Annotated in this window: 49 protein-coding genes, 1 tRNA gene, 1 pseudogene and 1 other annotated feature (2 of these 52 only partly in view); of the genes and pseudogenes, 45 read left to right on the top strand and 6 right to left on the bottom strand. The window is 37.0% G+C overall.

Annotated elements, in window-relative coordinates; translation table 11 throughout:
- Together CRG87_RS03310 and carB are read left to right on the top strand one after the other, a co-directional pair.
- On the top strand, positions 1-1,011 hold the 3' portion of the coding sequence (locus CRG87_RS03310; protein ID WP_074425108.1) for a carbamoyl phosphate synthase small subunit. Its footprint begins 75 nt before the window's first position; 1,011 of the gene's 1,086 nt are visible here — the last part of the coding sequence; the start codon falls outside the window, past its left edge; the stop codon is at positions 1,009-1,011.
- Complete coding sequence (gene carB, locus CRG87_RS03305; RefSeq protein ID WP_074425109.1) at positions 1,004-4,186, top strand: carbamoyl-phosphate synthase large subunit; 3,183 nt, start codon at positions 1,004-1,006, stop codon at positions 4,184-4,186. Before CRG87_RS03310 ends, carB begins: the two co-directional genes overlap by 8 nt.
- Before the next feature lie 57 nt (positions 4,187-4,243).
- Here carB and CRG87_RS03300 read toward each other — a convergent pair whose 3' ends face one another.
- The 3 genes from CRG87_RS03300 to CRG87_RS03290 all read right to left on the bottom strand — a co-directional run bounded on the left by CRG87_RS03300 (position 4,244) and on the right by CRG87_RS03290 (position 8,212).
- Positions 4,244-6,640, bottom strand: coding sequence for a Xaa-Pro dipeptidyl-peptidase (locus tag CRG87_RS03300; protein ID WP_074425111.1), 2,397 nt, complete (start codon positions 6,638-6,640; stop codon positions 4,244-4,246).
- 96 nt (positions 6,641-6,736) lie between these two features.
- Positions 6,737-7,093 carry an arsenate reductase family protein gene (locus tag CRG87_RS03295; protein WP_074425113.1) on the bottom strand — a complete coding sequence of 119 codons (357 nt, stop codon included), beginning with the start codon at positions 7,091-7,093 and terminating at the stop codon, positions 6,737-6,739.
- Between the two features lie 81 nt (positions 7,094-7,174).
- On the bottom strand, positions 7,175-8,212 hold the full coding sequence (locus CRG87_RS03290; RefSeq protein WP_074425115.1) for a PTS sugar transporter subunit IIC: 1,038 nt from the start codon (positions 8,210-8,212) through the stop codon (positions 7,175-7,177).
- A 430-nt stretch (positions 8,213-8,642) separates the two neighbouring features.
- Here CRG87_RS03290 and CRG87_RS03285 point away from each other — a divergent pair, with 430 nt between their 5' ends.
- Positions 8,643-9,128 carry a hypothetical protein gene (locus CRG87_RS03285; RefSeq protein ID WP_074425117.1) on the top strand — a complete coding sequence of 162 codons (486 nt, stop codon included), beginning with the start codon at positions 8,643-8,645 and terminating at the stop codon, positions 9,126-9,128.
- Between the two features lie 119 nt (positions 9,129-9,247).
- Here CRG87_RS03285 and CRG87_RS03280 read toward each other — a convergent pair.
- Positions 9,248-9,321 (bottom strand) — tRNA-Arg (locus CRG87_RS03280).
- Positions 9,322-9,569: 248 nt separating this feature from the next.
- Here CRG87_RS03280 and CRG87_RS03275 point away from each other — a divergent pair.
- From CRG87_RS03275 to CRG87_RS03200, 16 genes are all read left to right on the top strand, one after another.
- Entirely contained in the window at positions 9,570-11,300 is a 1,731-nt protein-coding gene (locus CRG87_RS03275) for a DUF2207 domain-containing protein (protein WP_165775960.1), read from the top strand.
- A 90-nt stretch (positions 11,301-11,390) separates the two neighbouring features.
- Entirely contained in the window at positions 11,391-12,719 is a 1,329-nt protein-coding gene (locus CRG87_RS03270; protein WP_074425121.1) for a DUF2325 domain-containing protein, read from the top strand.
- Between the two features lie 116 nt (positions 12,720-12,835).
- Positions 12,836-13,675 carry a YitT family protein gene (locus tag CRG87_RS03265; RefSeq protein WP_074425122.1) on the top strand — a complete coding sequence of 280 codons (840 nt, stop codon included), beginning with the start codon at positions 12,836-12,838 and terminating at the stop codon, positions 13,673-13,675.
- 76 nt (positions 13,676-13,751) lie between these two features.
- Positions 13,752-13,829, top strand: a sequence feature (ribosomal protein L21 leader region).
- Between the two features lie 14 nt (positions 13,830-13,843).
- Positions 13,844-14,158, top strand: a complete 315-nt coding sequence (rplU, locus tag CRG87_RS03260) for a 50S ribosomal protein L21 (RefSeq protein ID WP_046307185.1) — start codon at positions 13,844-13,846, stop codon at positions 14,156-14,158.
- A 13-nt stretch (positions 14,159-14,171) separates the two neighbouring features.
- Positions 14,172-14,465, top strand: coding sequence for a 50S ribosomal protein L27 (gene rpmA / locus CRG87_RS03255; protein ID WP_046307181.1), 294 nt, complete (start codon positions 14,172-14,174; stop codon positions 14,463-14,465).
- A gap of 127 nt (positions 14,466-14,592) precedes the next feature.
- Positions 14,593-15,702, top strand: a complete 1,110-nt coding sequence (locus CRG87_RS03250; RefSeq protein ID WP_074425124.1) for a M24 family metallopeptidase — start codon at positions 14,593-14,595, stop codon at positions 15,700-15,702.
- Positions 15,703-15,773: 71 nt separating this feature from the next.
- A complete protein-coding gene (gene efp / locus CRG87_RS03245; protein WP_046307177.1) occupies positions 15,774-16,343 on the top strand; it encodes an elongation factor P in 570 nt (189 codons plus the stop codon).
- An 18-nt stretch (positions 16,344-16,361) separates the two neighbouring features.
- Positions 16,362-16,820 (top strand): Asp23/Gls24 family envelope stress response protein, encoded by a 459-nt coding sequence (locus CRG87_RS03240; protein ID WP_046307175.1) that lies wholly within the window; start codon positions 16,362-16,364, stop codon positions 16,818-16,820.
- Positions 16,798-17,196: a transcription antitermination factor NusB gene (gene nusB / locus CRG87_RS03235; RefSeq protein ID WP_046307173.1), complete on the top strand. Its 399-nt coding sequence runs from the start codon at positions 16,798-16,800 to the stop codon at positions 17,194-17,196. The genes CRG87_RS03240 and nusB overlap by 23 nt, the downstream gene beginning before the upstream one ends.
- A gap of 50 nt (positions 17,197-17,246) precedes the next feature.
- Positions 17,247-18,095, top strand: a complete 849-nt coding sequence (locus CRG87_RS03230; RefSeq protein ID WP_074425126.1) for a tetrahydrofolate dehydrogenase/cyclohydrolase catalytic domain-containing protein — start codon at positions 17,247-17,249, stop codon at positions 18,093-18,095.
- Positions 18,085-19,443, top strand: coding sequence for an exodeoxyribonuclease VII large subunit (gene xseA / locus CRG87_RS03225; RefSeq protein WP_074425128.1), 1,359 nt, complete (start codon positions 18,085-18,087; stop codon positions 19,441-19,443). The genes CRG87_RS03230 and xseA overlap by 11 nt, the downstream gene beginning before the upstream one ends.
- Complete coding sequence (locus tag CRG87_RS03220) at positions 19,433-19,675, top strand: exodeoxyribonuclease VII small subunit (protein ID WP_046307168.1); 243 nt, start codon at positions 19,433-19,435, stop codon at positions 19,673-19,675. Before xseA ends, CRG87_RS03220 begins: the two co-directional genes overlap by 11 nt.
- A 1-nt stretch (position 19,676) precedes the next feature.
- Entirely contained in the window at positions 19,677-20,543 is an 867-nt protein-coding gene (locus CRG87_RS03215) for a polyprenyl synthetase family protein (RefSeq protein WP_074425130.1), read from the top strand.
- A gap of 3 nt (positions 20,544-20,546) precedes the next feature.
- A complete protein-coding gene (locus CRG87_RS03210) occupies positions 20,547-21,356 on the top strand; it encodes a TlyA family RNA methyltransferase (protein WP_074425132.1) in 810 nt (269 codons plus the stop codon).
- 9 nt (positions 21,357-21,365) lie between these two features.
- A complete protein-coding gene (gene recN, locus CRG87_RS03205) occupies positions 21,366-23,051 on the top strand; it encodes a DNA repair protein RecN (protein WP_074425134.1) in 1,686 nt (561 codons plus the stop codon).
- Positions 23,048-23,911 (top strand): GNAT family N-acetyltransferase, encoded by an 864-nt coding sequence (locus tag CRG87_RS03200; RefSeq protein WP_074425136.1) that lies wholly within the window; start codon positions 23,048-23,050, stop codon positions 23,909-23,911. The genes recN and CRG87_RS03200 overlap by 4 nt, the downstream gene beginning before the upstream one ends.
- Before the next feature lie 39 nt (positions 23,912-23,950).
- On the opposite strand, the gene CRG87_RS03195 is transcribed toward CRG87_RS03200, so the two are convergent.
- Entirely contained in the window at positions 23,951-24,226 is a 276-nt protein-coding gene (locus tag CRG87_RS03195) for a hypothetical protein (RefSeq protein WP_046307161.1), read from the bottom strand.
- A gap of 208 nt (positions 24,227-24,434) precedes the next feature.
- Between CRG87_RS03195 and gmk the strand changes: the two genes are divergently transcribed.
- The 10 genes from gmk to CRG87_RS03145 all read left to right on the top strand — a co-directional run bounded on the left by gmk (position 24,435) and on the right by CRG87_RS03145 (position 34,977).
- Entirely contained in the window at positions 24,435-25,049 is a 615-nt protein-coding gene (gmk, locus tag CRG87_RS03190; protein ID WP_074425138.1) for a guanylate kinase, read from the top strand.
- A gap of 2 nt (positions 25,050-25,051) precedes the next feature.
- Positions 25,052-25,270 (top strand): DNA-directed RNA polymerase subunit omega, encoded by a 219-nt coding sequence (rpoZ, locus tag CRG87_RS03185; protein ID WP_046307157.1) that lies wholly within the window; start codon positions 25,052-25,054, stop codon positions 25,268-25,270.
- Positions 25,271-25,333: 63 nt separating this feature from the next.
- Positions 25,334-27,733 carry a primosomal protein N' gene (priA, locus tag CRG87_RS03180; protein ID WP_074425140.1) on the top strand — a complete coding sequence of 800 codons (2,400 nt, stop codon included), beginning with the start codon at positions 25,334-25,336 and terminating at the stop codon, positions 27,731-27,733.
- Between the two features lie 14 nt (positions 27,734-27,747).
- Positions 27,748-28,692, top strand: coding sequence for a methionyl-tRNA formyltransferase (gene fmt, locus CRG87_RS03175; protein ID WP_074425142.1), 945 nt, complete (start codon positions 27,748-27,750; stop codon positions 28,690-28,692).
- On the top strand, positions 28,682-30,004 hold the full coding sequence (gene rsmB / locus CRG87_RS03170; RefSeq protein ID WP_074425144.1) for a 16S rRNA (cytosine(967)-C(5))-methyltransferase RsmB: 1,323 nt from the start codon (positions 28,682-28,684) through the stop codon (positions 30,002-30,004). Before fmt ends, rsmB begins: the two co-directional genes overlap by 11 nt.
- Positions 30,005-30,008: 4 nt before the next feature.
- Positions 30,009-30,758, top strand: coding sequence for a Stp1/IreP family PP2C-type Ser/Thr phosphatase (locus tag CRG87_RS03165; RefSeq protein ID WP_074425145.1), 750 nt, complete (start codon positions 30,009-30,011; stop codon positions 30,756-30,758).
- Positions 30,755-32,734: a Stk1 family PASTA domain-containing Ser/Thr kinase gene (pknB, locus tag CRG87_RS03160; RefSeq protein ID WP_074425147.1), complete on the top strand. Its 1,980-nt coding sequence runs from the start codon at positions 30,755-30,757 to the stop codon at positions 32,732-32,734. Before CRG87_RS03165 ends, pknB begins: the two co-directional genes overlap by 4 nt.
- Positions 32,731-33,624 (top strand): ribosome small subunit-dependent GTPase A, encoded by an 894-nt coding sequence (rsgA, locus tag CRG87_RS03155; RefSeq protein ID WP_074425149.1) that lies wholly within the window; start codon positions 32,731-32,733, stop codon positions 33,622-33,624. Before pknB ends, rsgA begins: the two co-directional genes overlap by 4 nt.
- A gap of 7 nt (positions 33,625-33,631) precedes the next feature.
- On the top strand, positions 33,632-34,285 hold the full coding sequence (gene rpe / locus CRG87_RS03150) for a ribulose-phosphate 3-epimerase (protein ID WP_074425151.1): 654 nt from the start codon (positions 33,632-33,634) through the stop codon (positions 34,283-34,285).
- Complete coding sequence (locus CRG87_RS03145) at positions 34,285-34,977, top strand: thiamine diphosphokinase (RefSeq protein WP_074425153.1); 693 nt, start codon at positions 34,285-34,287, stop codon at positions 34,975-34,977. The genes rpe and CRG87_RS03145 overlap by 1 nt, the downstream gene beginning before the upstream one ends.
- An 85-nt stretch (positions 34,978-35,062) precedes the next feature.
- On the opposite strand, the gene rpmB is transcribed toward CRG87_RS03145, so the two are convergent.
- A complete protein-coding gene (gene rpmB / locus CRG87_RS03140; protein ID WP_046307139.1) occupies positions 35,063-35,248 on the bottom strand; it encodes a 50S ribosomal protein L28 in 186 nt (61 codons plus the stop codon).
- A gap of 166 nt (positions 35,249-35,414) precedes the next feature.
- Here rpmB and CRG87_RS03135 point away from each other — a divergent pair, with 166 nt between their 5' ends.
- The 16 genes and pseudogenes from CRG87_RS03135 to smc form a co-directional block, all read left to right on the top strand.
- Complete coding sequence (locus CRG87_RS03135; RefSeq protein ID WP_046307138.1) at positions 35,415-35,777, top strand: Asp23/Gls24 family envelope stress response protein; 363 nt, start codon at positions 35,415-35,417, stop codon at positions 35,775-35,777.
- Positions 35,778-35,798: 21 nt separating this feature from the next.
- A complete protein-coding gene (locus CRG87_RS03130) occupies positions 35,799-37,457 on the top strand; it encodes a DAK2 domain-containing protein (protein WP_074425155.1) in 1,659 nt (552 codons plus the stop codon).
- Between the two features lies 1 nt (position 37,458).
- On the top strand, positions 37,459-39,495 hold the full coding sequence (recG, locus tag CRG87_RS03125; protein WP_074425156.1) for an ATP-dependent DNA helicase RecG: 2,037 nt from the start codon (positions 37,459-37,461) through the stop codon (positions 39,493-39,495).
- 18 nt (positions 39,496-39,513) lie between these two features.
- Positions 39,514-40,512: a phosphate acyltransferase PlsX gene (gene plsX, locus CRG87_RS03120; RefSeq protein WP_074425158.1), complete on the top strand. Its 999-nt coding sequence runs from the start codon at positions 39,514-39,516 to the stop codon at positions 40,510-40,512.
- Positions 40,513-40,535: 23 nt separating this feature from the next.
- On the top strand, positions 40,536-40,778 hold the full coding sequence (gene acpP, locus CRG87_RS03115) for an acyl carrier protein (RefSeq protein WP_046307130.1): 243 nt from the start codon (positions 40,536-40,538) through the stop codon (positions 40,776-40,778).
- Between the two features lie 121 nt (positions 40,779-40,899).
- The gene (locus tag CRG87_RS03110) at positions 40,900-41,913 is read left to right on the top strand and encodes an ABC transporter ATP-binding protein (RefSeq protein WP_074425160.1); all 1,014 of its coding nucleotides are present in this window, start codon (positions 40,900-40,902) and stop codon (positions 41,911-41,913) included.
- A gap of 2 nt (positions 41,914-41,915) precedes the next feature.
- Positions 41,916-42,893, top strand: coding sequence for an ATP-binding cassette domain-containing protein (locus tag CRG87_RS03105; protein ID WP_074425161.1), 978 nt, complete (start codon positions 41,916-41,918; stop codon positions 42,891-42,893).
- A 2-nt stretch (positions 42,894-42,895) separates the two neighbouring features.
- Positions 42,896-43,855 carry an oligopeptide ABC transporter permease gene (gene opp4B, locus CRG87_RS03100; RefSeq protein ID WP_046307121.1) on the top strand — a complete coding sequence of 320 codons (960 nt, stop codon included), beginning with the start codon at positions 42,896-42,898 and terminating at the stop codon, positions 43,853-43,855.
- 12 nt (positions 43,856-43,867) lie between these two features.
- Complete coding sequence (locus tag CRG87_RS03095) at positions 43,868-44,788, top strand: ABC transporter permease (RefSeq protein WP_074425163.1); 921 nt, start codon at positions 43,868-43,870, stop codon at positions 44,786-44,788.
- A 167-nt stretch (positions 44,789-44,955) separates the two neighbouring features.
- Positions 44,956-46,728 carry an oligopeptide ABC transporter substrate-binding protein gene (locus CRG87_RS03090; RefSeq protein ID WP_074425165.1) on the top strand — a complete coding sequence of 591 codons (1,773 nt, stop codon included), beginning with the start codon at positions 44,956-44,958 and terminating at the stop codon, positions 46,726-46,728.
- Between the two features lie 187 nt (positions 46,729-46,915).
- Positions 46,916-48,688: pseudogene (locus CRG87_RS03085) on the top strand (oligopeptide ABC transporter substrate-binding protein).
- Between the two features lie 138 nt (positions 48,689-48,826).
- Positions 48,827-50,593: an oligopeptide ABC transporter substrate-binding protein gene (locus tag CRG87_RS03080; RefSeq protein ID WP_074425167.1), complete on the top strand. Its 1,767-nt coding sequence runs from the start codon at positions 48,827-48,829 to the stop codon at positions 50,591-50,593.
- A 179-nt stretch (positions 50,594-50,772) separates the two neighbouring features.
- A complete protein-coding gene (locus CRG87_RS03075) occupies positions 50,773-52,542 on the top strand; it encodes an oligopeptide ABC transporter substrate-binding protein (RefSeq protein ID WP_074425169.1) in 1,770 nt (589 codons plus the stop codon).
- Between the two features lie 245 nt (positions 52,543-52,787).
- On the top strand, positions 52,788-54,557 hold the full coding sequence (locus tag CRG87_RS03070) for an oligopeptide ABC transporter substrate-binding protein (protein ID WP_074425171.1): 1,770 nt from the start codon (positions 52,788-52,790) through the stop codon (positions 54,555-54,557).
- A 131-nt stretch (positions 54,558-54,688) separates the two neighbouring features.
- Positions 54,689-55,375: a ribonuclease III gene (gene rnc / locus CRG87_RS03065; protein WP_074425173.1), complete on the top strand. Its 687-nt coding sequence runs from the start codon at positions 54,689-54,691 to the stop codon at positions 55,373-55,375.
- Between the two features lie 12 nt (positions 55,376-55,387).
- Positions 55,388-57,671: the 5' portion of a chromosome segregation protein SMC gene (gene smc / locus CRG87_RS03060; RefSeq protein ID WP_074425175.1), read on the top strand. The gene runs 1,280 nt beyond the window's last position; only the first 2,284 of its 3,564 coding nucleotides appear in the window; it begins with the start codon at positions 55,388-55,390; the stop codon falls past the right edge of the window.

Raw genomic sequence — 57,671 nt, 5'->3', positions numbered from 1 at the left:
GAAGTCGTATTCACAACAGGTATGACAGGTTATCAAGAAGCTATTACGGATCAATCATATGCAGATCAAATTTTAGTTTTTACCAATCCGTTAATTGGTAATTATGGGATTACGCTGGCAGATTATGAATCACTTGAGCCTGGCATTAAGGGCGTGATTTGCCATCAAGTTGCACGCTACCCAGATAATTGGCGGATGCAAACAACTTTACCAGACTTTTTGGAAAGCTTGGATATCCCAGGAATCCAGGGAATCGATACCAGGGAACTGGTTAAAAAGTTGAGAATGCATGGAACTATGAGAGGACAAATCTGCGATTCAAAAGAAGAAGCAGAGACAGTTGCTTCTGAGCTTAAAAAGACCAATGTTACTCAAGGTGTAATTAGTCGAGTTTCAACTTCTACTTCTTACCCTGTACCTGGTTCAAAACGTAATATCGTTGTAGTTGATTTTGGCTTAAAGAACAGTATTTTACGTGAGCTTGCCAAACGTGACTGTAACTGTGTTGTTTTACCTTACACAGTTTCGGCCGAAAAAATCTTATCATTGAAACCAGACGGTGTGCTCTTGTCCAATGGACCTGGTGATCCGCTTGAAATGGCAGATGCCGTAGAAATGGTTAAAGAGGTGGAAAAGCATATTCCTTTGATGGGTATATGTATGGGTCACCAAGTATTTGCCTTAGCTAATGGTGCCAAAACTTATAAAATGAAATTCGGTCACCGTGGTTTTAACCACCCAGTGCGTGAAATTGCAACTGGTAATATCGGCTTTACTTCACAAAACCATGGATACGCAGTTGATCGCGATTCGGTTGATCCAGAAAACCTCATGATTACTCACGTTGAAGTTAATGACGGCACTGTAGAAGGATTACGCCATAAAAAGTATCCAGCTTTTTCAGTTCAATTCCACCCAGACAGTACCCCTGGACCTCACGATGAAGAAAGTATTTTTGACTATTTCATGCAAATGATTGATCAAAGAAAGGAAGCACAGAAGCATGCCTAAAAGAACAGATATCAAAAAAATAATGGTGATCGGTTCTGGTCCGATTATTATTGGTCAAGCTGCCGAATTTGACTATTCGGGAACGCAAGCCTGTCTTGCTTTACGTGAAGAAGGTTATGAAGTAGTACTGGTTAACTCTAATCCAGCAACAATTATGACTGATACAACAATTGCCGATAAAGTATATATCGAGCCATTAACAGTTGATTCAGTCTCACGTATCATTCGTCAAGAATATCCTGATGCAATTTTACCTACTTTGGGTGGTCAAGTTGGCTTAAACATGGCCTTATCCCTAGCTGAAACTGGTATTTTGGATGAGTTAAATATTGAACTTCTGGGAACTAAACTTGAGTCAATCGAACAAGCAGAAGACCGAGAGAAGTTCAAAAAACTGTGTCAAAAATTAGGCGAACCAGTTCCACCTTCAAAAAGTGTTAAAACCGTTCAAGAAGCTTTAGACTTTGGTGATGAAATTGGCTATCCAATAATTGTTCGTCCTGCTTTCACAATGGGTGGAACAGGTGGCGGTATTTGTAATGACCGCGAAGAACTTGCTAGTGTTGCCAAAAATGGTTTGGAATTGTCACCAGTAACTGAATGTTTAATTGAAAAATCAATTGCTGGCTACAAAGAAATCGAATTTGAAGTAATGCGAGATCATGATGATAATGCCATGATTGTATGTTGTATGGAAAACTTCGATCCAGTTGGTATTCACACAGGAGATTCAATTGTTTTCTCGCCTTCTCAAACTCTATCTGATAAAGAGTATCAAATGCTTAGAGACTGTTCCTTGCGTTTGATTAGAGCTTTGAAGATTGAAGGGGGATGTAATGTTCAGTTAGCCCTTGATCCTAATAGTTTTGACTACGATGTTATCGAAGTTAACCCTCGTGTTTCAAGATCATCAGCCTTAGCTTCTAAAGCAACTGGTTATCCGATTGCCAAGATGGCAGCCAAAATTGCTGTTGGTTTAACTTTAGATGAAATCAAGAATCCTGTTACTGGTACAACTTTTGCTGAATTTGAGCCTGCGCTTGATTACGTTGTCTGCAAGATTCCACGTTTTCCATTTGACAAGTTTACCAAGGCTGATCGTCAACTTGGTACACAAATGAAAGCCACTGGAGAAGTAATGGCAATTGGTCGTACAGCTGAAGAAGCATTCCAAAAAGCTGTGCGTTCACTTGAAATTGATCAAAAAGACTTTTTCTCTAAAGAAGCACATGAAGCAAGCGACGAAGATCTTGAAACTAAATTAGTTAAGGTACAAGATGACCGTCTCTTCTATATTGCTGAGGCCTTTAGAAGAGATTACTCAATTTCAGACGTGCATGAGTTGACAAAAATTAATTTCTACTTCTTGGATATCGTTAAGCACATTGTAGAATTAGAAAAAGAAATTCAAGCAAATCCTGATGATATTGCCATATTAAAGAATGCCAAAAAATACGGTTTTAGCGATGATACTATTGCCAACTTGTGGAATGAAAATGTAGATCAGGTACGTAGTTTACGTAAGAGTAACGGAATTATTCCAGTCTATAAAATGGTTGACACTTGTGCTGCAGAATTTGTTTCTAAGACACCATACTTTTATTCAACTTATGATCTTGAAAATGAAAGTTTGAAAACTAACAAAAAATCAGTTTTGGTTGTTGGTTCGGGTCCAATTAGAATTGGTCAAGGGGTAGAATTCGATTACGCTACTGTTCACTGTGTGAAGGCATTGCAGAAAATGGGATATGAAGCAATTGTCATTAACTCTAATCCAGAAACTGTTTCAACTGATTTCTCTATTTCAGATAAATTATACTTTGAACCATTAACTTTAGAAGATGTCTTAAACGTTTGTGACTTAGAAAAGCCTGAGGGTGTCATTATTCAGTTTGGTGGACAAACCTCAATCAACTTGGCTGCGGGCTTAGAAGAACATGGAGTTAAGATCTTAGGTACTAGTGTGGCTGATTTGAACCGTGCTGAAGACCGTGAATTGTTTGACCAAGTAGTTAAAGAATTAGGATTAAAGCAACCTCAAGGTATAACTACTACCACGCACGACGGTGTAATTGAAGCAGCAAAGCAACTTGGTTATCCTGTTTTAGTAAGACCTAGTTATGTGCTTGGTGGTAAGGCAATGGAAATTGTTTATACTGAAGCAGAACTCGAAGATTACTTAAATAATCACGTTGATATCGCCAGCAGCCATCCAATCCTGGTTGACGACTATCTTGACGGTCGCGAGTGTGACGTTGATGCAATTTGTGATGGCGAAACAGTTCTAATTCCAGGAATTATGGAACATATTGAACACGCCGGAGTTCACTCTGGTGACTCAATGGCTGTTTACCCAGCTCAAACCTTTACCCCTGATATTAAGCAAAAAATTGCTGATGTTACCAAGAAACTAGCCTTGAAGCTAAATTGTCATGGTATCATGAACTTGCAGCTAATTGAGCGTGATGGGGAAATTTATATTATTGAAGTTAACCCACGTGCTAGTCGAACAGTTCCATTTTTGAGTAAAATTACTGATATTGAAATGGCACAAGTAGCAACACGAGTAATTATGGGTGAGAGCTTGAAAGAGCAAGGTTATGCTGATGGCTTGGCTCCTGAACCAAAAATGATTAGTGTTAAGGCACCTGTCTTTTCATTCAGTAAGCTTGCTGATGTCGATAGTTACCTTGGACCAGAAATGAAATCAACTGGTGAGGTTATGGGTAGCGACTTGAGCTTCCCTAAAGCATTGTACAAGGCCTTTTCAGGCGCCAATATGCAAATTCCTGACAGCGGCAATGTTTTGTTAACAATTGAGGACCGTGACAAACAAGCAATCTTACCGATTGCCAAAAGATTTGCTCAAATCGGTTACAGAATTTTTGCCACTAGTGGAACAGCTAACTTCTTGCGGGATAATGGCCTTCATGTAACTGAAGTAAGTAAAATCCATGAAGAAAAGGAAGACAACCTTTTAAGTGAGTTTAAAAATGGTAAGATTGATCTAGTAATTAATACAATGGGGCACGATGTGGCCAAAAACTCTGATGGCTTCATTATTAGACAAAATGCAATCCAGCAAAATATTCCATTGATTACTAGTCTAGATACAGCGCGAGCACTATTAATCGCTTTGGAAAATCGTTCATTTATAACAACGAGCTTAAAATAGAAAAAAGCTAACAAAAAGAGAACTACGGGTTATCCGTAGTTCTCTTTTTGCTTCAATTTATTTTTCGTTAAATTTGATTTCTGTTTTTGCGAGATCAATCGTATAAGTTGTTTCTTCAAGTGGTCGTTTGGTCATGCCTTGGTCAGTTGAATAGATAATTAAGCATAGTTTGCTGCCTACTGGAACTTTATAGTAAGTAGGTTGTAATTCAAAGCTCAAATCATAGAATTCTCCGGGCTCAATTGCTGCAGGTTTTTGCATGTCCGCATAATTCTGTAGATTCATGTGAGCCTTAGTTATTAATTTAGCATGAGATAGCTTATCAGGAACAAATTCTTGCAATGTATCTGTTCCAAAACGAAAACCAAGTTCTTGGCCATCACGCATCAGGAATTTTGGTACTGCAGTTAGACGCTTACGGTCACCAAGCTCCACTAGAGCAACAGAAATTTGGCCTTTGTTAAGACTAGATGAAACATGTAATTTTACTTCAGGACGTCCAACAATAGTTACTGGGTGAATAAACTCATCTGTTGTAAAGCGAAGACTAGGCTTAGCCCATTTTTCATCACCAGCAATAAATTTATCTTGCCAAGCACTTTCAGAAATTTTAGCTGCTTTAAAATCTTTACCACCTAAATCAAGAAAAGCAAGCTTCTTTTTGCCGTTACCATCTTTTTGCAATTCGGCATCGTCAGTTGGGTAGTAAACTACTTTTTGACCAACGTCATTGCTCCAGTCCTCTTCATCGTGCCAGATATCGGCCTCGAGATTGTCTTGAATCATGACAGTTGGCCATTGATTGTAGGCATTATTTTCGATACCCAATAATTCGTGAACAAACCATAAATTCATTAAATCAGTGAAATCAATTGATACCAAGTTATTCATATTATAATGAGGTCCTTGGTGTAAAAATAAGTGGTGCTCAACCGGTAAGTCTTTTACTTTTTGCCAAATTTTATAGACATTTTTCGGCTTGACGTTCCAGTCATTTAGGCCATGAACGCTAATCCAAGAGCAATTGATTTTATCTGTATGATGACGGTAATTTCTATTTTCCCAGTAATCAGAATATTGGCCCGTTTTACGGTCTTCTTTTTCTAGTAGACTAGCCTGCATTTCATCATATTTAGGCTTAATCTTAATGTAGTCACCTGAATCCAGTAAGTTAGATTGACAAGTTTCTGCTAATAAATCTAAGTCTTCACCTTGACAATCTTCAGGAGCGATTACAAGGCCGTGTTCACGGTAGTAGTCATACCAAGAAGATATAGCAGCTTCAGAGACAACTGTCTTTAATCCGGCAACACCAGTCGTTGCGATTGCAATTTGTAAAGTCCCTAAATATGAGCGACCGGTCATTCCAATATTATGGTTGCACCAATCTGCTTTAATCTCATGTTTTCGCGAGCGGTCGGTATAGGCAATTCTGTCTCCATGAAGCCATTCAATAATTCCTTTGGCACTCTCAGTTTCTTCTGGGGCACCTGTGATTCGCAGACCGTCACTTCCTCGTGTACCGATTGCACCAGCAAAAACACTGGCAAAGCCGCGAGCTAACAAATATTCATTTAGGGTATAAGAAGATTTGCCGACAGCCATTTCAGTTGCAGAAGAAGTATTTTCATCACTTGGTTTTCTCGCTTTGACTATGGCAGATGGCTCGTACTGTGGATTTGTCCATTCAGTAGCATCCGTCAGATTTTCGTCAACATTATGGTTACGTTTTTCGTTGTCAATAATTCCACCAAAGTAGGGACTAGCTGTATACAAGGCTGGAACAGGCATTTTTTCACTTTCGAAAGGACGAAAAATAGTTGCTTGAAGTAAGTCGGATTGGCCGTCGCCATCAGTATCTAGATCACTTTCAACATAAACAACTTCTCGAATTACTTTGCTAGTGTCAAATACTGGTAAGCTTTTACCGTTCAAGAAGACAAACTGGTTAGTAGGCAATTCATTTTTACGGTTATAAAAATAGCCTTTGCCAGCCATTACATCGATTAGCAGCTGACCGTTTTTGGTGCGCGTATTTAATAATCGGTAAAAGGCACTAATTAGTTCTTCTTTATTACTAATACTGTCGACCATTGGCAAAGCTTGCTTTTTCATCGTCTTGCAGGGATCATTTAGGTCGTAGTCATAATGAACACGGTAGTCCAATAACTGTAAAGCGATATTATAAAATTCAATCAATGAAATTTCTTCTGGTTTTGTCTCCAAGAAAGCTGCCAAGGTTTGTGTAGGTGAAACAGCAAATTCATTTAGTTTTGTAGCACGAGCGTTTTCATCATTTGGCTGAACTTCAGCCCGACAATTTTCTACCATTTCGGCTAATAGTTGCGCAAAAGATAGATCCTGATAGTTAGCAGGCAAAAATTTAATTTGTAGTAGTTCTTTAACCTGCGTTTCTAATTTTGTTTCAACATATGCATACTGGTTATATTTCATCTTGTCCTCCTTATTATTTTCTTATTTTACCTGTTCTTGAGATGTTACGAAAGTTTAAAAAGAGGATAAATAAAAAACGGATTTTTACATCCGTTTTTACAGCCAAGTTTTTTCATATAAATCTTCTTTAAAGCCACAGGTTAGTTTTTTACCGTCAACAACTAGTGGGCGTTTAATTAGTTTACCGTTCTTCGACATCATATCGGCAGCCTCTTCAATTGACATTTCTGGAACGCGCTCTTTTAAGTTCAACTTGCGGTAGTCTTGACCATGAGTATTAAAGAAATATTTTAGCCCTCGATCTTGGTGCATTGTCATCCACTTAACAAGATCTTCTTTTCGAGGAGGTTGCTCAACTAAATCTTGAAAAGTGAAGTCAACATTATGATCTTGAAGCCATTTTTGTGCACTTCTAGAAGTTGAACAACGTTTATAACCATAAAAATTAATCATTATTATTTCCTTTTCTTAATCATCTTGGAACTTATTATAGCAGTGATTAATTAAATAGAAAATATATAGGCTAAGTCATTTTTATTCAAAATCTAATTCGAAATCTTTGCCAGTAAAAAAGTGGGTTTTAACCGATAACAAGTAGTTGGCAATAATTCCAAGTGCGATAGGTAAAATGAAAAAGAGGATTGTAATTAAAGCAATGTTAGCAAAATTAGCTTGTCGGCCGGTCATAGCAGCAACTGGTCCGATCAAACCGGAGAAACCGAATCCAGCGCTCATTGGATTACCAACAATTCCAAAGATTGCGCCTAAAGCACCCATAATTCCAGCGTTAACTGCAAGTGGAATCAACAGCTTGGGTTGAGTAAGTAGGTTTGCCATCTGCATTTTTGGTGAACCCAAAAAATGCGCAATTGAGGTACCGAATGAATTTACTTTCCAACCAAAAATTGCTAGGGCAAAAGCTGCAGCAGTAATTCCCAAATTGGCAGAACCAGCCGCGATACCGTGAATACTAATTGCAGTTGCGATGCCGACAGATGAAATAGGTGAAACGACAAGGATTGCAAAAACAATTCCCATCAGTGTTCCCATTAGAATCGGTTGCAGTGATGTTAGATGTTCAATTCCTAGACCAATTATTCTCGTAAATGCACTTATTGGAATTCTGGTGAGACTTCCAATTCCACCTGCAACTACCAAAACAATTAGGGGGACAAGTAAAATTGTGTATGCCTTTAACTTTTTACCTAAAAACAGGACTAATGCGTAGGCAACCATGATCGTGACTGCGACATTAATTACGTCGCCGCTGCCGATTACCACAACTTTACCGTTTTGAATCGTAAAGTTACCAGCTGCAGCAGTAGCTGCAAGTGCAATGGATGAAGTTTGGATAGGGGTCAACTTACCAGTCATACCAACACAAACGGCACTAATTGCAGGTAGAAGTGAAGAAGCAAAAGTAGTAAAGGTAAGGATGAATCCTAGTTGAGGAAACATGGGTAGGAGTACTTTAATTAATTGACTAACTAAAGCGCCTGGAATTAACGCGACTACTATTCCTGTGGATAGGCCATTAAGCGTATCTAAGGTAATTCTTTTTAAAATTTTCATTCTTTTCTCCCGAAATAAAAAACTCACACAGTCAATCGCTGTGTGAGCATTACTCGAGAAGAAGTACTTAAGCTACGACACACAGCATTTTATTTGAACTGTGTGTCTAAGACAATACAAATTAGGCACTCAGATCATTCACTAAAGTACCAAAAATAATATTTAACTGGTGTTAGATTAGTTTTTATGTTTGTCATAATAATCCGTACCTCTCATAAATATTTAATCAATATCATACTAAACTAAATTTTAAAAAGCAAGCAAAATTAAAAATAAAATATTTAGTGTAAATATTAAGTACTAATCATAAATAGAAAATAATTCCTAAAAAATAAACTATTTAATACTTGTTAAGGACACCTTTGTTGAACTAAAATATTCAGTAATTGCATTATGGATTTTCCATAATCAGGTTTGAGAAAAAGGAGAAGTGATTAAAATATCTACGTTTATTAATTTTATTAGCTTTTTGGGTGACTGGTTGCTCTTTTCTTTTCCTTTATATCAGGGATTGATGGAGCTTTATGATTATAAGTGGTTTTTGACCGAATTTAATCAGTCTAGTAAATCACAACCGAAAATCTCACCACTTTATTGGATTGCACCAATAGTTAAGATTTATCTTGAGAAAAAACGTGCAGTGAAAATTTTAGGTGACATTATCAAGAATGAATCAGATTTGAGAACTGCAATGAGTTTTATTGATAAAGCTACGGCTTGGTACTTTGTGTCACTTGGTGGTTGGCTTAAGATGGTCTCATCTTTATATGAGTTCTTAGGCGAGCTTCACATTGAAAGTGTCCTCTGGCTAATTGTCGGTACAGTCATTTTAACTTTCTTAGGTATTTCTTCGGCATACTACCGTATTAATCCTAAGCGTCAAGAAAATCTGATTTCAAAACTCAAAGACAATTAAGTTATTAAGTGATTTACAAATCAAAAGGGCCTCAACTTTAAGTTGAGGCCCTTTTTGCTAGTAGTCATTCTGGTTTACGAAAAAGCCACCCTTACAAATTGTAAAGGTGGCTTCTAAAATGATCCGGGTGAGATTCGAACTCACGACCCACGGTTTAGAAGACCGTTGCTCTATCCAGCTGAGCTACCAGACCATCGAATTTACGCTTGCCGCGCAAGAACAGTAACTATTATAGAAAAAAAGATGTCCAATTGCAACCACTAATTTCCAAATCTTTCATAATAACTGTGGTACTTTAAATAAATTTATATAGGGTAGTGTTTTATATAGTAATAATCTGTATAATTAAACCAATAAACTAAGGAAAAGGTAGAAAAAAGTATGAGAAGAAAGCTGTTAAAAATACTTCCTCTTATAAGTGTTTTGCTATTTTGTTTTGCTATGCCGCAAAAAGCGAAGGCAGAAGTTGAAGTTAAATATGATATTCAAAACAACCAGGTTACTTCTAAAGTAAATCCGGATGGCTCATTAACGATAAAACGCAGAATTGATTATGAATTTCAATCAACTGCTAACGGCGTTTTTTATCGTCAAAATCTTGAGCCTAATCAAAAGATTAAGCATGTCAAGATAACGACCAAGGCCAATAATGCACCAACGCTTAATTCGACCGATTTTACTCTTCGTAAAAGTGAACACGGCTATGAAATGATAGTGCCTCATGTTGTTAGAGAAAAGCATGAACATTTCACTGTAACTTACGCCTACCAAATTACCAATGCAATTACTAATTATCGCGATATTGCTGAATTAAACTTTATGATTATTGGTAATGGCTGGGATACAAGGTTAAAAAAAGTTAAAGCGAGTGTGATTTTTCCAGGCCCAGTTAAGGACTTGAAGGCTTGGGCCCATGGCCCACTTGATGGTAAGCTTGAAGTGGATCCTCAAGATGGCAAAATTATCATGACTGCTGATAATTTGGGTGGTCATACGGGAATTGAAGTTCATACCATTTTTCCATTAAGCGTAACGCCTAAAAATAAAAATGTAAAAAATGTCAATCATAAGCAGGCTGTTCTTAAACAAGAAAAGAAATTAGCAGCGCAAAGTAACGCCAAACAAAAGAAAAATTTGATGATTAGTCTAGTTCTTGTTTTAGTCAGTGTTGTGACGGGAATCCTTTCTATTTTTAAAGGCTTTACCACACAGAAGATAGGCTATAAGCCTAAAAAGATTAGTGAGTTAAGTCACGATTATGAAATACCTGATGCCAATCCAGTGATTGCTCAAGTTCTTGACACTGCTAAAGTTCCTGATAGTAAGGCTTTTACGGCTTACTTAATGGAGCTTGCTATTCATAAGAAAATTAAAATTGAAGATTACAAGAGCAAGCTTAAGACAACCTATTATCGTATTTCATTAATCGATGAGAATGTTGCACACGAAAGTACTCTTATGTGGATGCTTTTTAATGAAATTGGTGATGGAACAAGTTTTACTACAAAAGAATTGAAAAAAGCACGTGGTAAAAAGTTGGGACGCAGTTTTGATGACTGGGCTGACGATCAATTCTATTCAGCAGATAAAGATCAATATATGCCTGAGGAATTATTGTTAAAGAAGAAGCGTAGTAACAGGATAATTCTTGGTTTGAGGTTTGCGAGTTTGGTTGCAGCAGGTCTCGCCGTGTTATTTACCCGCAAGTATATCTGGCCAATTATTATTGTTGCAGGACTACTTTTTGTCATTGGTACTATAGGTATGTACAGGGATAAAAACCAGATCAATCTGTATTCCAAGAAGGGTGCACTTGAAGTTGACAAGGTACGTAGCTTTAAGAAGATGTTGAAAGACATTGGTCGTTTCAATATGGAAGAAGTTGGCGATTTAATCTTGTGGGAAGATATTTTACCTTATGCAGTTTCTTTTGGCCTAGCTAAGAAGGTCATGAAAGAACTTAAAATTGAATTTAACCAGGATGAGTTAAATAATAGTGATTTATTCTTCTATGGTTTTCTGGCTAATAGTGGTAAAAATAGTTTTGCTGAAAACTTCAATACCTGCTTTAAAAACGGAATTGCCGCTGGTTCAAGTAGCGTTTCAAGTGGTTCATTTGGTTCCGGTTCATCGGGCGGCTTTGGCGGCGGTTCCGGTGGTGGAGCATTTTAGAAATTTCATTAAAGGTCTAGTTGTTATGCTAGGCTTTTTTTGTTTGCTATACTATTAAAGATAGAGATTAGAAAAAAGTTGGAGATTAAAATGTTTGATTACCGGAATAATATAAAAAGAATTTTAAATCAGACTACTGGCGATGAGAAAAGCTTACGAAATGGTCTAGCAGCAATTAAGTTGATTTTAGGCATGACAGATGGTGATCAAGCAATACCAAAAGAAAAAAAGAAAAGTTCGATTGAACTTGATTTAAATCAAGTAAATATGCTTTTGACCAGTCTCACTAAATTGCTCCGGACACCAGGAGACGTTCAGGCAAAAAACACAGCTTTATCGGCGATTCAAAAACTGACAATGACACCACAAGTTGACCAAAAATTCAGGGATAATCTGATTGATCTTAAAAAGAATGTTAATTTGTCTAAGACTTCGAATGAACAAGTTAATCAAAAGATCTTTGAGCAGGCGCTTGAGAAAAAAGAAAAGCCAAAAAAGGATTATCGAAAAGGTAAGCGTTATACAGTTGTTAGGCTTTTATCTGGTTGTGATTTAGTCGATGATGGTAATAGAATCGTTTATACGATGAAGGAATCGCAAATTCACTCTTTGAATTTAAAAAGTGGTGATATTGTCGAAGCTTTACCAGAAGAAAATAATCCACATTATGAAGCAGAAATTTTACGTATTGTTGGCTTCCGCAAGATATCGAAAATGGAAGTTGATACTATTTCTACCTTTAAGTACGCTGTTGTACAAGGGAGACCAGGTCACTTGTCAATCAGCCGTAATGCTCAGGGGCAAAAACTACGTATTCGAGGTAAGGCAGTTTTACTCCCAATAGATTCAAGCAAATACTGGGATGATAATATTCAATTGGTTGATGGTTCAATTGTTGATTTAGCGTGGTATGACGGTGATGTTAGACTGAAGAAAAGTCCTGCTGACGCTATTCAAATTCGCTGGGTTTACCAGCTCGAACAGCCGCAGCCGGCGACTCATGTTAAGAAAAAGAAAGATAAAGTTGAAACTCAGGCAACTGAGTTACCAAAATTAGCTTTAGATCTTCATTACCAAAGAGTAGGTATTGCGGTAGGAGATAATCAAAACGAAGCATTATTAGAGGGAATTGTAACTCGTTATAATGGAATCCCGATTCCAATAGATGCCTTTCAGGGAAAGAAAAAAGTCATTGAGAACCAAATAAAAGATTTGGACTTGGTTATTTTGGTGACAGCATTTGCTGCTCATGATAGTGCTTGGAACATCAGTGAATTTGCAAGTAAATATAATGTCAAGTTCGCCGTTAGTTCAAGTAAGGGTTACCAATCATTTGAGCGTGCGCTATATCGTGCTGCCAAAGGGTTACCAGCATATGAGGGTAATCAAAGTATTCAATATGAAAAAGCAGATAACTAGATCAATTAAATCTATAAGTTTTTGATAATTTAGGAGGCAAAAAGACTTATTTCTTGCGTATATTAGTTATTTTCTTGTATTATATTAAATAACACTTTTTATGGAAGGAAGATGAGATGAAAAACATAAAGCACAAACACACATGGCAATATTGGTTATTTTTCTTGGCTGGACTTGAGATTATAACAATTGCAATTAACTTCTTCTATGCACCAATTAATGTAGCCGCAGGAGGATCAACGGGAATTTCAATTCTTGTAGACGCTGTATGGGGCATTAATCGCTCAATAACAGTTTTTATTGTCAATTTAATCATGCTCATTCTAGCAGTCATTTTTCTTGGCAAAGAAACTTTGAAAAAAGTGGCTCTCGGTAGTATGCTGCTGCCAATTTTAATGGCAATCACGCCAAGCATGAAACTAACTACTAACAATATGATGGCAGTAATTTATGGTGGTGTTCTAATGGGAATCGGAGTATCAATGCTTTACCGCATCAATGCCTCATCTGGAGGAACAACTATTCCACCACTTATTATCAAAAAGTACTTTTATATCGATCCTGCTATGTCACTGATGGCAATTGATATGACTATAATTGTCTTAAATCTCTTTGTTGATGGAACGGAAGCATTCTTACTTGCCGCTTTTTCGCAGGTAATTACAACAATTACAATGCGGTATACAGAAACTGGTTTTGATAAGAAATACCAGGTTAGAATCATGAGCAATACAAAGTTGGATCAGGTTCGTGATATGCTACAAAATGACTATGAAGGTCTAACAGTTTTCAACGTTGTTGGTGGTTACACCGATAAAGACAAACAGCAGCTGGTAATTGTAGTTGATACCAACGAATACGGTCAATTAGTAGCAAAAATACGTGAAATTGATAATGAAGCCTTCATCGTGACAGAAAATGTAGCAAAAGTTCACGGTGGAAAGTGGCAAATTTAAGGCTCAATTAGTTGGATTTTTATTGCCAATTTTTGTTTGAAGTAGTACTATATAGGAGTTGTATTTGTGGAGACCTTCACATCTGCAACCGCACATTTTGTGGTTAGAAGTTTTCTATCAAGAAACACCTCAATTGGCGAGTCTAAGTAAATTTTTGGAGGGCAGTAAATGTACGCAATTATTAAAACCGGCGGAAAGCAATACAAAGTTGCTGAAGGCGATAGTGTTTTTGTTGAAAAGCTTGACGTTGAAGAAGGTAAGGAAGTTACTTTTGACGAAGTAATCTTAACTTCTGACGGCAATAACGTTAAGGTTGGTGCACCTTTAGTTGATGGCGCCAAGGTTGTTGCTAAGGTTGAGAAGCAAGGTAAGGAAAAGAAAGTTGTTACTTTCAAGTACAAGCCTAAGAAGCACTCACATTCAAAATATGGTCACCGTCAACCTTATACTAAGGTTACAATTGAAAAAATTGAATTAAACTAGAGGTGAAACAATTATGAATATTTTAAATCTTAAATTATTTGCCCACCACAAGGGTGGAGGTTCTACTGCTAACGGTCGTGATTCAGCTGGTCGTCGTTTAGGCGCTAAGGCTGCAGACGGTCAAACAATTCACGCAGGTACGATTATCTATCGTCAACGTGGTACTAAGATTCACCCTGGCAAGAACGTTGGTCAAGGTGGAGATGACACATTATTTGCATTAGTAAATGGTGTAGTTAAGTTTGAACGTAAGGATAAGTACAGAAAGCAAGTTTCTGTTATCCCAGTTGAAGAAGAAGCTAAGTAATTTAGTTCTTAATTAAGAAGACGAAAAGCATGTGCTTCTCGTCTTTTTCTGTGTTAAAAAATACGTTATGATCTATAAATAGTTTTTAGCAGTAAAATATAGTCAAACTTTACATAGGAGAAAAAAGATGGCTGAAAAAAATGAATTATTAAGTCTACTGAATAGGCGTATTACAGAAGTAGCTAATTTAATAAAAGAAAAAAATGCAGATGCTATACTCATTTTTAATCAAGCTAACTATCGTTATTTGACTAATTTTACTGGTGAAGAAGCACAGTTGATTTTGACAGCTGCAGGTGATCGGATTTTACTATCAGATTCGCGTTTTGCGGGCCAAATAAAGGCTCAGGCTCCTGGTGAAATGACTGTTATTATGAAGCATGGCAACCAGGATCAAGAAATATCTGATCAGTTAAAAAAGGCTAATCTGAAAAAAGTCTTGGTTGAAGGGGAATTTGTTTCAGCAACTGAATTATTTACTTTGCAAGAGCTTAATCCAGAAATTGATTTTGAACTTTGTGAAGAATTAGTTGAACGAGTTAGAAACGTTAAAGATCCGCTGGAAATTGAGATGCTCCGTCGTGCGATTAATATTTCAATGGATAGCTTCAATGAAATTCTACCTTTAGTAAAGCCAGGGGCAATTGAGCGTAATATTGGTGCCAAACTTGATTACCTCTTTAAAGTTAATGGAGGCGATGGCCCGAGCTTTGATACAATTATTGCTTCTGGCGTGCGTTCAGCTTGGGCACACGGAGTTGCAAGCGATAAAGTAATTGAAGATGGCGACATGGTTGTAATTGACTTTGGTGCCTTTTATAATGGTTACGCAGCTGACATTACGCGGACTGTAGCAGTTGGTAAAGTTGATCAAGAAATGCAAAAAATTTATGAGATTGTTCATGAAGCTCAAAGACGTGGTATCGAAGCAGCAGTGGTAGGCAATCAAGGTAGTGATGTTGACCATGCTGCCCGCGACTATATCACTGAACAAGGCTATGGTCAGTACTTCGGTCATGGCATTGGGCACGGAATCGGCTTAGAAATTCACGAACTCTGTCAACCGGCGTTACCATTTGGTAAGCAAGAATTGGTAAATAATATGGTTCATACTGTCGAGCCCGGAATTTACCTTCCTAATAAAGGTGGGGTTAGAATTGAAGATGATATTCTTGTTCACGACAATTCGCCAGAGACTTTATCTACTTTACCTAAGGATGAGTTAATTTCTTTATAAAGTTAGAGATTATTTATAGTAAAATCACGTGTTAATTGGTAAGATATTATTATGGAGATGAGGTTCTTAATATGACAATGATTTCAGTTAACGAGTTTAAAAATGGTTTGACCATCAAGTACAATAATGACTTATGGCGCATCGTTGAGTTCCAACATGTTAAACCTGGTAAAGGTAGTGCCTTTGTTCGTTCCAAGTTAAAGAGCTTAAACACTGGTGCAGTTCAAGAATATACATTCCGTTCCACTGCTAAAGTTGAAACTGCGGAAATCCAAACAAAGGGTATGCAATACCTTTATAACGATGGTTCAAACTATGTTTTCATGGATACAACTACTTATGATCAGTTAGCAATTCCAAATGAACAAATTACTGATGAAGCTAAGTATTTAAAGGAAAACATGGATGTTAGTGTAATTATGCATGATGGTAAGACATTAGGAATTCAATTACCTAACACGGTTGAATTAGCGGTTTCAAAAACTGAACCAAATATTAAGGGTGATACTTCTTCAGGTGGTGGTAAACCTGCTACAATGGAGACAGGTTTAGTAGTCAACGTGCCATTCTTTATTAATGAAGGCGATGTATTAATTATCAATACTGTTGATGGCACATACGTATCTCGCGCAAATAAATAGTTTTTTGAGGTAAACAAAATGGCAGATAGTTCAAAAATTGTCTTAGATGATAAAAATAACGGTGAAGAAATTGAAATAGATCCTAGTGTTCTTGAAGTTATTATGGGCATTGCTGCCGAAAAAGTTGACGGTGTGGCTGAAATGCATGGCAATGTCAGATCTGGAATTAACTGGGTTTTAGGTCGCGAAGATTTACGTCGCGGCGTCGAAATCAGAGTAAACGAAGATGGTGACTTAATTGCTGACGTCTACGTTGGTCTTGAAGCTGGCTGTAATGTGCCAAAAATCGCAAAGGATCTTCAAAAGTCATTAAGACAGCAAGTGCTTCAAATGACTGATCTGACTCTCAAGGAAATTAATGTCCATGTAATCGGTCTAGTATTCCCAGAGGAAGAAGAGCAGGATGATAGTGGTACCTCTCAACTTTTCTCTGACATTGATGAAAAGGATAAAAATGAATCAACACGAGAGTCGTAGAGTTGCAATGCAGGCTGTATATTTAGCTAATCAAGATTTAAAGTATACACCTGCTGAAGTTGAGGCAAAAACCGTTGCAATGCTTGATTTAAAAGAACTTTCTGCTTATTCAAAGACTTTAATTGAAGGTGTGATTGAAAAGCGGGACGAGCTAAAAGGTCAGCTTGCTTCTTATCTGAAGAAAAACTGGCGTATTGATCGAATTGACCAAATTTCGCTGGCTATTTTAGAAATAGCTCTATTTGAAATTAAATATAGCGATGAAATTGAGCCTAAAGCAGCGGTCAATGAAGCTTTGAACTTATGTGATGAGTTTGCAGATCCAAAAACTAAACCGTTTATTAACGGTATTTTGGCAAATTTCATCCAAAAATAATTAATAGTCGGCTTGATAGCCGGCTATTTTTTTAAAAAAGGAATAAACTAATGGGTCAATTTCTAGATGGAAAGAACTTAGCTGATGAGCGCGCGGCTATACTAAAGACACAGGTTAGTGAATTAAAAAGTCAGGGAATAGTTCCATTATTTTGCGTAATTAATATTGGTGATGATCCAAGTAGTAAGCTCTATATTAAAACTAAAAAAAGGCGAGCAGATGAAATTGGAATTGTTCAAAAAGTCTATCAACTGCCTAAAACACAGAGTCAGCAGTCTTTGTTAACTCTGATTGATCGGTTAAATCAGGATAAAAAAGTTTACGGTATTATGATCCAGTTACCGGTCCCACCGCAAATTAACTTAAATGAAGCATTGGAACATATCGATCCAGAAAAAGATGTCGATTGTTTGACGCCGAGTAATGTAGGCCGTTTATGGCGCGGTGACCATTATGTCGAACCTGCAACAGCTCATGGTGTATTGGCATTACTTGATCACTATCAAATTAAGTTACATGGCAAAAAAGTGGTAATCATCGGTCGTAGTAGTATTGTTGGCAAGCCATTAGCTGCTTTAATGCTAGAACGAGATGCGACAGTTTCTATTTTGCATTCAAAAACAAAACAGCTTGCTGAATATACCAAAAATGCCGATATACTTGTTTCAGCTGTTGGACACGCTAACTTGGTTACGCCAGAGATGGTCAAAGAAAATGCAGTGGTGATTGATGTTGGCATTAATAGAGTTAACAATCAAACTGTTGGGGATGTTAATACTGTATTGGTTAAACCTAAAGTGAGCTTTATTACGCCAGTCCCTGGAGGAATTGGTCCTTTAACTGTAGAATCATTGATGGAGCAAGTTGTTAAACTAACAAGGAGAAAAAATGGCAGATAATAAGTATCTTACAGTTACGGATCTGAATTACTATATTACACAGAAGTTCAAAAATGATCCGTATTTGCATAAAGTTTTTCTTCAAGGTGAACTGTCTAATTTTCGCTATCGCAGAAATTCTCATCAATATTTTTCGTTGAAAGATGAAAAATCCAAAATAAATGTGGTAATGTTCCGTTCATATTTTGATAAGGTTAAATTCAAGCCTGAAGAGGGTATGAGGGTCTATATTTCGGGTTATGTAAGTGTATATGGTCCTCAGGGAACCTACCAGTTTTATGCCGAATCAATGGAACCTGCTGGTCTTGGGGCACTATATGAGCAGTTAAAACAATTGCAAAGAAAATTATCTGACGAAGGTTTGTTTGATGAAGCCCATAAGAGGCCATTGCCAAAATTTCCAGATCATATTGCAGTAGTCACAAGTGCTTCCGGAGCAGTAATTCATGATATTTTGGTTACTGTCAATCGCAGATTTCCTCATGCCGAAGTTGATTTATTTCCTGCTCAAGTTCAAGGAGATCGTGCTGCAGATTCTTTGGTGGAAGCAATGAAACAAATTACCAGTTATGGTGACAAATATGATGTCATGATTATTGGTAGAGGTGGTGGCTCGCTTGAAGATTTGTGGCCTTTTAATGAAGAAAAAGTGGTTCGGCAAGTTTATGATATGAGTATGCCGGTTATTTCATCAGTTGGTCATGAAACTGATACTACCTTGTGTGATTTGGTGGCTGATGCCCGTGCTGCAACACCCACTGCTGCAGCTGAATATGCAACACCTAACTTGCCTGATGAATTAGCTAATATTCATCAATTACAAAGCAGCCTATTGGCAAGTATGCAGAATATTATTCGAGTTAGACGTGAATATTTGAATCGTATTAACAATTCGGTCATTATGAGAGAACCGGCCAGACTATATGACGAGCAGGCCCAAACCGTCGATTTATTACGTGAGCGGCTTCACAGTAGCATGATTCATCTACTTGAGCGGCAAAGACAACAATATCAACTTACAAAGCAAAAGCTAGTTGGTGTGAATCCAGAAAAGAAAATTGAGCAAGTGCTTCAACAAGAGAACTTTTTCTACCAAAAACTAGTTTCCAATATGCAGACGCTTTTACGCGAAAAAAGGCATCATTTGGCTCAAGCCGGTCAGCAATTGAACGACTACAGTCCCTTAATGACGCTTGATCGTGGTTATGCTTATGTAACTGATGATACGCAGAAGACAATTACTTCTGTGGATCAATTGAAGAAGAATAATGAAATAAACATTAATTTTAAAGATGGTAAAGCACAGGCTGTTGTAAAAGCAGTTAGGAGAAACGAAAATGGCAACTAAGAAAAATAACTTCGAAGAAGAATTAAATGAATTACAAAAAATTGTTAGCAACCTTGAAAATGGTAATGTAGCCTTAGAAGATGCATTGACTGAATTTCAAACTGGAGTAAAACTGAGTAAGGACTTAAACAAACGTTTAACGGAGGCAGAGGAGACTGTTGCCAAATTAATTGATAGTGATGGTACAGAACATCAATTAGATCCAAATGACGCTGCAGCACCGGAAGAATAATATGAATTTTGTAGAATTTAGAAAAAAATGGACACCCAAAATTGATCAATATTTAGAGGAACATTTAAAAGAAGACGTTGATGACAAAAAAATAAGTCAAATTATGACCTATTCAGTAATGGCTGGTGGTAAAAGACTGCGGCCCTTATTGTTTCTGGCTACCCTAGATTCTTTAAATAAGGACATTACGAATTCTGAAGTTCAAATTGCTTGTGGTATCGAACTAATCCACACGTATTCTTTGATTCATGATGATTTACCTGCGATGGATAATGATGATTATCGCCGTGGCAAATTAACCAGTCATAAAAAATGGGGTGAAGCTGAAGCAATATTGGCTGGAGATGCATTGCTTCCATTAGGAATTCAATGGATTGCAGAAGGCAGCAAGTCCTATGAATTGGTTAAAATTATTACCTCAGCAGTTGGACCCAACGGCATGGTTGGAGGACAATATCTTGACATTGATTCAACCAATAATGCAAGTGTAGCTGATGACGAAGTTTTAATTGATCGAATGGAATGGTTAAAAACAGGTTGCTTGATTGAAGCTTGTGTCAAAATGGGTGCTGTATATGCGGGAGCAGATGAAAATAGTAAAACAAATCTAATTAAATTTGCCGATAATTTTGGTCGAGCATACCAAATTTATGATGATTTAGTTGATGTCGTTCAAACTAGTAAAGAGGCTGGAAAAGCAACTCACAAGGACCAAGAAAATGGTAAGAACAATACTTTAACAATTCTTGGTATTGAACAAAGTAGAAGAGAACTAACCAAATTAATTACTGAGGCAAAAGCGAATTTAGCGAGTCTTAACAATGAAGTTTTAACTGGTTTTCTAGATTTATATCAAAAGGTGCTCTAAAAAATGAAAGAAAGAGCTGACGTACTATTAGCTAAACAAGGACTTTTTAACTCTCGAACTCAGGCACAGCGAGCAATTATGGCTGGTTTGGTTTCGGATCACAATCATCAGCGGATTGATAAGAGTGGAACAAGTTTTCCTGAAGATGAACATTTTTATATTAAAAAGTCGGATAAAAAATATGTCTCACGTGGGGGATTTAAGCTCCAAAAAGCCCTTGAATCGTTCGAAATTGATTTAACGGATAAAATATGTCTTGATATTGGAGCTTCTACCGGTGGTTTTACAGATGTTGCACTACAGAACCATGCCAAAATGGTGTATGCACTTGACGTAGGATACAATCAGCTGGCTTGGCAGTTGCGAGACGACAAACGCGTTGTGGTCATGGAAAAACAAAATTTCCGTTTTAGTAAACCTGAAGATTTTACTCAGGGATTACCTGATTTTGCGATGACTGACGTTTCTTTTATTTCACTTGATCTAATTATGCCGCCAATGTACGACATTCTTAAAAATGATTGTGATGCTGTTTGCCTAATTAAGCCTCAATTTGAAGCGGGGCCAGAAAATGTTGGTAAACATGGAATTGTTCATGACCACCAGGTTCATTGCAATGTAATTGAGCATACTATCGAAAAAGCGCGTGAAATAGGCTTTAACGTGCTAGGCCTTGATTATTCACCAATTAAAGGTGGCAAAGGCAATATTGAATTTTTAATTCATTTGCAAAAAAGTGAAGAAAATGGTGGGCAAATGCTATGGTCAGGAACCCCTGAAGAAGTTGTTGAACGAGCAGTTGCTGAGCTTTAGGAGATAATTATGTTAGTTGAACTGGATATTAAAAACTTCGCCATTATTAAGGCTTTGAAGGTTCGCTTTCAAGAACATATGACAGTGCTAATTGGTGAAACTGGTGCTGGTAAATCTATTATTATTGATGCAGTTTCACTATTGATGGGTGGAAGAAGCCAAAAAGAAATGGTTCGTAGTGGTGAAAAGAAGGCTGTTATTACAGGTCTTTTTGAAATTGATAATCAAGCCGCTAAAATTACAGAACTATGTGAGCAGTATGGCTTGCCTATTTCAGACGGGCAACTTGTGATTAGTAGGGAGCTTGCCGTTAAAGGTCGTAATGTAGTCAGAATTAATGGACAGTTAACGACGATTAACGTTTTACGAGAATTGGGTTATTATCTGGTTGATATTCACGGTCAAAATGATCAACAAATTTTAATGGATCAGGACCGGCAAATTGATTTAGTTGATAATTACGCTCCAGAACAATTTAAAAAAGAGCTAGCGGAGTACCAAGCCAATTTCGCTACTTGGGAAAAGTTAAGCGACCGGTTGAACCATTTGCGAAGTGACGCTCAAGAGTTAGCCCAAAAGCAGGATATTTTAACCTTTCAAAGTGAAGAATTATCTTCTGCCAACTTAACTGATCCAACAGAAGACGAGCAACTAGAAGAAGAATACAACGAATTAAGTAACTATCAAAAAATCGTGGATACTGCCAATTACTTAATGCAGTTGTACGATGATGACGAACACGGTTTGGAAACACTACTAGGTAATGCTCAAAGTGCTGCAAATGAACTCGGCGAATATGGTGCTAAGTTTAAGGACATTGCCAAAACAATCGATGACGGTGTCTTTGCATTAAGTGATGCCCGAAGTGAACTATCAAATGTCTTAGATGAAATGGACTTTGATGAGGAACGCTATCAATATGTTACAAGTAGATTAGATTTACTTAATTCGCTGAAGAAAAAGTATGGCCCTACTTTGCAGGATGTGTTTGCTTTTTATGAAAAAGTACAAAAAGAGTTGAGTCAATATGAAACTGGCGGTCTGGATGAAGAAAAACTGCAAAAAGAAGTAGCTCAAGTTGAAAGTAAGCTAACTGAAGAAGCAAAGAAACTTCATCAGATGCGTGAAAAAGTTGCAAATACATTAGAAGAGAATATTAAGCGAGAGCTCAAAGACTTATACATGGCAAAGGCCCGTTTTGCAATAGATATTTCGACGACTAAGGGTTTCACCAAAAAGGGAACAGATGAAGTTGTGTTCCTAATCGCTCCTAATCCGGGAGAAGATTTAATGCCATTGGTAAAAATTGTTTCAGGTGGTGAGCAATCAAGACTAATTTTAGCGCTTAAAGCAATTTTTAGCCGGGTTGAACCTGTAGGAACAATGATTTTTGATGAAATTGATACTGGTGTCTCTGGAAGAGTTTCAGCGGCAATTGGAAAGAAATTGCATTCAATTGGACAAAATAAACAAGTTATTGCCATAACTCATTCACCTCAGGTAGCTGCAGCTAGCGATCAAAAGTACCTAGTTGCCAAAGAAGTTAAAGACGGTGCAACCTACACTCAAATAGGTCCATTAACCCAGGAAGAAACAGTAACTGCAATTGCTGAAATGATGGCAGGAAGCGATGTTACTCAAGCTGCAAAACAAAACGCGAAAGATTTGATGAAGAGTTTTAAAAACAAAGAATGAGATATCTCGAAAAAATAAAATTAGATTCTAAAGAAGTGAAGCAGGCTTGTCAGCTAGCTAAAGTAATTCATGACCACGATAAAACTTTTTGTGATATCTATTTAAGTAATCAATATAATTATTTTAAGGATATGTCTACTTTTATTCTGGCTTATGATAATGAAGAGCTAATAGGTCTAACAATGCTTTATGCTGATGAGAAGCCTAATGAAGAAGTCGACATTCATGTTGAAGTAGCACCCAAAAAACGTCAACAAGGCATAGCTACTGAAATGATTAAGCGTGCAAAAAAGATCTTGCATAAATATGGTTATCAGAACTATGATTTTGTTAGCGAAAAAGCTTTTATAGAACAAAATCCGACATTTTTGGCCAATAATAATTTAAAAGTAGATGCTACTGACTATCATATGAGAACACAAAAGTCAGAGAAAATTTCTCAAGATGATAAACTAAATGGCGTACTTGGCGTGCGTCAGATGGCCAAAACGGATTTTAATAATGTTGCAAGTATTTATAGTGTAGCTTTTGATCTAGATATTGCGAACGCTAAAACTTATATTGCCGAAAGTTTAGCTGATAATCAAATGTTGAGTTTTGTTTTAACATACAAAGAAGACGTGATTGGCTATTGTGCTGTTGATGACGGATATTTCTTTGGTTTATTTGTTGCTCGCGATTATCAAGGACATGGGTATGCTAGCTTCTTTATTAAAAAAATGATGGAAATTTTGCTTAGAAAAGGAATAGATGAGTTTTCACTTGATGTCGATCCTGATAACATAGCGGCAGTTCGAACTTATCAAAATGCTGGCTTAAAAATAGTTAGTGAAACTTATTATTTAGTGAAAGAAAAATAGTAAAAAAAGAGTTGAGAAATATTTCTCAACTCTTTTTTATTAAGCTAAATCGACCCTAAAAATATTATCTAAGTCAATAACTTTTATTAGCTTTTGGTTAGTTGTGCGCAAGGCAAAGCGTCCTGCAGAAATGTGCTTAATGACCTGCCCAATTTCACTAGTACCATCTTGATATCTTAATAGGACATAAGCCCGGTGAAGTAAAGCAAATTCTAAAGAAGATAGAATTTCACTGTGATATTGGTCATAAATACTCAGTTTATCAATGTCATAATCAAATAAATAGTGATAGATTTTTTTAAGTGAGTTTTTCATCAATCATACCTCAGTTTTTTCTCGAACACTTGTTTGACTCTTTATATTATAAGAACATTTGTTCAGAAAAACAATACTTTTTCCAAAAATAATTTCCATCATGCACTACTTTAAAATTCCTTGTTGTACATAATAAATAGGTAGAACTTGAAAATATTCTGCATTTAGTGCAAACTAGACATAATAGCTTTTATTAGGGGAGTATGGCATGACAGAAAAAGGCTTGTTGCTTGTTCTTTCTGGTCCTTCAGGAGTAGGAAAGGGCACTGTGAAAAGTGCAATCGTAGATGGTAAAGTTTTTCCGTTTGAATATTCGGTTTCGATGACAACAAGAAAACCTAGACCGGGCGAGATAGATGGTAAAGATTATTACTTTGTTAGCGAAGAAAGATTTCAAGAAGCCATTAACCAAGGTGAACTTTTAGAATATAATAAGTACGTTGATCATTTTTATGGGACACCTTTAGTACCGGTTAAGCGAATGCTTGAAGAAGGCAAAGATGTACTGCTGGAAATCGATGTTAATGGAGCCAAAAAGGTACGAGAAAAAATGCCTGACGGAGTTTTTATCTTTTTAACGCCACCAGATTTGCATACATTACATCAACGCCTAGAAAATCGTGGGACTGAGTCTGAAGATGTTATTATGGGAAGAATCAAGCAGGCGCGTAATGAAATTTTAGTCATGCAAGATTATGATTATGCGGTGGTCAATGATACTGTTGCAAATGCAGTTGATCATATTAAGGCAATCGTAGATGCTGAACATGTCAGCGTAAAACGCGTGATTGATACTTACCGTAAAATGGTTAGGGAGGATTAAAGATGAGAGTTACATATCCATCAATTGATAAATTGTTAGCCCAAGTGGATTCAAGATATTCACTATCAGTTCTTGCTGCTAAGCGTGCACATGAACTTGAAGCTGGTGATCCAGAGGCACTGAAAGAATATAAATCATTAAAGCCCGTCGGAAAGGCCCTTGAGGAGATTGAAGCCGGTAAAGTTACCGTCGATTCAAGCCATCGCGAGGTTAATCAGTAGTTGGTTGAATTATTTAACCTCCATCTCTTTTGGGATGGAGGTTATTTTTTTAAGGATGATTAAATGATTGCGCAAGTAGTAATTGATATTGCAGCAAAACAGACTGACCGCATTTTTGAATATCATGTACCAGATGACTTAGATGGTGTAGAAATTGGCTCACGAGTATTTGTACCATTTGGTTCACGTAAATTGCAGGGCTTTGTCGTTGACCTCAGTGAAAAAAGCAAATATCAGGGCGAATTAAAAGATTTACTTTTAGTAGTAGATGAAATGCCACCGTTAACACCTGAATTAGTTGAATTATCTAACGCGCTGGCTAATCGGATTTTTGCCTATCGAATTTCGATTCTTAAGACAATGCTCCCAAGAGTGATGCGGGCAAATTACCGCAAGATCTTGGTACCGATAACCGACGAAGCAAAAAAAATGCCATACTTTCACGGTGATCCAATTGATTTAGCTAATGTGACTGATAATCAAGAGATTGGTCGCATTAATAGCTTGCTACGCAGTCAAGATGCCAAGATAGAATATTTGGTTGAAAATCGTGCCAAAGTAAAAACAGCCAATTGTTATGAACTTACTTTAGCTAAAAAAGATTATATTAGTTTGTATGAAGAGCTTCGTACAAATGCCGTTAAGCAGCGACAACTATTAATGTTTGTCATTGAAAATTATGAACAATTTCCAATGATGCAAAATGAACTTGAGCAAGGGGCTCAGCTCAAAACAGAAACTTTAACAAGCGCGATTAAAAAAGGTTGGCTTGAAAGAAGTCAAACTGAAATTTATCGTGATCCAATAGCTAGCTATGGACGGTCTAAAGCAAGTCAACCAAAGGTTGAGTTAAATGAGGACCAGAAAGAAGCACTTGCGCAAATTACCCCTGCGATTCAAACAAAAACGGCTAAGACTTTCTTACTAGAGGGAATTACGGGGAGTGGCAAAACTGAAGTCTACTTGAATGCAATTAGTAAGACACTTGAACTTGGCAAAAATGCGTTAATGCTAGTACCTGAAATTTCACTAACACCGCAGATGGTCGAGCAAGTAAAAAATCGTTTTGGTGATCAAATTGCTGTATTGCATAGTGGTTTGTCTGAAGGAGAATTATATGATGAATGGCGCCGTATAAGACGCGGAGAAGTTCATGTTGTAGTAGGTGCACGAAGCGCCGTTTTTGCTCCTTTAACTAACATCGGTTTAATTGTAATTGATGAAGAACATGAATCGTCTTATAAGCAAGAAGACAATCCGCGTTATCATGCACGGGATGTTGCAATTTGGCGTAGTAAATACAATTCTTGTCCTTTAGTTCTGGGTAGTGCCACTCCATCTCTTGATAGCCGTGCTAGAGCCCAGAAAGGTGTTTATCAGTTATTAAAACTTCCAAAACGTGCCAATGCCAAGAAACTACCTGAAGTAAATTTAATAGACTTAAAAAAGGCTGATTTTGCAGGTAATCAACTTGATTTATCAATTCAATTAGTTGATGCAATCAAGCAAAGACTGCAAAAAAAGGAACAAGTCATTTTAATGCTCAATCGACGCGGCTTTGCCAGTTTTATGCTTTGTCGTGAATGTGGTTACGTAATGAAATGTCCTAATTGTGACCTTTCGTTGACAATGCATAAGGATACCCAACAAATGCAGTGTCATTATTGTGGCTATACAACTGCAATTCCACAAATTTGTCCTAATTGTCACAGTAAACGAATCAGATTTTTAGGTACCGGAACGCAGAAGGTGTTAGAAGAGTTGAATGAGCTAATACCCAAAGCAAGAGTGTTACGGATGGACGTTGATACAACGAGAAGAAAAGGTGCTTTTAAAAAAATTCTTGATACTTTTGGAAATCATGAGGCAGATATTCTATTGGGCACACAGATGATAGCCAAGGGACTGGATTTTCCCAATGTAACTTTAGTTGGTGTAATCAATGCCGATACGGGTTTGTGGGTGCCAGATTACAATGCATCTGAACATACCTTTGAGCTTTTGACACAAGTAGCTGGTCGGGCAGGACGTGCTGAAAAGACTGGCGAAGTCATAATACAAACTTTCAATCCAGATCATTACGCTATTAAATTTGCTAAAAAACAGGATTACGAGAATTTTTATGCTTATGAAATGAAAGTGCGTCATGCTGGTAATTATCCGCCATACTTTTATACTGTTTTGGTTTCTGTTGCATCTAAAAATGAGCAAAATGCTGCTAAGGAAGCATTCAAAATTAAAAAGCAACTTCAGCAACATTTGAGTAGTTCGGCAATTATCTTAGGACCATCACCAAGTGCAATTTCTCGCCTAAAAAACCAATATTATTATCAAATACTGGTAAAATATAAAAAAGAAGACAATTTAAATAGCTTATTACATCAAATCCAGGATTCTGCACAAAAAGTGAAGAGATATGGATTAAATATTTATATCGACAATGAACCAGAACGAATCATGTAAAGGGGATATGTTTAATGACATCAATAATTTTTATGGGAACACCAGATTTTTCTGTACCAATTTTAAAAGGACTAGTCGAAAATAATTATGAAATTAAGGCTGTAGTGACGCAACCAGATAAAAAGGTTGGTCGAAAGCAGCAAGTTACTAAAACGCCTGTTAAGGTGGCGGCTGAAGAACTCAATTTACCGATTTATCAGCCTACTAAGTTGGCTCGTTCTGAAGAAGTCGAAGAGCTGATTGAAATGCACGCTGACCTTATTGTTACAGCAGCATATGGTCAATTTTTACCAACTAAATTTTTAAACTCAGTTAAAATTGCTGCGGTTAATGTTCACGGCTCACTTTTACCTAAATATCGTGGTGGAGCGCCAATTCAATATTCTGTGATTAATGGCGATCAAGAAACTGGTATCACTATTATGGAAATGGTCAAGGAAATGGATGCGGGTGACATTTATGCGCAAAAGGCAATTAAGATAGAGCCTGATGATACTACTGGTAGCGTTTTTGATAAATTATCACTTGTTGGTCGAGACTTGCTTTTAGAGACACTTCCACATATAATTGCTCATCCAGATGAAAAAACGGCGCAGGATTCTGACCAGGTCGTTTTCTCTCCGAATATCAGCAAGCAACAAGAAAAGATTAGTTTGACGTTAACTGCGTCACAAGCAAATAACTTAATTAGAGGACTCAATCCTGATCCAGGTGCTTACCTAATGCTTGGAAATAGTCGACTTAAAGTATGGCAAGCTCAAGTTTCTGAAGAAAAAACAACTTTGCCCGCTGGAAGTTTAGTTGCTAATGATAATCGTTTCGCAATTAGTTTTGCGGAAGGCACCGTTTTGAATCTGCTAGAAGTTCAACCAGCTGGAAAGAAGAAAATGTCAATTCAGAGCTTTTTGAATGGTCAAGGTAGTAAGTTTAAAGTAGGAGAACAGGTAGTTGACGGATAAAAGTGCTCGCTTTATTGCTTTAGAAACTTTAATACACATATTTAATGATGGCTCATATTCAAATATTAGCTTGAATAATAGCTTGCGCAATTCTAGTTTATCGGAAACTGACCGCAACTTTGCTACCAGGCTTGTTTATGGTACGGTTCAATATAAGATTTATTTGGAATTTCAATTGCATGATTTAATCAAAACCAAGCTAAAAGAAGACTATCTAAAGCCATTGTTATTAATGTCAGCTTATCAACTCTTTTTTATGGATAAAGTTCCTAACCGAGCAGTTTTAAACGAAGCTAATATTTTGGCTAAACAGTTTGGAAAGCGTAATTCGACTGGCTATAAAATAGTTAATGGAATCTTGCGCTCTTTAATTAGACGTGGACCAGTTTTACCTGAAAAAGAGCAGCAGATAAATTATTTAAGCGTCAAAGAAAGCGTCCCAGAATGGTTAGTTAAGTACTTAGTTGATCATTGGGGAATTGAACGAACAGAAAGTATTTTGGCAAGTATTAATGAACCAGCTAAAAATACTGTTCGTCTTTCTCGATTGGCGAATCCAAATGAAGTTGTCAGTGAATTGAATGAATTAGGCTTCTCGCCACAACCTTCCCAATTGACGAGTGAAGAATTGGTTTTGGATCATGGCGGTGTTAGTTCAACTAACTTATTTAAATCTGGTAAACTAACCATTCAAGATGAAGCTGCTAGCTTAGCAGTGAGCGCTTTTGATTTTACAGGAAATGAAAAAGTTCTCGATGCCTGTAGTGCCCCAGGCGGTAAAACAGTGCAGATTGCTGAAAACCTAGACAGTGGCACAGTTACGGCGTTGGATATTCATGCCAATAAACTACGTTTGGTTAAGCAAAACGCTGAACGAATGAATGTAGCTGAGCGGGTAATCACCAAGGAAATGGATGCTCGCAAGGTGGATAGTGAATTTAGCAAAAATTCTTTTGATAAGATTTTAGTGGATGCTCCTTGTTCAGGATTAGGATTACTTAGAAGAAAACCAGAAATTCGCTACAATAAAACTCTAGCTGACCTAACCAAGTTGCAAAAAATTCAGTTGGCGATTCTTGATCATGTTAGTCAATTACTAAAGCAGAATGGAGAGCTAGTATATTCTACCTGTACGATTGCAAGTGAAGAAGACGAGGACGTTGTAGAAATTTTCCTAAAAGAGCATCCGGAGTTTGAATTACAGTCATTCACCGCAGGTAATATGGATGCGCCAAATGGTTTAATTAAGCTTTTACCGGACAGTTATGGCAGTGATGGCTTCTTTATTGCCAAGTTTATAGCACGAGGTTAACATTTTGATTAAAACAGCATTTGCTTCAAGTATTGGACGAATACGTAAAAGCAACCAAGATTTTGTACAAGTTTTTAAAAACAAAAGTGGAGCGACGATGGCAATCGTTTGTGATGGCATGGGTGGTCACCAAGGTGGTGACGTTGCCTCAACCATGGCTGTTAGCCATTTAGGTCACAGCTTTAGCGAGACCGATTTCAGTGATTGCGCAAATGCTCATAAATGGCTTGATGTCCAATTAAGCTCTGAAAATGAAACGATTTTGCGCACAGCAGATCGTTTTCCTGATTTAAATGGAATGGGCACTACAATTGTTTTGGCAGTTGTGTTTGACCATCAAGCTTTGATTGCTCATTTGGGTGATTCACGTGCTTACGGTTATGCAGAAGGAAAATTTGTTCAACTAGTTGAAGACCATTCTCTTGTTAATGAACTAGTTAAAATGGGGCAAATTACTAAGCAGCAGGCTTTAACCCATCCGCAAAAAAATATCATTACGCAGTCACTTGGCGTTTCAAGCACAATTGATCCTGAGTTTCGTGAAATCCCCTTCAATGATGACGACCTTATTTTGCTGTGTACAGATGGCCTAACCAATTCTTTGACTGATCCGCAAATTCAACAAATTTTAGCCACTAAGGATCTATCACTCAAAGACCGCTGCCATAAGCTAATTAATGAAGCAAATCGTCTTGGTGGCGGCGATAACATCACCGTTTGTCTAGTCCTAAATGAAGGTGGTGGCTCACGTTGATTAATAAAGGCTATTTATTAGGCGACCGCTATCGCATAATCGATACATTAGGTGAAGGCGGAATGGCAAATGTCTATTTAGCTGAAGACATCATTTTACAGCGGAAAGTTGCCGTTAAAATTTTAAGGCTAGATCTACAAAAAGAGCCGCAAACTGTGGCACGCTTTCAACGTGAAGCGCTAGCTACCAGTGAATTAAGTCATCCTAATATTGTGATGGTTTTAGATGTGGGCACTGATCAGGGCTTGCCATACATGGTAATGGAGTACGTAGATGGACCTGATTTAAAAGACTATATTATTCAGAATTCACCACTTAATTTGTATGATGTGATTCGAATTATGGATCAAATACTTAGTGCAATGACATTGGCGCATAAGCATAATGTGATACACCGTGATTTAAAGCCACAGAATATTTTGATGGATAAACACGGTAATATTAAAATCGCCGATTTTGGCATAGCAGTTGCATTAAACCAAAATTCAATTACGCAGACAAACTCTGCGCTCGGTTCAGTGCATTACATGTCTCCTGAACAGACACGTGGTGGGTTAATTACTAAACAATCAGATATTTACTCACTTGGAATCATTCTCTATGAGCTGATAACTGGCTCAGTTCCATTTAATGGTGACTCTGCAGTCGCGATTGCTCTTAAACATGCCCAAGAGCCAATTCCATCGATTAAAGAAAAAGATGCGAAGGTTCCGCAAGCTCTAGAAAATGTTGTGCTAAAAGCAACCGCTAAGGATCCGCGGGATCGCTATGCTTCAGCGAGCGCAATGCGTGCAGATATTGACACTAGCTTGGATCCTGCTCGAGTTAATGAACCTGTTTTTGTACCAACACATGGCACAAGTGATGATGAAACTATAATTTTACCTGATTTTAAGGCTAATCGTCAGCGAGAAGATAGTGATCAAGTAAAAGAAGAGACATTAGACGATAAAAATAATAAGTCCTCAACAAAAGGCAATTTTTTGCAGACATTAAAAACTCATAAATGGTGGTGGCTTTTTATGGGTCTGGCAGCTGTTTTAGTGGTTGGTTTATTGCTTTTAGTTGTTACCAATAACAGTCAAAGTGAAGTAAGAATCCCAGATGTTACTAATTTATCCGAAGAATCTGCGCGCCAAAAAATTGAACAAGTCGGTTTGAAGGTTGGTAGAATAAGGCATCAAAATTCAGAGCGAATTGGTCGAGGTAAAGTTATTTCAACATCGCCACCTGCAGGAAGAATGACAAAAAAAGGTAGATTTGTTGACTTAAAAGTTTCTGATGGCGTTGGAATGTCTAAAGTGCCGGATGTGTCAGGCGATTCGTATCAAGTAGCGGTTGCTAAACTAGAAAAAATGGGTTTTGACGTTATCCGCGAAAACCAATTTTCTGATAGCGTTCCAACTGATCATGTGGTTTCGCAAAGTATTGCTGCTGGAGTAGAAGTAAAGCCAGCGGAAACAACGATCACCTTGGTCGTTTCAAAGGGACAAGATGATCACGAAAAAAATGATACTGTTAAGCTTCCAGATTTTAAAGATTACACTCTGCGAGAAGTTCAAGAATATGTTCGTCGGCATGATTTGATTTTGCAAGTCAGTCCTGCTTATTCAAAGAAAGTAAAGAAGGGCATGGTTATTTCCATGAGTCCTGCCCCCGGAACACATGTCCCTCATGGAAGTACAATAATGGTTAGTGTTTCTGAGGGTCCAAAAATTGAACGAGACCATACTGCGATTAAAACATTTACAGTAACGTATCAAGATAATGATGATGATGATTCGCCTAACAGAAGAGGTAATCACATTCAAATCTATGTTTCTGATGACGATCACTCAATTAATAATATTTACCGTGATTTGTACATAAAAAGAGACATGAACTTCTCAATTCCATTTTCGTTAAAGGATGGAGCAGGTGAATTACGTGTTGTCAGGGATGGTCAAACTATACTAAACGAAAAGGTAAATAGATGATTAAACAAACTGATGGGATAGTTGTTGGACTAATTTCTGGTTTTTATGATGTTCAAACTGGAAACCAAATTGTTCGCACAAGAGCGCGAGGACTTTTCCGTAAAAATAAGGAAAAGCCCACTGTTGGCGACCATGTAAAAATTCAAGTAGACGAGCAGGGTACAAGCTATTTAACAGAAATCCTGCCTCGAGTTAACTTGATTGGCCGTCCTGCACTAGCAAATGTAGATCATGTTTTACTGGTGATTTCAGCTGTTGAGCCTGATTTTTCGCTTCAATTATTAGACAGGTATCTCACCTTCTTTTCTTGGCAAAAAGTTGCAGTTAGTATTTATCTTTCAAAAAGCGATTTGATCGATGAAGAAAAATTGGCCGAAATTAAAGCTAGTTTGTCTTACTACGTAAAAATAGGCTATCCAGTTTTTTACCAATGGGAAGAACTAGCGGAAAAATTGCCGTCAGCAATTGAGTCTCGACAAATTTGGACTTTAGCTGGACAATCTGGTGCCGGAAAATCAACATTGATTAATCATCTGAAACAAGATATAGAGCAGGAAACTGCTGCAATTTCTACCAGTTTGAACCGAGGTAAGCATACTACTAGAACAGTTCAACTGTTCCCACTTGGTGAGGGCTTTTTAGCTGATACACCAGGCTTTTCTGCGATTGACTTTACACCAATTAAGATTAATGATTTATGTAATTACTTTGTTGAATTTAAACGAGCAAGTGTTAAATGCAAGTTTCGTGGCTGCCAACATATCAAGGAACCTAAATGCGAGGTCAAAAATCTGGTTGAAAAGCAGGAAATCACACAAAGCCGTTATGATAATTATTTACAGATGCGCTCAGAAATTGAGAATGGTAGGATGCCAGAGTATTTAAAATAAGGAGACAATAATGATTGCACCATCAATTCTAAATATTAATAATTTGAATTTGAAGGATGATATTGCTACTGCTGCTGAAAATGGGATTACGCGTTTTCATATTGATATTATGGACGGCCATTTTGTACCAAATCTGTCATTTGGCCCGCAGCTAGTCAGTGATTTTAAAGCTGAATTTCCTGATTTAGAAGCAGAAGTTCACTTAATGAGTAATAATCCTGATGTTTTGGTACCAGAATTTGCTAAAGCAAAAGCGGATTTGGTTTTACTTCATTATGAAGCAATGACTGAAGATAAGCTGAATCACTGGATCGATTTTTTACATTCAAATGGGATAAAAGCTGGCATTGTTCTTAATCCAGACACACCTGTTTCAGTTTTAGAAAAATTCCAAACTAGAGTAGATCAGGTCTTAATGATGACTGTTTATCCGGGATTTGGTGGACAAAAATTTATTTTGGACTCATGTGAGCGAATTAAAGAAGCGAATGAACTTTTAGCAGGAAGGGTTCCGATTGAGGTTGATGGTGGTATTAACGACCAAACTGCTCAACTAGCTAAGGAAGCTGGAGCTAATATTTTTGTTGCGGGGTCGTATTTATTCTGTCAAGCGAGTATCCGAGTTCAAATCGAAAAATTAGAAAAAGCTGTTGAAAAGTAATGAAGGCAATTGCACTATTAGGCGGTCCAAAGATTTCTTGGCCTATAGATATGAAGGATGAACTAATAAAAGCTCGTGAAGAAGGAACTTTTATTATTGGTGTGGATCGAGGAAGTCTGCTATTGGAAGAGTTAAATTTAACTCCTGATCTTGCGGTAGGTGATTTTGATTCTCTGAGAAAAGAAGAGCTATTGCAGATTAATCAGAGTGTTTCTGATATTCGTTACTCAGTGCCTGAAAAAGACTTAACCGATACCGAACTTGCTTTGCATTATGCTTTTGACGTTTATTGCGTCGACTCACTATCCTTAATTGGTGCAACTGGTGGAAGACTAGATCATTTTTTGACTAATTTATTCATGCTGTTAAAACCTGAGTTTAGACAATATGCTGAAAAGATACAGATAATTGATCAGCAAAATTACATTTCATTTTTAAACCCAGGCAAGCATGTTGTTAAACGTATAGAGAATTACACTTATTTTGGCGTTGCTACATTGAATGAAGTACAGGAACTGAATATCTCAAACGCCAAGTATAATCTTGCTGGCTATTCAAATACTAATCCAGTTTCCCTCAGTTCAAACGAGTTTTTGCATAAGCAGGACACGTTTAATATATCATTTAAGAAGGGGTTAATTGCAATAATCCAATCGCGTGATCTTGACCGTTTTCAAAATATTCAAAAATAAAGAAAAAGCCACTTTCTCAGCTTAAAAGAGAAAGTGGCTTTTTAAGTACAAAAAAAGACCGACAAACTATTTGTCAGTCCATTCATTAGGCACGAGTAACTTTACCAGACTTTAAAGTCTTAGTTGATACCCATACGCGCTTTGGTTTACCATCAACAAGAATACGAACTTTTTGAAGGTTTGGCTTCCACGTACGACGTGATGAATTCAGTGAGTGTGAACGTGTGTTACCAAAAGTGGTCTTTTTACCAGTGATATAATCTTTTGCCATTTGCTAAACCCCCTTTATTTGTGTTTTCATACTTAGTTAAGATAGCATATTCTCTAAATCATTGCAACCTGAAAAGTATTTTTTATAAATGGATTTTTGTATTATTACTTGATTACTATGATAAAATAGATTCATAATATTGAGAACAATGATTCGGAGGATAAACATGGCTGTTAAAATCAAAACAAAAGATGGTTTGATTGATATTTCAAACGGAGTAATTGCAACTGTTGTTGGTAGTGCAGCTACATCCAATTACGGTGTTGTTGGGATGGCATCTAAGAATGCCATTCGTGATGGCTTTGACGGAATTCTTAATCGAGCAAACTATAAACGTGGTGTTGTTGTTAAGTCAGAAGATAATAGTATTACGGTTGATGTTTATATTATTGTGGGCTACGGACTAAAAATTTCTGAAGTTAGCCGCAACGTACAAACTAGCGTTAAATTCAATTTGAAGAATCAACTTGGAATTGATACTAAGGCTGTTAATGTCATCGTTCAAAGTGTTAAAGTGCTTGACGAATAACTCAAGCGGAGGTTATAAATTTTGGTTTTAAAGGAAATAGATAGTAAAAAGTTCAGAGACATGGTCCGTGTGGCAACACACCGACTTGGTCGAAATGCAGAGTTTATTAACTCCTTGAATGTTTTTCCAGTTCCTGATGGTGATACTGGAACAAACATGAATTTAACTATTGAAAGCGGAGCAAAGGCAGTTAGCGAAAACCCAAGTAATAGTGTCGGTGATCTAACCGAGAGCTTAGCTAAAGGGATGCTAATGGGAGCCCGCGGTAACAGTGGGGTTATTTCTTCCCAACTCTTTAGAGGTGTGTACAAAGCTACTCAAGGAATGCAGACTTTAAACGCTCAAGAACTTGCAAATGCCTTTTCTAATGGTGTTGCTACAGCTTATAAGGCTGTGATGAAACCAGTTGAAGGTACAATTTTAACCGTTGCCCGTGTAGCAGCTCAAGAAGGCGCTAATAAGGCCAATGAGACGGACGATGTTGAAGAAGTAATGAAGGCGATTGTCGAAGGTGCCAAAGCAGCTTTGAAGACAACACCTGATTTATTACCTGTTTTAAAACAAGTCGGTGTAGTTGATTCTGGTGGACAGGGCTTGCTCTTTATCTATGAGGGATTTTTGGAAGGTCTTCTTGGCGAAGATTTTGCAGATCGCTACCAACCAGATGAAGGTGAAATGGATGAAATGATTAATGCCATGCACCACCAATCAGTTCAATCACAATTAGCTACTCAAGATATTGACCATGGTTATTGTACAGAAATTATGGTTGATTTGACTGCTGATATACCTGATAAAAAGCCATTTAACCTTGAAGAATTTAGAGATCATTTATCTAAATTAGGTGATTCGCTTTTAGCTGTTTCTGATGATGAAGTAGCTAAAGTTCATATTCATACTGAGCACCCAGGTGCAATTTTTGAATATGGTAGCCAATTTGGGCAATTAGGTAAAATCAAAATTGATAACATGCGTATTCAACACGAGACGATTGTTAACAATAGCGAAGAACAGCAAGAAAGTGTTGACTTTGCTGTAATCGCAGTTGCTTCTGGTAACGGTATTCGTAAGCTGTTTGAAAGTGAAGGGGTAAACCGGATTATTTCTGGTGGACAAACAATGAATCCCTCTACTCAAGACATTATCGATGCGATTAAGAAATCAGGAGCCAAGAAGGCAATCGTTTTACCTAACAATGGCAACATCGTAATGGCAGCAAAACAAGCAGCAGAAGTTAGCGATATTCCAGTTGGAATTGTACCTACTAAGACAATTTCGCAAGGACTAACTGCAATGCTGTCTTTTGATGCAGATGATACATTGGAAAACAACGTTGATAATATGACTGATTCACTTGAAGATGTCGTTTCAGGAGAAGTTACTAAAGCTAACCGTGATACAACAATCAATGGTATTGAAATCCATGAAAATGATTTTTTAGGTATTATTGATGGTGATATTCAAGTTGCTGAAAAAGATCTAGTTCAATCTACCGTTGATATGGTTGAAAAAATGCTTGATGAGGATTCAGAAATTATTACTGTGATGTTTGGTCGTGATTCTAACAAAGAAGAGGCCAATCAAGTTGTTTCTGCGCTAGAAGAAAAGCACGATGATCTTGAATTTGAAGTGCACAATGGTGGGCAACCAGTTTATAATTTCTTGATTTCAGTAGAGTAAAATGGATGCAAACAAACTATTTGCTCCTGTGACCAATTTGAAAGGCGTAGGAACAAAAACTGCTGCTGCTCTTGGTAGCTTAGGAATATATAGCATATATGACTTGTTATTTTATTTTCCATTTCGCTACGATGAATTGCAGACGATACCACTTGAGCAGATCATGGATGGTCAAAAGGTAATGCTAAAAGGGATTGTTGCGACTGACGCCTTTGTTAGCAGGTTTGGTTACAAAAAAAGTAGACTTAGTTTCAAAATGAGAATTGACCATGATGTAATCTTGGTCAATTTTTTTAATCAGCCATGGCTAAAAGAGAAAATTGAAGTTGGAAAAGAAGTAGCAGTTTATGGCAAGTACAACCTTGCAAGGCAAAGTTTGGCTGGCTTTAAATTTGTTGCTGCAAAGGAAAATGACAGCGGAATGGCTCCGATATATTCGGTTAACCATCATATTAGGCAAAAGAAGCTCGTTGAGTTGATAGATTTAGCTTTGGAGGATTTTTTGCCAGACGTAATGGATATCGTTCCCGAACCAATTCGTCAAAAGTATCGCTTACTTCCCGAGCAACAAATAATTTTGCAAATGCATCATCCAAAAAATGGCCGTGAAGCAGAATTAGCGAAAAGAAGCGCAATTTTCCGCGAATTTTTTATTTTCCAAACAGAACTTGCTGAATTAACTAGACATAATTCTAAAAATACTGGAATAGCAAAAAAGTATGATTTGGAAGAAATCAATGAACTGACCAAAGCATTGCCATTTGATCTTTCAGATGATCAAAAAAGGGTTATAAATGAAATCTTTGCTGATTTGCATTCTACTAAGCAAATGAATCGCTTGCTGCAAGGGGATGTTGGTTCAGGTAAAACGATTGTTGCAATTTATGCGATGTATGCGGCTGTTACTGCTGGCTTTCAAGCAGTTTTAATGGTGCCAACAGAAATCTTGGCTACGCAGCATTTTAAGAAGATAGATGATTTTTTGCGGCCGTTTGGCGTTAGGACAGCACTTTTAACTGGAACTACTAAGACACTCGAGCGTCGAGAAATATATCGTGAATTGACTGATGGCACTATCAATGTTGTTGTTGGAACTCATGCATTAATTCAACCAAGTGTTATTTTTAAAAGCCTAGGACTCGTAATTATTGATGAGCAACACCGCTTTGGAGTTGGACAACGTCAAGCTTTGATTAATAAGGGTAATGCACCTGATACTTTGGCAATGACTGCAACTCCAATTCCAAGAACCCTAGCCTTAACAGTTTATGGCGAAACTTCTGTTTCAGAAATTCGCCATCTTCCGGCGGGCCGAAAGCAAATTAAGTCCTTTTGGAAGACTGGCAACCAGATGAGTGATGTTTATCGTCTAATGCGCGAGCAGCTGGGACAACATTTTCAGATTTATGCTGTTACTCCATTGATTACAGAATCTGAAGCGCTTGATTTAAAAAATGCAGAGGAACTTTTTGAAAAGTTAAGTCATGATTTTCCTGATCAACGTGTTGAACTTCTTCACGGCCAAATGCCGGGAGCAAAAAAAGAAGAAATTATGTCAGAGTTTGCAGCTGGTGAGATTAACATTTTAGTTACTACTAGTGTGATTGAAGTTGGAGTCGATGTCGCCAATGCAAATTTAATGATTATCTACAATGCCGATCGTTTTGGAATTAGTCAGTTGCACCAACTTCGTGGCCGAATTGGACGTGGAAAAACGCAAAGCTATTGTGTCTTTTTAGCAGATCCAAAAACGGAAGCCGGGAAGGCGCGAATGAAAATAATTGCATCAACAACCGATGGCTTTAAACTGGCCGAAGAAGACTTAAAGCTTCGTGGTGAAGGTGATCTTTTCGGGCGTGCACAATCTGGGTTGCCAGAATTTCAGGTAGGAAATGTGGTCAACAACTACGAAACAATGGTTGTGGCTCAACAAGTAGCCAACAATATAGTTGAAAAAGATCCAGAATTATCTGATAGTGAGCACAAAAATTTAAAACAAGTGATAGAATATAAAAAATTACAGCAAGAACGTACTTAGAAAAGATTGTGGAAATAAATGAGAACAATTGCAATTGATGCAATGGGTGGCGAAAATGCGCCAGAAGCCATTGTCCAAGCCGTTTTGCAGGCAAAAACAGAATTAAAAGAAACCAAATTTATTTTATTTGGTGACCAAGCAAAAATTAAAAAACTGGTCGGTTCCGATACTGACCAAATAGAGATAGTTGGTACAACAGAAGTTATTAATGATGAGGATGAACCTGTTAAAGCAATCAGGACAAAGAAAGATTCTTCTTTGGTTGTCGCAGCGCAGTATGTTAAGCAGGGAAAAGCGGACGCACTTTTATCATTAGGAAATTCTGGTTCAATTCTGGCTAGTGGTATTTTTATTATTGGTCGGATTAAGGGGATTGCTCGTCCAGGATTTATGCCAACTTTACCTGTTAAAAATTCAGACGATGGTTTTAACATGATTGATGTTGGTGCAAATGCCAAGACCAAACCTGAGTACATCCTTAATTGGGCTAAAATGGCATCATATTATGCTGAAAAAGTCCGCGGTATTGGAAATCCACGCGTTGCCCTTCTTAACAATGGGTCTGAAAGTGATAAGGGTGACGATGTTCATCAAGAAGCTTATCAATTATTACTTGATAGTGAATTAAACTTCATTGGTAATATTGAAGGAAATGAACTTTTAGAGGGTAAAGCCGATGTTGTGGCGACAGATGGTTTTACAGGTAATGCCGTCTTAAAGAATATTGAGGGAACGTCTTCCGTTCTAATTCATTTATTAAAAGACAATTTGCTAAATAGTGGTTTTTTGGTTAAAATTGGTGCTTTATTAATAAAAAATGCCTTGAAAGGTTTAGTTTCAAAATTTGACGTTGATAAATACGGTGGAGCAGTTTTGTTAGGCTTGGATGCTCCTGTGGTAAAGACTCATGGACGTTCAGATCAGCGAGCAGTCTATTTTACAATTAAACAGGTCGATAAAATATTAAAAGAAAATATTATTGACCAATTTAGGGCTGAATTTGCTACTGATAAATAAAAAGTAATAAAGGAGAATTGATAATGACTGAAGAAGAAATTTTTACTAAAATAAAGGACATTTTAGCCGATAATTTTGAAGTCTCTAAAGACAAGATTACAAAAGAAACGAATTTTACAACTGATTTAGATGCTGACTCAATTGATTTAGTAGAATTCATTTTACAATTGGAAGATGAATTTGGTGCAGAAATTTCTGATGAAGATGCTGAAAAGATAAAAACAGTTGGCGATGCAGTTAGTTACATTGCTTCACATCAAAATTAATTTCAATAAATTTCAGGTTGATATTTGCATATAGCCATTTTGATGTATATAATTAGAAATTAAATAAATTTATTAAGTATCTTTAATAAACTTGTTGAAAAATTGAGAGGGGAAATGGCCTTTGGAAAAACAAAGTGATCTCTTGCTAGATATCCAGCATCTTCATACTGCTTATCGTTTAAACGGAAAGTTTTACGATGCAGCAGACGATGTTAACATTACTCTGAAGCGAGATGAAATTTTATCAGTCGTTGGTGAATCTGGCTGTGGTAAGAGTACAATAGCCGCAAGTATTATTGGTTTATATGACCATAAAAATACAAAAGTAACTGGAGATATTCTATATAATGAATTAAACCTTGTCGGTTTAAATGAATCTCTATTTGATAAGATTCGTGGAAATAAGATTGGTATGATCTTCCAGGATCCACTAGCCAGTTTAAACCCACTTATGCGTGTAGGCGACCAGGTTGCAGAAACTCTGTACTACCACACCGATATGAATGAAAAAGAACGTCATGAACGCGTTATTGAATTGTTCAATCAAGTTGGTATGCCAAAGCCGGAAGAAACATACTCAATGTATCCCTTCGAACTTTCAGGTGGCTTGCGTCAACGTATCGTGATTGCCATGGCAATTGCCTGCAAACCAGAAGTTATTATTGCTGACGAGCCGACTACAGCCTTGGATGTAACTATTCAAGCACAAATTCTTGATTTACTTGAAGATATTCAAAAGCAATCTCATTCAGGTATTATTTTGATTACGCACGACTTGGGTGTTGTGGCTGAAACAGCTGATGAAGTTGCTGTTATGTATGCTGGTCAAGTAGTTGAAAAAGCAGACGTTAAGACAATTTTCAACAATCCATTACACCCATATACACGTTCATTATTGAACTCAATGCCACAATCTGATGATACAGATGAAGATTTACACGTTATTCATGGAACAGTTCCATCATTGGTAAACATGCCACGAGAAGGGGATCGTTTTGCGGATAGAATTCCGTGGATTCCTGCTAGTGCCCATGAAAAGGAACCTGTCATGCATGAAGTTGAGCCTGGTCACTGGGTAAGATGTACATGTTGGAAGACGTTCCACTTTGATGATTCTGAAGCAAGTGGGGAGTAATTATGGCAAAAGAAATTATTCAAGTAAAAGATTTAAAGGTACACTATCCAATTAGATCTGGTTTTTGGAATCGTATTACTGATTACGTTCGTGCGGTTGATGGTGTTAACATCACTATTAACGAAGGTGAAACATATGGCTTAATTGGTGAGTCAGGTTCCGGTAAGTCAACAACAGGAAAAGCAATTGTTGGTGTTGAACCAGTAACAAGCGGCGAAATTATTTATCATGATGTTGATATTACAAAATCTAAGAATCGTCGTAAGTTAAACTACAACAAAGATGTTCAAATGATCTTTCAGGATTCAATGTCTAGTTTGAATCCTAGAAAGCGAATTGAAGACATTATTGCGGAACCAATTCGTAATTTTGAGAATTTAACTACTGATCAGGAACGTGATCGTGTACAAGAGTTATTGGACATCGTTGGGATGCCAAGTGACTCAATTTATAAGTATCCACATGAATTTTCTGGTGGTCAGAGACAAAGAATTGGTGTTGCACGTGCGGTTGCAACAAATCCAAGGTTGATTGTTGCCGATGAGCCAACAAGTGCTTTGGATTTGTCGGTTCAGGCGCAGGTTTTGAACTTTATGAAGCATATCCAACAGCAATATAACATTGCATATTTGTTTATTTCTCATGACTTGGGTGTTGTTAAGCACATGTCGGAGAACTTGGCTATTATGCACCGTGGTCGTCTAGTAGAAATCGGTAGCCGAGAGGACATTTATAACCACCCAATGCATATCTACACTAAGCGTCTGCTTTCGGCAATTCCTGTTGTTGACGTTGAACACCGTGCAGAAAACAAAAAGCATCGTGAAGAAGTCGAACAAGAATTTCAAAATGACCAAAGTAAGTGGTACGATCAAGAAGGTCGTGTCTTCCCACTGCAACAAGTTTCAGGTAAGCACTGGGTTGCTTTGCCAAAAGATGAACTTGAACGTGAAGAGCTAAAAGAAGAAGGGAGAAATTAATAATGTGGAAAACAGTCTTAAGACGAGTATTAATCATGATTCCTCAGGTGATTATCTTGAGTATTTTGATCTTCTTCTTAGCTAAAATGATGCCTGGAGACCCATTTAGTGGCCAAATTAATCCTAATACTGATCCAAAACAACTTGAGGCTTTAAAACGTGCTGCTGGTTTGTACGATCCGATACCAGTGCAATATGGTCGCTGGGTTGGTAACTTATTTAAAGGTGACTTAGGTACTAGTTATATCCAACATGTTCCAGTAACTTCACTAATTGCTGACCGTGCTGTAAATACTTTTTGGCTCGCGCTGTTAACTACTACCATAAGTTATGGAATCTCAATTCCTTTGGGCATTACCGCTGGTCGTCACCAAGACGAATGGCAAGATCAAGCAGTTCAAATTTTTAACTATGTAACTTTTGCGGTACCACCATTTGTCTTCTACATCTTAGGAATTTGGCTATTTGGTTTTACTTTAGGTTGGTTCCCAATCTCAGGTTCTGTGTCACCTAATGCTTCTGGTTTCTGGGGTACTTTAGGTAGTCAAATCTATCACATTATTTTACCTGCTTGCTTGGTTGCCTTAATTACAACCACTTCAATTGTACAGTATTTAAGAACTGGTATTGTTGATAATAAGGTTGAAGATTACGTTCGTACAGCCCATAGTAAGGGTGTTCCAGAAAATGTTGTTTTCCGTAAGCACATTTTACGTAACTCACTTTTACCAATTGCCTCTTCATTTGGTACAACAATTACTGGATTATTAAGTGGGTCAATGATTGTTGAGTCAGTCTTCAGTTATCCAGGAATGGGTAAATTGTTCCTTGACTCAATTGGTCAACGTGATTACACAACCTTAACAGCATTAATTTTAATCTTTGGTATTCTTACTTTACTCGGTAATTTATTATCAGATATTATTATGAGTATAGTTGACCCACGAATCAGAATTAAGTAAGGAGGAAAAGAAATGTCTGAAAAGAAAGAAAACACTTCAACCGAAGAAGTTAACAAGAAAAAAGTTTCTGCTCCTGCTTCAAGCATTAAAGTGATTGCGCGAGAAATTTTTAAAGACAAAGTTGCTTTAACTGCATTTATTGTTATAATTGCAATTTTACTATTTACCTTTGGTGGTTCACTTTTCTTGAACGCCGAAAAGGTTACTGAAACTAACATTATTGATGCCTACTATGGTTGGGGAACCAATGGACACTTATTAGGTACTGACGACGGTGGTCGTGATATTGTAAAACTATTGATTATGGGTGGACGTAACTCAATTCTTATTGGTATGGGTGTTACTGCTATCTGTGAAGTTGTCGGTTTGGTTGTCGGACTAGTTTCAGGTTATTATGGTGGTTACATTGATGCAATTATCATGAGAATTGTTGATTTTATCCAAGTTTTACCTGTAATGCCAATCGAAATTGTTTTGGTAACAGTTATTCCTCACTATAGCCCGTTGAGTTTGGTTTGGATAATTTCAATGTTTGGTTGGACTGGAACGGCAAGGTATTTCAGGGCCTTCATTCTTTCTCAACGAGGTCGTGATTATGTGTTAGCTTCAAAGACTTCTGGCTCGTCTGATTTCAAGATTATGTTCCGTGAAGTGCTACCTAACATTACCTCAATGATTATCATTGATGTTGTTATTGCAATTGCAAGTAACATTGGTGTTGAAACAACTCTTTCATTCATCGATTACGGTTTACCATCTTCTGTGCCTTCACTCGGTACATTAATTGGCTTTGCAAATGACCCAGTTAATGTTGTTAGTCGGCCTTGGTTGTGGCTTCCAGCAACGGTTATGCTGTTAGCTATTTCACTTAGTATTAACTATGTAGGTCGAGCATTACAACGTGCAGGTGATGCAAGACAACGTGAAAACTAAAAATAAAAAGACTTGTGAGAGCAAGTCTTTTTTGTTACAGTGAAAAAGAGTAGGAAGTGGTCACATTTAAAACTAGCGGTAAATATGTTAAAATTATTACATTAGCTTATTCCAAGAACATACGGGAATTTATTATTCATTGATTAGATAGGAGTTTTTAAATAATTATGAATAAGTCAAAAATTCTTCGTTCCATAGGTTTAGTGTCTGCTGCGGCTTTGACACTAGTAGCCTGTGGTAAAAGTAATAATACTGCTAATGATGAAAATGCTAAGACGGCAAGTAAATTTCCTCAAGCAGTGCCAGAAAAAGAGGCTAAGCAAGGTGGTACTTTAAAGTACGCTATTAAAACAGATACACCATTTACTGGTATTTTTTCAGATGAATTATCGACTACTGCAATTGATAGTTCAGTAGCTGAACCTGGTGAGGAATCATTATTTGATACTGACGACAGCTACAAAATCACTAATAAAGGTCCAGCAACTTTTAAACTAGACCGAAAAGCTAAAACAATTACAATTACAGTGAAAAAGGGTGTGAAGTGGTCTGATGGTAAGCAAGTAAATGCTAAGGACCTCGAATACCCATATGAAATCTTAGCAAACAAGAAAACAAAGGCACAAAGATATAGCAGTCAATTTGAAGAAATTGTTGGTATGAAAGAGTACCATGATGGAAAAGCCAAAACAATTTCAGGAATTGAAATGCCAGACGGTGAGTCAGGTAGAACTATTGTTTTGCACTTCAAAGAAATGAAACCAGGGATGCTTTACAGTGGTAATGGTTACTTCTGGGAATCAGCAGCGCCATACCACTATTTGAAGGATATTCCTTTTGATAAATTACAATCATCTGATCAAATCAGAAAGAAGCCGATGTTCTTTGGTCCGTTTAAAGTTCAAAAAATTGTCCGTGGACAATCAGTTACTTGGGTTCCTAATAAGTACTATTGGCGTGGTGAACCAAAACTAGCAAAAATCGTTTCACAAGTAGTTTCCGATAACTCAATTTCGCAAAGTATTAAAAGTAATAAATTTGATGTTACAGAAGTAGTTAATTCACAATGGAATGAAGTTAAGGATACTAAAAATGTTAACTTTGTAGCGCAAATCCCTCTTAGCTACCACTACTTAGGCTTTAAAGTAGGTAAATGGGACGATAAGCAAGGCAAGAATGTTACTAATCCTAAAGCAAAGATGAATAACAAGGTATTGCGTCAAGCTATGGGCTATGCAATGAATGTTTCATCTGTTGATCAACATTATACTTCTGGTTTAAGCTTCCGCATCCCAACTCTAATCCCTGCTCAATTTGGTGATTACTACGATAAAAGTGCCAAAGGTTATGATTATAACTTGAAAAAGGCAAATCAGCTACTTGATAAGGCTGGCTATAAGAAGAAAGGTAAATGGCGTGTTCAACCTAACGGTAAGCCATTAACCATTAACTTCTTGGCAATGACCGGTAGTTCTGTTCAAGAGCCAACCGTTCAAAACTATATTCAACAATGGCAAAAAGTTGGCCTGAATGTAAAGCTTGTCGGTGGCCGTTTGAGTGAATTTAATTCATTCTATGATAAGATTCAAAACGACAACCCTCAAGTTGATGTGTTCATGGCTGGCTGGAGTTTAGCAAGTGAGCCATCGCCAGCAGCGCTTTATGGTGAAACTTCTCCAATGAACTACACTAGATTTGTTACGCCAAAGAACAATAAACTATTGAAAGAAATTGATTCGCAAAAATCATTCAATCATAGCTACCGTGTAGATAAGTTCCATGAATGGCAAGATTACATGAATGACGAGGCTTACGTAATTCCTCTAGATAACTCATACAAAGTAATAGCTGTTAATAAGAAGATAACTGGCTACTCAACAAATCCATCTGAAAATTCAAATGGACACCAATTATGGTATAAAGTTGGCTTTACTAAATAACTAAGTTTATGGCAACACCTCAAGATATTATCTTGGGGTGTTTTTATTTGCTATTTTATTTTTTTAAAATTAACTGTTATCATTATAAAAAAATTAAAATAATATTAATAAAAGTAATTGACACGTTTAATTTATTCATATAATATTAACAAAACGATTTTTATTCTGAATTTAAAGGAGTACTTTTATGAAAAGAGCAAAACTAGCTGGATCGGCAGGAATGTTGAGCCTTGCTGCGTTGACTTTGGTAGCATGTGGTAAAAACAATAATGCGGATAACACTGATAATGCAAAAACAGCAAGTCGTTTTCCTATTGCAATGCCCAAAAAGGAAGCTAAACAAGGCGGCACTGTACGGGTGGCATTGGAAACAGATACTCCGTTCACAGGGATTTTTTTAGATGAACTGTCTGTCACTAGTTTTGATGCTCAAGTTGCTTCTCCAGGTGAGGAATCATTATTTGCAACTGATGACTACTACAAGATAACTGATGACGGTCCTGCTACAATGAAATTGGACAAAAATAAAAAGACCATCACCATTACAATCAAAAAGGGTGTTAAGTGGTCAGATGGTAAGCAAGTAACCGCTAAGGACATGGAATATTCATATGAGATTTTAGGGAATGCAAAAACTAAGGCACAACGATATTCAACCAAATTAGAGGCTCTTAAAGGGCTGAAAGAATACCATGAGGGAAAAGCTAAAACAATCTCCGGAATCGAATTACCAGATGGTGAAAACGGTAGAACAATGGTTTTACACTTCGATTCCATCAAGCCCGGCATGGCGTATAGTGGAAATGATTATTATTGGGAAGGCGCTGCACCGTATCATTATTTGAAAAATGTTCCTTTTGACAAACTTGAATCTTCAGATTAGGTCAGAAAAAAGCCACTTTACTTTGGACCATTTAAATTGGCTAAATTAGTCCGCGGACAATCAGCTACTTGGGTGCCTAATGAGTATTACTGGCGTGGCAAACCAAAGTTATCTAAGATTGTTTATCAGGTAGTTTCACCTAATTCTGCTTCACAAGCTATTAAGGCGCATAAGTTTGAAGTTGCGCAAGTTGTTAACGCACAATGGAAGCAAGTAAAGGATACTAAAGGCGTTAAATTTATTGCACAAATACCGTTAGCATATAACTATTTAGGTTTTAAAGTCGGTAAGTGGGATGCCAAAAAAGGCAGAAACGTTATGAATCCTAATAGTAAAATGAATAATAAGTCTTTGCGTCAGGCTATTGCTTACTCAATGAATATTGCTCAAGTTACCAAGCATTATACAAATGGTTTGAGCTTCCAAGTGCCAACGCTGATACCGAAACAATTTGGTGATTATTATAATAAAGATGCAAAAGGCTACCACTATGACCTGAAGAAAGCCAATGAACTTTTAGATAAGGCTGGCTATAAGAAGAAAGGTAAGTGGAGAACTCAACCAAACGGTAAGCCTTTAAAGATTAACCTTTTAGCAATGTCAGGATCAGTAACACAAGAGCCAATCGTTCAAAACTACCTACAACAATGGCATAAAGTCGGCTTAAATGTACAGCTTGTTGGAGGAAGATTAACTGAATTCAATTCATTTTATGATAAAGTACAACATGATGATTCCGCTGTAGATATGTTTATGGCTGGTTGGGGTTTGTCGAGTGAGCCTTCACCAAATGGATTATACAGTGAAGGTGGACCAGCGAACTATACTAGGTTTGTTACCCCAGAAAATAATAAATTAATTGATGAGATTGATTCACAAAAAGCTTTTGACCGTAAGTATCGTGTTCAAAAATTCCGTGAATGGCAACAGTACATGAATGATGAAGCATATGTTGTTCCAATGTTTAACTCGTACAAGATTTTTGCTATTGATGATAAAATCACTGGTTACTCGCTTAAACCAACTGAAAATAGTAATGGACATCCATTATGGTACAAAGTTGGTTATGTGAAATAAAAAAATTATTAAGCTCTCTTAGGGAGAGTTTTTTTGTTATATTTAACAGCATGAACTATTTATTAAATTCATAATCTACTGAACTATTGTTTTTTACAAATTTGGCAGATTAATAAGGAAAAAGTGTAGGTAAGATAAATGAAGAAAATCAAAACTTTAAGCTCAATTGCCCTGCTCAGTGCTGCTACGCTTGTTTTGTCAGCTTGTGGTAATAAAGCTGAAAATACTGATGATTCAAAAAAGGCTAGTAAATTTCCTTCGGAAATGCCCAAAAAAGAGGCTAAACAAGGTGGCACAGTTAAGTATGCAATTGAAACTAATTCACCATTTACTGGAATTTTTGCTAGTGAATTGGCGTTTTCAAAAACTGATATAGATCTAGCTTCTCCAGGGAGCGAAAAATTGTTTGATATTGATGATGATTATCGTATTAACAATAAAGGCCCTGCAGAGTTGAAAATTGATAAAGAAAAAAAGACGGTTACGATCATCATTAAAAAGGGAGTTAAATGGTCTGATGGTAAGCAGGTAACTGCCAAAGATTTGGAATTTCCGTACGAAATTTTGGCCAATAAAGCAACTAAGTCGCAAAGATATACAAGTCAACTTGAGTATATTAAAGGGATGAAAGCATATCACGAAGGCAAGGCGAAGACTATCTCAGGTTTAGAAATGCCGGATGGTGAAAATGGACGAACTCTAACTATTCACTATACAGAGTTGAAGCCAGGCATGTATAACAGTGGTAACGGTTATTTTACTGAAGGGGCCGAACCATATCACTACTTAAAAGATGTCCCATTTAGTAAGTTTGAATCATCTGATAAAATTAGAAAAAAACCAATGTTTTTTGGCCCATATAAATTGGAAAAATTGGTTCGCGGACAGTCTGTTACTTGGGTTCCTAACAAGTATTACTGGCGTGGAAAGCCAAAACTCGATAAGGTTGTTTGCCAGGTTGTTTCGACTAATTCAGCTTCACAATCAATTAAAAGTCATAAGTTTGATGTTGCTAACGTAATTAATGACCAATGGAAACAGGTAAAAGACGCTAAAGGAACCACTTTTATTGCTAATATTCCTTTAGCATACCGTTACATCGGCTTTAGAGTTGGAAAATGGGATGCCAAAACAGGTAAAAATGTGATGGATCCTAAGAGCAAAATGAATAATAAGGCTTTACGGCAAGCAATTGCTTACGCAATGAATATTGAAGACGTTAATAAGAAATATAATAGTGGCTTAACATTTCAAATTCCGACGCTGATTTTAGCACAGTATGGCGATTATTTTGACAAAGATGTTAAAGGCTTTTCTTACAACTTAAAAAAGGCCAATCAAATTTTGGATAAAGCTGGATATAAAAAGAAAGGAAAATGGCGTGTTCAACCAAATGGCAAGCCGCTTAAAATAACTTTTTTAGTGCAGCAAGGTAATGACACTCAAGAACCAATTTACCAAAATTATTTGCAGCAATGGCATAAAATTGGTCTTAACATTAACTTGTATAACGGAAGGCTAATTGAATTTAACTCATATGCTGATAAGGTCCAGCATGATGCACCTGGAATTGATATGTTTACTGGGGGATGGAGTCTAACCAGCATTTCAAGTGAACCATCACCAGCATACCTTTATAGTGAAGGGGCACCTTTCAATTTTGCTCGTTTTGTCACTCCAGAAAACACAAAATTACTCAATGCAATTGATTCACAAAAAGCATTTGACCACAAATACAGAGTTGAAAAATTCCATGAGTGGCAAGAATATATGAATAAAGAAGCTTATGTAGTTCCAGTTAACAATTCGTATGAAATTACTGCTGTTAATAAGAAGCTGACAGGGTACACATTAAAACCTTCACATTCTAATTCAATTTGGTATGAAGTTGCATACGCTAAATAAGCAAAAAACTCGAGTAAAACTCGAGTTTTTTATTGTTTTTGAAAAAGAATAATATAAAAAGCTTAACTTTTAATTAATTAAATTATTGCAATTATCATTTTTAATGCTAAGATAAAATTATTAACTTGTTTCGAGAGCTCAGTTAAATTCTTATTTATTTAAGAAGGAGAATCTCGCTTATGAAAAAGAGTAAGTTTTTAAGTTCGTTAGGAGTTGTTACTGCTGCAGCCCTAACACTGGTTGCATGTGGTAAAAGTGAAAGTTCAAACAATGAAAGTGCCAAAACAGCAAGTAAGTTTCCAATAGAAACTAAGAGTTCAGCTGTTAAAAAGGGTGGCACTATCAAGGTTGCTGAAGAAACAAATACACCTTTTACAGGTATTTTCAATGAAGAATTGCAAATGAGTCAGCAAGATGCTGATGTTGCAAGTCCAGGTCAAGAATCACTTTTTGATACAGATGATCATTACAAGATTAATGATAAAGGTCCAGCCACTTTAAAACTTGATCGTAGAGCTAAAACAGCTACAATCACGATTAAAAAAGGTGTAAAGTGGTCAGACGGTAAACAAGTAACCGCAAAAGACGTTGAATATGCTTACGAAATTATTGCGAATAAGGCTACTAAGTCACAACGTTATGCATCACAATTCAACATTATCAACGGTATGGAAGAATACCATGAAGGTAAAGCAAAGACCATTTCTGGTATCGAGATGCCTGATGGTGAAGATGGCCGAGTAGTTGTATTGCACTGCAAGGAATTAAAGCCAGGTATGTATTACAGTGGTAACGGCTATATTTGGGAAATGGCTGCACCATATCACTACTTAAAGGACATTCCATTCTCTAAACTTGAAAGTTCAGATGAAGTTAGAAAGAAACCTTTGTACTTTGGTCCTTACAAGGTTCAGAAGATTGTTCGTGGTCAATCTGTAACATGGGTACCAAACAAGTACTACTGGCGTGGCACTCCTAAGTTAGATAAAATTATTTATCAAGTTGTTTCACCTAACTCTGCTTCTCAATCAATCAAGAGTGGCAAGTTCGATGTTACTCGTGTTATCAACAGTCAATGGAAGCAGGTTAAAGATACTAAGGATGTAAACTTTGTAGCACAAATTCCTTTAGGTTATCGTTATCTTGCCTTTAAAGTTGGTAAGTGGGATGCTAAGAAGTCTAAGAATGTCATGAATCCAAATTCTAAGATGCATGACAAGTCACTTCGTCAAGCTATGGCTTATGCAATGAACACAGATGCTGTATACAAGCACTATACAGATGGTCTTAGTTTCCAAATCCCAACTTTAATTCCAGCACCATTTGGTGACTATTTCGATAAGAGCAATAAGGGTTATACATATAACCTTAAGAAAGCTAACCAAATTTTGGATAAAGCTGGATACAAGAAGAAGGGTAAGTGGCGTACAACTCCAGAAGGTAAGCCTTTAACAATTAACTTCATGGCAATGTCTGGTCAAGCAATCAACGAACCAATTGTTCAAAACTTTATCCAACAATGGAATAAGATTGGCTTGAACGTTAAATTGCTTGGTGGTCGTTTAACTGAATTCAACTCATTCTACGATAAGGTTCAACATGATGATCCTAAGGTAGATGTCTTTATGGCTGGTTGGACATTATCAACTGAACCATCACAAGAGCAAATGTTCAGTGAAGGTACAATGTCGAACTACTCACGTTTTGTAACTCCTGAAAACACTAAGTTGATTAAGGAAATGGATTCACAAAAAGCCTTTGATCACAAGTATCGTGTTGACAAGTTCCATGAATGGCAAAAGTATATGAATGATGAAGCCTACGTCATTCCAATGTACAATGAGTATCAAATTGATGCTGTTAACAGCAAGTTAGTTAACTACTCATTGAAGCCTTCTAAGTTAAACAATGGTCACCAATTATGGTACAACGTTGGTTTTGCTAAGTAAAAAATCAAATAAGCTTTAAGCTTAATACATGAAAAGAGTGAAGAAATCTAGGTTTCTTCACTCTTTTTTTGTGATAAATTATTGCCCAAATTCCTTCTATTATAAATAATTGCTAAAATAATAAAAACAAATGAAATAAATATTAATTTTTATATTGATTTTATAATTTTTGATGATATTATTTTATTATTAACTTGTTTCTAATACTCAATTAAAATTTTACGAATTAAGGAGGAACACGCTTTATGAAAAAAGGTAAATTTATCAGTTCCCTAGGTATTGTGTCAACAGCTGCTTTAGCACTAGTTGCTTGTGGTAAGAGCGGTAATGGAGGCAATGAGGGCGCTAAGACGAATAGAAAGTTCCCAATTGAGTCTCCCAATAAGACTGCTAAGCAAGGCGGAACAGTTAAAATAGCGTTAGAATCTGACACACCATTTATTGGAATTTTTAACGAAGAGTTGCAAAATGATCAGCCTAGTGCTGATATATCAAGTCCTGGTCAAGAATCTCTTTTTGATACGGACGACCATTATAAAATTAATGATAAGGGGCCAGCAACTCTAAGACTTAACCGCAAAGCGAAAACTGCTACAATCACAATTAAAAAAGGTGTAAAATGGTCAGACGGTAAACAAGTAACCGCTAAGGATGTTGAATATGCTTATGAAATCATTGCTAATAAGGCCACTAAATCGCAGCGTTATTCCTCTCAATTTAATATCATCAATGGTATAGAAGAATACCATGAGGGCAAAGCCAAGACAATTTCTGGTATTGAAATGCCTGATGGTGAAGATGGTCGAGTAGTTGTAATACACTGCAAGGAATTAAAACCAGGTATGTATTATTCAGGTAATGGATATATCTGGGAAAAAGCTGCACCATATCATTATCTTAAAAATGTACCTTTTTCTAAGCTAACCTCATCTGATCAGCTTAGAAAAAAGCCACTATATTTTGGACCATATGAAGCGCAAAAAGTTGTTCGTGGTCAATCAGTAACTTGGGTGCCTAACAAGTACTATTGGCGTGGTAAACCGAAATTAGACAAAATCGAGTATCAAGTGGTTACTACAAATTCTGCTTCACAATCTATTAAGAGTCATAAATTTGATATTGCGCGGGTTGTGAACAGTCAATGGAAAGAAGTAAAAGACACTAAGGATGTAAATTTTGTTGCCCAAATACCATTAGCCTATTTCTACATGGCGTTTAAGGTCGGGAAGTGGGATGACGCAAAGTCTAAGAATGTAATGGATCCTAAAGCTAAGATGGGTGACAAGTCACTTCGTCAAGCAATGGCATATGCATTAAACACGGATTCTGTATATAGGCACTATACTGACGGCTTAAGTTTCCAAATTCCGACCTTGATTCCTGCTCAATATGGCGATTACTTTGATAAGAGCAACAAGGGCTACACTTTTAATCTTAAGAAGGCTAATCAAATTTTAGATAAAGCTGGTTATAAGAAGAAGGGTAAATGGCGCACAACTCCTGATGGTAAGCCGTTAACAATTAACTTGTTGGCTAAGGCTAAGACACCAATTGACGAGCCGATTATTCAGAACTATATCTTGCAGTGGAAAAAGGTTGGTTTGAATGTTAAGTTAGTAGGAGGTCGTTTAGCAGAGTTCAACTCATTCTATGACAAGGTTATACATGATGATCCAAATGTTGACGTCTTTTTAGGGGGATGGACACTTTCATCTGAACCCTCACAGGCCGAATTGTATAGTGAAGGAACCATGCAGAACTATTCCCGTTTTGTAACACCTGAAAACACTAAATTGCTAGAAGAAATGGACTCTCAGAAAGCCTTTGATCATAAATATCGTGTTCAAAAATTCCATGAATGGCAAAAATATATGACTGATGAAGCATATGTTGTTCCAACATACAACGTGTACCAGATTGATGCTGTTAACAGTAAGCTGACTGGATATTCATATAAGCCATCTAAGATGAATAACGACCATCCATTGTGGTATCGAGTAGCTTTTACTAAGTAAAAGTATCTTGCTTAAGGTAGATAGGCCAAATATTTATAGAAAACTATTACATGAATTTGATGTAATAGTTTTCTTTTTCATTTTTTAAGGTAAAAACTGGTATAATCTATAAAGAAAAAGGGGCTGAAAAGATGGTCAGTACAAAATTTATTAATCAATTAAAAACCAAATACAAGATTAGCTTTAATAACCCAAAATTATTGGAGGAAGCTTTTACACATTCATCGTATGCCAACGAGCATCCGAACGATGGCGTTCGTGATTATGAAAAGCTGGAATTCTTAGGCGATGCAGTTCTTGAATTAGCCATTTCAGATTATTTGTATCGTAATTTCCCACAACTTAATGAAGGGGAACTAACACGGATGCGGTCAAATATTGTTGATACTGAAGGCTTTGCTAGGTTTGCACAAGAATTTGGCTTTCCAACTGAAATTAATTTGGGTCATGGTGAGGAAAAAGCAGGAGCAAGAGCCAGAAAAACGCTCTTGGAAGATGTTTTTGAAGCATTTAACGGTGCACTTTTTCTTGATCAAGGCATGAATGCAGTTGAACACTTTCTAAGATTGACGGTTTTCCCAGAAATTGATGCCGGTCACTTTGACGCATCGCGGGATTACAAAACAGACTTACAAGAATTTTTACAACAGGACGGACCGGTTAAAATTGAATATCAAGTAATAAAAGAAGTTCAGACACCTTCTAGTTTTACTGTTCAGTTAGTTGTAAATGGGAAAGTGATTTCTCAAGGTAATGGGCATAATAAAAAAGCGGCTGAACAAGAAGCTGCTAAGGTTGCCTTAAACGAACTCAATTAGGAGGATAAGTGTTTGCCATTAACAGAACTTATCATTGATGGTTTTAAATCATTTGCAGAAAAAACAAAAATTGAATTTGACACGGGTATTACTGGAATAGTTGGTCCAAATGGTAGTGGTAAAAGTAATATTACTGAAGCAATACGTTGGGTAATGGGAGAATCAAGTGCTAAGTCACTACGTGGGTCAAATATGAAAGACGTTATTTTTGCCGGTAGTGAATTTCGTAAACCCGCTAATCGCGCTGAAGTTTCAATGATTTTTGATAACAAAAAACGTGAACTTAACTTTGATGATGATCATGTAATTGTTACTAGAAGAATATTGCGTTCCGGTGATAATGAGTACTTAATCAATAAGCGTAGTGTAAGGCAAAAAGATGTCCGTGCTTTATTTTTGGACTCAGGAATTTCTCAAGATAGTCTTGCAATTATTTCGCAGGGGCGAGTAGATCAGATTCTAAATTCTAGACCGGAAGAAAGACGAAGTCTATTTGAGGAAGCTGCTGGAATACTACATTTTAAAAAGCAAAAAGAAGAAGCCAGTGCTCAATTAGACCAAACTACTGAAAATCTAATCAGAATTAACGATTTGGTCAAGGAACTGGAACAACGAATTGAACCGCTACATGAGCAAAGTTCACTTGCTAAGGAATATCAGTTTCAAAAAGATAGCTTAGATGAAGATTTAAAAACCCTATTAGCATTTGAAATTGAAGACTTAGATGAACAAAAAAAGGCAGTTCAAGAAAAAGCTGATCAAAACCAAGTTCTTTTATCAAAGCTTGATAGTGAAGTGAAAGAATCTCAAGCAGCGGTTGCTGCTAAGCGTTCAGAGTACAAAGCAGCAAATGATGAACGCGAACAAATTCAGGAAAAACTACTTGCTTTGACAAAGAAACTTTCTGATTTGAATACTGAATTGCAGGTTGCTGAGCAAAGCAAACAGTATAGTGAAGCAACAAAGAAAGAGTATCAGAAGGAGCTGGCAGATCTAAAAAAGCAGATTGCTGACTTACAAGAAGAATCTGCGGCGCTACTTCAGCAAAAAAAGGAACTGGCTGAAGAACAAGCTCAACTGAAAGATAAAAGAACTAAGCTAACCGAGCAATTGGATGAAAATCCAGAGCAGTTAAATAAGAAATTAGACGATCTAAGAGCTGATTATATTCAACTTTTGCAAGATCAAACCTCTAATAATAATGAAATTGTTTATTTAAATTCAGAACTTAAGCGCACTAGCGATGATAGTGATTACCAGAATGATGATGTAGTTAATCAGCTAGAAAAAGCGGATAGTGAGCTTAAACGACTACGTGAACAAGGAAAAAAATTAAAAGAAAAACATCAAAGAGCTAGAGCCGATGTAAAGCAATTGACTGACAAGCAAGCTAGTCAACAAGCAACTTTAGCTAATTTGCGTCAAGTAGTCAGTGATAATAACCAGCGCTATAGTCAGGTTAATGCTAGGTATGAAGCACTTAAAAACATTAGAAACCGGCATGAAGGCTATTATTATGGTGTAAAAAATGTGCTTAATAACTTAAGTGATTTTCCAGGAGTTATTGGTGCGGTTGGAGAACTAATAACTTTTTCGGCTGAATTTGAAGCGGCAATGACTACTGCTTTAGGCGGAGGAGTTCAAGATCTTGTGACCACTTCTCGCACTAGTGCGCGGGATGCGATTAATCGATTAAAAATGAATCATAGTGGTCGTGCCACTTTTTTACCACTCGATGGTTTAAGAGTAAATGAAATACCTTCCTCAACAGTTAAGATTGTTGAATCTTATGACGGCTATCAAGGGATAGCAAGCCAGCTTGTCAAAAGCTCTACTGAAGAAGATATTAGTGCTGCAATCAATTATTTGTTAGGCAGCACAATTGTGGTTGACACAATCGATAACGCAATGAAAATTAGGCAACGAGTTGCTCGGTATCGTATTGTTACACTCGATGGTGATATTATTTCGCCTGGTGGTTCAATGACAGGAGGAGCGCGAAATCAAAAAAATAATTCCCCGCTTCAGACTGTTTCTGAACTTAACCAATTAAAGAAAACACTTGCTCAACTGAAAGAGCAAATGGCAAAGGATCAAGTGCAGTTTACTGAACTATCTGATTCTAGTGATTCTTTAACTGAAGAAATTACTCAGCTACAAAGCAAGGAACGAGAATATAGCAGAGACTTAGGTGAGGCTGTTCTTTCTTTTCAAAATCAGGAGAAGGAAGTTAATCGCTTAAAGGCTGCCAAACGTTTGCTGGAAGCTCATCAACAAGAACGTGACGAGCAAATTG

Origin of the sequence: Lactobacillus apis, assembly GCF_002837055.1 — a bacterium.
GTDB classification, from domain to species: domain Bacteria; phylum Bacillota; class Bacilli; order Lactobacillales; family Lactobacillaceae; genus Lactobacillus; species Lactobacillus apis.
The sequence above is the reverse complement of the archived record's forward strand: the minus strand, read 5'-3'. Positions and strand labels throughout refer to the sequence as shown.

Bases quoted from the DNA above. Each gene is read 5' to 3' on its own strand.
- CRG87_RS03220 (WP_046307168.1), top strand. From the start codon at position 19,433: ATGGCAACTAAGAAAAATAACTTCGAAGAAGAATTAAATGAATTACAA.
- rpmA (WP_046307181.1), top strand. From the start codon at position 14,172: ATGAATATTTTAAATCTTAAATTATTTGCCCACCACAAGGGTGGAGGT.
- efp (WP_046307177.1), top strand. From the start codon at position 15,774: ATGACAATGATTTCAGTTAACGAGTTTAAAAATGGTTTGACCATCAAG.
- xseA (WP_074425128.1), top strand. From the start codon at position 18,085: ATGGCAGATAATAAGTATCTTACAGTTACGGATCTGAATTACTATATT.
- CRG87_RS03300 (WP_074425111.1), bottom strand. From the start codon at position 6,640: ATGAAATATAACCAGTATGCATATGTTGAAACAAAATTAGAAACGCAG.
- recG (WP_074425156.1), top strand. From the start codon at position 37,459: ATGGATGCAAACAAACTATTTGCTCCTGTGACCAATTTGAAAGGCGTA.
- CRG87_RS03090 (WP_074425165.1), top strand. From the start codon at position 44,956: ATGAATAAGTCAAAAATTCTTCGTTCCATAGGTTTAGTGTCTGCTGCG.
- CRG87_RS03145 (WP_074425153.1), top strand. From the start codon at position 34,285: ATGAAGGCAATTGCACTATTAGGCGGTCCAAAGATTTCTTGGCCTATA.
- recN (WP_074425134.1), top strand. From the start codon at position 21,366: ATGTTAGTTGAACTGGATATTAAAAACTTCGCCATTATTAAGGCTTTG.
- carB (WP_074425109.1), top strand. From the start codon at position 1,004: ATGCCTAAAAGAACAGATATCAAAAAAATAATGGTGATCGGTTCTGGT.
- rnc (WP_074425173.1), top strand. From the start codon at position 54,689: ATGGTCAGTACAAAATTTATTAATCAATTAAAAACCAAATACAAGATT.
- CRG87_RS03105 (WP_074425161.1), top strand. From the start codon at position 41,916: ATGGCAAAAGAAATTATTCAAGTAAAAGATTTAAAGGTACACTATCCA.
- CRG87_RS03290 (WP_074425115.1), bottom strand. From the start codon at position 8,212: ATGAAAATTTTAAAAAGAATTACCTTAGATACGCTTAATGGCCTATCC.
- CRG87_RS03080 (WP_074425167.1), top strand. From the start codon at position 48,827: ATGAAGAAAATCAAAACTTTAAGCTCAATTGCCCTGCTCAGTGCTGCT.
- CRG87_RS03095 (WP_074425163.1), top strand. From the start codon at position 43,868: ATGTCTGAAAAGAAAGAAAACACTTCAACCGAAGAAGTTAACAAGAAA.
- gmk (WP_074425138.1), top strand. From the start codon at position 24,435: ATGACAGAAAAAGGCTTGTTGCTTGTTCTTTCTGGTCCTTCAGGAGTA.
- CRG87_RS03230 (WP_074425126.1), top strand. From the start codon at position 17,247: ATGGGTCAATTTCTAGATGGAAAGAACTTAGCTGATGAGCGCGCGGCT.
- plsX (WP_074425158.1), top strand. From the start codon at position 39,514: ATGAGAACAATTGCAATTGATGCAATGGGTGGCGAAAATGCGCCAGAA.
- rpmB (WP_046307139.1), bottom strand. From the start codon at position 35,248: ATGGCAAAAGATTATATCACTGGTAAAAAGACCACTTTTGGTAACACA.
- fmt (WP_074425142.1), top strand. From the start codon at position 27,748: ATGACATCAATAATTTTTATGGGAACACCAGATTTTTCTGTACCAATT.
- CRG87_RS03215 (WP_074425130.1), top strand. From the start codon at position 19,677: ATGAATTTTGTAGAATTTAGAAAAAAATGGACACCCAAAATTGATCAA.
- CRG87_RS03210 (WP_074425132.1), top strand. From the start codon at position 20,547: ATGAAAGAAAGAGCTGACGTACTATTAGCTAAACAAGGACTTTTTAAC.
- CRG87_RS03195 (WP_046307161.1), bottom strand. From the start codon at position 24,226: ATGAAAAACTCACTTAAAAAAATCTATCACTATTTATTTGATTATGAC.
- CRG87_RS03200 (WP_074425136.1), top strand. From the start codon at position 23,048: ATGAGATATCTCGAAAAAATAAAATTAGATTCTAAAGAAGTGAAGCAG.
- priA (WP_074425140.1), top strand. From the start codon at position 25,334: ATGATTGCGCAAGTAGTAATTGATATTGCAGCAAAACAGACTGACCGC.
- CRG87_RS03265 (WP_074425122.1), top strand. From the start codon at position 12,836: ATGAAAAACATAAAGCACAAACACACATGGCAATATTGGTTATTTTTC.
- CRG87_RS03075 (WP_074425169.1), top strand. From the start codon at position 50,773: ATGAAAAAGAGTAAGTTTTTAAGTTCGTTAGGAGTTGTTACTGCTGCA.
- rpoZ (WP_046307157.1), top strand. From the start codon at position 25,052: ATGAGAGTTACATATCCATCAATTGATAAATTGTTAGCCCAAGTGGAT.
- acpP (WP_046307130.1), top strand. From the start codon at position 40,536: ATGACTGAAGAAGAAATTTTTACTAAAATAAAGGACATTTTAGCCGAT.
- nusB (WP_046307173.1), top strand. From the start codon at position 16,798: ATGAATCAACACGAGAGTCGTAGAGTTGCAATGCAGGCTGTATATTTA.
- CRG87_RS03240 (WP_046307175.1), top strand. From the start codon at position 16,362: ATGGCAGATAGTTCAAAAATTGTCTTAGATGATAAAAATAACGGTGAA.
- CRG87_RS03135 (WP_046307138.1), top strand. From the start codon at position 35,415: ATGGCTGTTAAAATCAAAACAAAAGATGGTTTGATTGATATTTCAAAC.
- rplU (WP_046307185.1), top strand. From the start codon at position 13,844: ATGTACGCAATTATTAAAACCGGCGGAAAGCAATACAAAGTTGCTGAA.
- rsgA (WP_074425149.1), top strand. From the start codon at position 32,731: ATGATTAAACAAACTGATGGGATAGTTGTTGGACTAATTTCTGGTTTT.
- CRG87_RS03250 (WP_074425124.1), top strand. From the start codon at position 14,593: ATGGCTGAAAAAAATGAATTATTAAGTCTACTGAATAGGCGTATTACA.
- CRG87_RS03270 (WP_074425121.1), top strand. From the start codon at position 11,391: ATGTTTGATTACCGGAATAATATAAAAAGAATTTTAAATCAGACTACT.
- CRG87_RS03070 (WP_074425171.1), top strand. From the start codon at position 52,788: ATGAAAAAAGGTAAATTTATCAGTTCCCTAGGTATTGTGTCAACAGCT.
- opp4B (WP_046307121.1), top strand. From the start codon at position 42,896: ATGTGGAAAACAGTCTTAAGACGAGTATTAATCATGATTCCTCAGGTG.
- CRG87_RS03275 (WP_165775960.1), top strand. From the start codon at position 9,570: ATGCCGCAAAAAGCGAAGGCAGAAGTTGAAGTTAAATATGATATTCAA.
- CRG87_RS03295 (WP_074425113.1), bottom strand. From the start codon at position 7,093: ATGATTAATTTTTATGGTTATAAACGTTGTTCAACTTCTAGAAGTGCA.